55 protein-coding genes (2 of these 55 cut by a window edge) are annotated in these 55,478 nt (G+C 69.2%); 33 read left to right on the plus strand and 22 right to left on the minus strand.

Going from position 1 to position 55,478, the window contains the following annotated elements; all coding sequences use genetic code 11:
• Positions 1-178, plus strand: partial view of a thiol peroxidase gene (tpx, locus tag ACLM5J_RS07990; RefSeq protein WP_413655680.1) — the final stretch only. It extends 317 nt beyond the left edge of the window; 178 of the gene's 495 nt are visible here — the last part of the coding sequence; the start codon falls outside the window, past its left edge; the stop codon is at positions 176-178.
• A gap of 75 nt (positions 179-253) precedes the next feature.
• Here tpx and ACLM5J_RS07995 read toward each other — a convergent pair whose 3' ends face one another.
• Both ACLM5J_RS07995 and ACLM5J_RS08000 read right to left on the minus strand, forming a co-directional pair.
• On the minus strand, positions 254-652 hold the full coding sequence (locus ACLM5J_RS07995; RefSeq protein ID WP_413655682.1) for a hypothetical protein: 399 nt from the start codon (positions 650-652) through the stop codon (positions 254-256).
• Entirely contained in the window at positions 649-1,038 is a 390-nt protein-coding gene (locus ACLM5J_RS08000; protein WP_413655684.1) for a hypothetical protein, read from the minus strand. The genes ACLM5J_RS07995 and ACLM5J_RS08000 overlap by 4 nt, the downstream gene beginning before the upstream one ends.
• A 42-nt stretch (positions 1,039-1,080) precedes the next feature.
• On the opposite strand from ACLM5J_RS08000, the gene ACLM5J_RS08005 reads away from it, so the two are divergent.
• Positions 1,081-1,737 (plus strand): hypothetical protein, encoded by a 657-nt coding sequence (locus tag ACLM5J_RS08005; protein WP_413655686.1) that lies wholly within the window; start codon positions 1,081-1,083, stop codon positions 1,735-1,737.
• 16 nt (positions 1,738-1,753) lie between these two features.
• Here the strand turns inward: ACLM5J_RS08005 and ACLM5J_RS08010 are convergent, their stop codons facing one another.
• The 4 genes from ACLM5J_RS08010 to ACLM5J_RS08025 all read right to left on the minus strand — a co-directional run bounded on the left by ACLM5J_RS08010 (position 1,754) and on the right by ACLM5J_RS08025 (position 6,080).
• Positions 1,754-2,251 carry a VOC family protein gene (locus ACLM5J_RS08010; RefSeq protein ID WP_413655688.1) on the minus strand — a complete coding sequence of 166 codons (498 nt, stop codon included), beginning with the start codon at positions 2,249-2,251 and terminating at the stop codon, positions 1,754-1,756.
• 63 nt (positions 2,252-2,314) lie between these two features.
• Positions 2,315-3,178, minus strand: coding sequence for an SDR family NAD(P)-dependent oxidoreductase (locus tag ACLM5J_RS08015; protein WP_413655690.1), 864 nt, complete (start codon positions 3,176-3,178; stop codon positions 2,315-2,317).
• Positions 3,178-4,740: a succinic semialdehyde dehydrogenase gene (locus ACLM5J_RS08020; RefSeq protein WP_413655692.1), complete on the minus strand. Its 1,563-nt coding sequence runs from the start codon at positions 4,738-4,740 to the stop codon at positions 3,178-3,180. Before ACLM5J_RS08020 ends, ACLM5J_RS08015 begins: the two co-directional genes overlap by 1 nt.
• Positions 4,737-6,080, minus strand: a complete 1,344-nt coding sequence (locus ACLM5J_RS08025; RefSeq protein ID WP_413655694.1) for a cytochrome P450 — start codon at positions 6,078-6,080, stop codon at positions 4,737-4,739. Before ACLM5J_RS08025 ends, ACLM5J_RS08020 begins: the two co-directional genes overlap by 4 nt.
• Positions 6,081-6,171: 91 nt before the next feature.
• Here ACLM5J_RS08025 and ACLM5J_RS08030 point away from each other — a divergent pair, with 91 nt between their 5' ends.
• Positions 6,172-6,822, plus strand: a complete 651-nt coding sequence (locus tag ACLM5J_RS08030) for a TetR/AcrR family transcriptional regulator (protein WP_413655696.1) — start codon at positions 6,172-6,174, stop codon at positions 6,820-6,822.
• A complete protein-coding gene (locus ACLM5J_RS08035) occupies positions 6,819-7,661 on the plus strand; it encodes an oxygenase MpaB family protein (protein ID WP_413655698.1) in 843 nt (280 codons plus the stop codon). The genes ACLM5J_RS08030 and ACLM5J_RS08035 overlap by 4 nt, the downstream gene beginning before the upstream one ends.
• Positions 7,662-7,673: 12 nt before the next feature.
• Here the strand turns inward: ACLM5J_RS08035 and ACLM5J_RS08040 are convergent, their stop codons facing one another.
• On the minus strand, positions 7,674-9,017 hold the full coding sequence (locus ACLM5J_RS08040; protein WP_413655700.1) for a cytochrome P450: 1,344 nt from the start codon (positions 9,015-9,017) through the stop codon (positions 7,674-7,676).
• 154 nt (positions 9,018-9,171) lie between these two features.
• On the opposite strand from ACLM5J_RS08040, the gene ACLM5J_RS08045 reads away from it, so the two are divergent.
• The 3 genes from ACLM5J_RS08045 (at position 9,172) to ACLM5J_RS08055 (ending at position 12,967) form a co-directional block, all read left to right on the plus strand.
• Positions 9,172-10,392, plus strand: coding sequence for a sensor histidine kinase (locus tag ACLM5J_RS08045; protein ID WP_413655702.1), 1,221 nt, complete (start codon positions 9,172-9,174; stop codon positions 10,390-10,392).
• On the plus strand, positions 10,389-11,048 hold the full coding sequence (locus ACLM5J_RS08050) for a response regulator (RefSeq protein ID WP_413655704.1): 660 nt from the start codon (positions 10,389-10,391) through the stop codon (positions 11,046-11,048). The genes ACLM5J_RS08045 and ACLM5J_RS08050 overlap by 4 nt, the downstream gene beginning before the upstream one ends.
• Before the next feature lie 71 nt (positions 11,049-11,119).
• Positions 11,120-12,967, plus strand: coding sequence for a penicillin-binding transpeptidase domain-containing protein (locus ACLM5J_RS08055; RefSeq protein WP_413655706.1), 1,848 nt, complete (start codon positions 11,120-11,122; stop codon positions 12,965-12,967).
• A 66-nt stretch (positions 12,968-13,033) separates the two neighbouring features.
• Here ACLM5J_RS08055 and ACLM5J_RS08060 read toward each other — a convergent pair whose 3' ends face one another.
• Entirely contained in the window at positions 13,034-13,564 is a 531-nt protein-coding gene (locus tag ACLM5J_RS08060; RefSeq protein ID WP_413655708.1) for a gamma carbonic anhydrase family protein, read from the minus strand.
• Between the two features lie 26 nt (positions 13,565-13,590).
• Here ACLM5J_RS08060 and ACLM5J_RS08065 point away from each other — a divergent pair, with 26 nt between their 5' ends.
• The 4 genes from ACLM5J_RS08065 to ACLM5J_RS08080 all read left to right on the plus strand — a co-directional run bounded on the left by ACLM5J_RS08065 (position 13,591) and on the right by ACLM5J_RS08080 (position 18,043).
• Complete coding sequence (locus ACLM5J_RS08065; protein ID WP_413655710.1) at positions 13,591-14,334, plus strand: HemK family protein methyltransferase; 744 nt, start codon at positions 13,591-13,593, stop codon at positions 14,332-14,334.
• A 30-nt stretch (positions 14,335-14,364) separates the two neighbouring features.
• Positions 14,365-15,375, plus strand: coding sequence for a GTP pyrophosphokinase family protein (locus tag ACLM5J_RS08070; RefSeq protein WP_413655712.1), 1,011 nt, complete (start codon positions 14,365-14,367; stop codon positions 15,373-15,375).
• A 67-nt stretch (positions 15,376-15,442) separates the two neighbouring features.
• The gene (locus ACLM5J_RS08075) at positions 15,443-16,525 is read left to right on the plus strand and encodes a hypothetical protein (protein ID WP_413655714.1); all 1,083 of its coding nucleotides are present in this window, start codon (positions 15,443-15,445) and stop codon (positions 16,523-16,525) included.
• Between the two features lie 27 nt (positions 16,526-16,552).
• Positions 16,553-18,043, plus strand: a complete 1,491-nt coding sequence (locus tag ACLM5J_RS08080) for an adenylate/guanylate cyclase domain-containing protein (protein WP_413655716.1) — start codon at positions 16,553-16,555, stop codon at positions 18,041-18,043.
• A gap of 45 nt (positions 18,044-18,088) precedes the next feature.
• Here ACLM5J_RS08080 and ACLM5J_RS08085 read toward each other — a convergent pair whose 3' ends face one another.
• Both ACLM5J_RS08085 and ACLM5J_RS08090 read right to left on the minus strand, forming a co-directional pair.
• On the minus strand, positions 18,089-18,373 hold the full coding sequence (locus tag ACLM5J_RS08085) for a chorismate mutase (protein ID WP_343993866.1): 285 nt from the start codon (positions 18,371-18,373) through the stop codon (positions 18,089-18,091).
• Between the two features lie 28 nt (positions 18,374-18,401).
• Positions 18,402-19,922, minus strand: coding sequence for an SDR family NAD(P)-dependent oxidoreductase (locus ACLM5J_RS08090; protein WP_413655718.1), 1,521 nt, complete (start codon positions 19,920-19,922; stop codon positions 18,402-18,404).
• A gap of 126 nt (positions 19,923-20,048) precedes the next feature.
• Here ACLM5J_RS08090 and ACLM5J_RS08095 point away from each other — a divergent pair, with 126 nt between their 5' ends.
• The 3 genes from ACLM5J_RS08095 (at position 20,049) to ACLM5J_RS08105 (ending at position 22,489) form a co-directional block, all read left to right on the plus strand.
• The gene (locus tag ACLM5J_RS08095; protein ID WP_413655720.1) at positions 20,049-21,308 is read left to right on the plus strand and encodes an MFS transporter; all 1,260 of its coding nucleotides are present in this window, start codon (positions 20,049-20,051) and stop codon (positions 21,306-21,308) included.
• A 63-nt stretch (positions 21,309-21,371) separates the two neighbouring features.
• Positions 21,372-21,740 carry a thioredoxin gene (gene trxA / locus ACLM5J_RS08100; protein ID WP_413655722.1) on the plus strand — a complete coding sequence of 123 codons (369 nt, stop codon included), beginning with the start codon at positions 21,372-21,374 and terminating at the stop codon, positions 21,738-21,740.
• A 5-nt stretch (positions 21,741-21,745) separates the two neighbouring features.
• Complete coding sequence (locus tag ACLM5J_RS08105; RefSeq protein ID WP_413655724.1) at positions 21,746-22,489, plus strand: SDR family NAD(P)-dependent oxidoreductase; 744 nt, start codon at positions 21,746-21,748, stop codon at positions 22,487-22,489.
• A gap of 89 nt (positions 22,490-22,578) precedes the next feature.
• On the opposite strand, the gene ACLM5J_RS08110 is transcribed toward ACLM5J_RS08105, so the two are convergent.
• The gene (locus tag ACLM5J_RS08110) at positions 22,579-23,181 is read right to left on the minus strand and encodes a YceI family protein (protein WP_413655726.1); all 603 of its coding nucleotides are present in this window, start codon (positions 23,179-23,181) and stop codon (positions 22,579-22,581) included.
• Positions 23,182-23,462: 281 nt separating this feature from the next.
• Between ACLM5J_RS08110 and ACLM5J_RS08115 the strand changes: the two genes are divergently transcribed.
• Together ACLM5J_RS08115 and ACLM5J_RS08120 are read left to right on the plus strand one after the other, a co-directional pair.
• A complete protein-coding gene (locus ACLM5J_RS08115) occupies positions 23,463-24,416 on the plus strand; it encodes an alpha/beta hydrolase (protein ID WP_413655728.1) in 954 nt (317 codons plus the stop codon).
• 79 nt (positions 24,417-24,495) lie between these two features.
• Complete coding sequence (locus ACLM5J_RS08120) at positions 24,496-26,304, plus strand: DEAD/DEAH box helicase (RefSeq protein ID WP_413655730.1); 1,809 nt, start codon at positions 24,496-24,498, stop codon at positions 26,302-26,304.
• Between the two features lie 98 nt (positions 26,305-26,402).
• Here ACLM5J_RS08120 and ACLM5J_RS08125 read toward each other — a convergent pair whose 3' ends face one another.
• Positions 26,403-28,070, minus strand: a complete 1,668-nt coding sequence (locus ACLM5J_RS08125) for an FAD-binding dehydrogenase (RefSeq protein ID WP_413655732.1) — start codon at positions 28,068-28,070, stop codon at positions 26,403-26,405.
• Positions 28,071-28,207: 137 nt separating this feature from the next.
• Here ACLM5J_RS08125 and ACLM5J_RS08130 point away from each other — a divergent pair, with 137 nt between their 5' ends.
• Complete coding sequence (locus tag ACLM5J_RS08130; protein ID WP_413655734.1) at positions 28,208-29,005, plus strand: SGNH/GDSL hydrolase family protein; 798 nt, start codon at positions 28,208-28,210, stop codon at positions 29,003-29,005.
• Positions 29,006-29,016: 11 nt separating this feature from the next.
• On the opposite strand, the gene ACLM5J_RS08135 is transcribed toward ACLM5J_RS08130, so the two are convergent.
• Positions 29,017-29,919 (minus strand): hypothetical protein, encoded by a 903-nt coding sequence (locus ACLM5J_RS08135; RefSeq protein ID WP_413655736.1) that lies wholly within the window; start codon positions 29,917-29,919, stop codon positions 29,017-29,019.
• A 124-nt stretch (positions 29,920-30,043) separates the two neighbouring features.
• On the opposite strand from ACLM5J_RS08135, the gene ACLM5J_RS08140 reads away from it, so the two are divergent.
• Together ACLM5J_RS08140 and ACLM5J_RS08145 are read left to right on the plus strand one after the other, a co-directional pair.
• Entirely contained in the window at positions 30,044-30,778 is a 735-nt protein-coding gene (locus ACLM5J_RS08140; RefSeq protein ID WP_413655738.1) for an AzlC family ABC transporter permease, read from the plus strand.
• Positions 30,775-31,092, plus strand: coding sequence for an AzlD domain-containing protein (locus ACLM5J_RS08145; RefSeq protein ID WP_413655740.1), 318 nt, complete (start codon positions 30,775-30,777; stop codon positions 31,090-31,092). Before ACLM5J_RS08140 ends, ACLM5J_RS08145 begins: the two co-directional genes overlap by 4 nt.
• Positions 31,093-31,135: 43 nt before the next feature.
• Here the strand turns inward: ACLM5J_RS08145 and ACLM5J_RS08150 are convergent, their stop codons facing one another.
• Positions 31,136-32,218, minus strand: a complete 1,083-nt coding sequence (locus ACLM5J_RS08150) for an endonuclease/exonuclease/phosphatase family protein (RefSeq protein WP_413655742.1) — start codon at positions 32,216-32,218, stop codon at positions 31,136-31,138.
• Positions 32,219-32,320: 102 nt separating this feature from the next.
• Here ACLM5J_RS08150 and ACLM5J_RS08155 point away from each other — a divergent pair, with 102 nt between their 5' ends.
• The 5 genes from ACLM5J_RS08155 (at position 32,321) to ACLM5J_RS08175 (ending at position 37,952) form a co-directional block, all read left to right on the plus strand.
• Complete coding sequence (locus ACLM5J_RS08155) at positions 32,321-33,697, plus strand: NAD-dependent succinate-semialdehyde dehydrogenase (protein WP_413655744.1); 1,377 nt, start codon at positions 32,321-32,323, stop codon at positions 33,695-33,697.
• Positions 33,698-33,699: 2 nt separating this feature from the next.
• The gene (locus ACLM5J_RS08160; RefSeq protein WP_413655746.1) at positions 33,700-34,752 is read left to right on the plus strand and encodes a DNA adenine methylase; all 1,053 of its coding nucleotides are present in this window, start codon (positions 33,700-33,702) and stop codon (positions 34,750-34,752) included.
• A 23-nt stretch (positions 34,753-34,775) separates the two neighbouring features.
• On the plus strand, positions 34,776-36,227 hold the full coding sequence (gene zwf, locus ACLM5J_RS08165; protein WP_413655748.1) for a glucose-6-phosphate dehydrogenase: 1,452 nt from the start codon (positions 34,776-34,778) through the stop codon (positions 36,225-36,227).
• Positions 36,228-36,253: 26 nt separating this feature from the next.
• Positions 36,254-37,228 carry a DUF2332 domain-containing protein gene (locus ACLM5J_RS08170; RefSeq protein ID WP_413655750.1) on the plus strand — a complete coding sequence of 325 codons (975 nt, stop codon included), beginning with the start codon at positions 36,254-36,256 and terminating at the stop codon, positions 37,226-37,228.
• A gap of 145 nt (positions 37,229-37,373) precedes the next feature.
• A complete protein-coding gene (locus ACLM5J_RS08175; protein ID WP_413655752.1) occupies positions 37,374-37,952 on the plus strand; it encodes a hypothetical protein in 579 nt (192 codons plus the stop codon).
• Positions 37,953-38,075: 123 nt separating this feature from the next.
• Here ACLM5J_RS08175 and ACLM5J_RS08180 read toward each other — a convergent pair whose 3' ends face one another.
• Together ACLM5J_RS08180 and ACLM5J_RS08185 are read right to left on the minus strand one after the other, a co-directional pair.
• On the minus strand, positions 38,076-38,633 hold the full coding sequence (locus tag ACLM5J_RS08180) for a TIGR03086 family metal-binding protein (protein ID WP_413655754.1): 558 nt from the start codon (positions 38,631-38,633) through the stop codon (positions 38,076-38,078).
• Positions 38,630-39,631: a sigma-70 family RNA polymerase sigma factor gene (locus ACLM5J_RS08185; RefSeq protein WP_413655755.1), complete on the minus strand. Its 1,002-nt coding sequence runs from the start codon at positions 39,629-39,631 to the stop codon at positions 38,630-38,632. The genes ACLM5J_RS08180 and ACLM5J_RS08185 overlap by 4 nt, the downstream gene beginning before the upstream one ends.
• A gap of 148 nt (positions 39,632-39,779) precedes the next feature.
• On the opposite strand from ACLM5J_RS08185, the gene ACLM5J_RS08190 reads away from it, so the two are divergent.
• Positions 39,780-40,160 carry a VOC family protein gene (locus tag ACLM5J_RS08190; RefSeq protein WP_413655757.1) on the plus strand — a complete coding sequence of 127 codons (381 nt, stop codon included), beginning with the start codon at positions 39,780-39,782 and terminating at the stop codon, positions 40,158-40,160.
• A gap of 1 nt (position 40,161) precedes the next feature.
• On the opposite strand, the gene ACLM5J_RS08195 is transcribed toward ACLM5J_RS08190, so the two are convergent.
• Complete coding sequence (locus ACLM5J_RS08195; protein ID WP_413655759.1) at positions 40,162-41,691, minus strand: glycerol-3-phosphate dehydrogenase/oxidase; 1,530 nt, start codon at positions 41,689-41,691, stop codon at positions 40,162-40,164.
• Entirely contained in the window at positions 41,688-42,260 is a 573-nt protein-coding gene (locus tag ACLM5J_RS08200; protein WP_413655761.1) for a TetR/AcrR family transcriptional regulator, read from the minus strand. The genes ACLM5J_RS08195 and ACLM5J_RS08200 overlap by 4 nt, the downstream gene beginning before the upstream one ends.
• A 17-nt stretch (positions 42,261-42,277) precedes the next feature.
• On the opposite strand from ACLM5J_RS08200, the gene ACLM5J_RS08205 reads away from it, so the two are divergent.
• From ACLM5J_RS08205 to ACLM5J_RS08240, 8 genes are all read left to right on the plus strand, one after another.
• Entirely contained in the window at positions 42,278-43,849 is a 1,572-nt protein-coding gene (locus ACLM5J_RS08205) for an FAD-binding oxidoreductase (protein ID WP_413655763.1), read from the plus strand.
• Positions 43,846-44,748: a diacylglycerol/lipid kinase family protein gene (locus tag ACLM5J_RS08210; protein WP_413655764.1), complete on the plus strand. Its 903-nt coding sequence runs from the start codon at positions 43,846-43,848 to the stop codon at positions 44,746-44,748. The genes ACLM5J_RS08205 and ACLM5J_RS08210 overlap by 4 nt, the downstream gene beginning before the upstream one ends.
• Positions 44,749-44,965: 217 nt before the next feature.
• Positions 44,966-45,199 (plus strand): hypothetical protein, encoded by a 234-nt coding sequence (locus ACLM5J_RS08215; protein ID WP_413655766.1) that lies wholly within the window; start codon positions 44,966-44,968, stop codon positions 45,197-45,199.
• A gap of 85 nt (positions 45,200-45,284) precedes the next feature.
• Positions 45,285-47,600: a chemotaxis protein CheA gene (locus ACLM5J_RS08220; RefSeq protein ID WP_413655767.1), complete on the plus strand. Its 2,316-nt coding sequence runs from the start codon at positions 45,285-45,287 to the stop codon at positions 47,598-47,600.
• Positions 47,597-48,016 (plus strand): chemotaxis protein CheW, encoded by a 420-nt coding sequence (locus tag ACLM5J_RS08225; protein WP_413655769.1) that lies wholly within the window; start codon positions 47,597-47,599, stop codon positions 48,014-48,016. Before ACLM5J_RS08220 ends, ACLM5J_RS08225 begins: the two co-directional genes overlap by 4 nt.
• A 94-nt stretch (positions 48,017-48,110) precedes the next feature.
• Positions 48,111-49,679: a methyl-accepting chemotaxis protein gene (locus ACLM5J_RS08230; RefSeq protein WP_413655771.1), complete on the plus strand. Its 1,569-nt coding sequence runs from the start codon at positions 48,111-48,113 to the stop codon at positions 49,677-49,679.
• Between the two features lie 7 nt (positions 49,680-49,686).
• A complete protein-coding gene (locus ACLM5J_RS08235; RefSeq protein WP_413655772.1) occupies positions 49,687-50,787 on the plus strand; it encodes a protein-glutamate methylesterase/protein-glutamine glutaminase in 1,101 nt (366 codons plus the stop codon).
• Positions 50,784-51,599 carry a CheR family methyltransferase gene (locus ACLM5J_RS08240; RefSeq protein WP_413655774.1) on the plus strand — a complete coding sequence of 272 codons (816 nt, stop codon included), beginning with the start codon at positions 50,784-50,786 and terminating at the stop codon, positions 51,597-51,599. Before ACLM5J_RS08235 ends, ACLM5J_RS08240 begins: the two co-directional genes overlap by 4 nt.
• 19 nt (positions 51,600-51,618) lie before the next feature.
• On the opposite strand, the gene ACLM5J_RS08245 is transcribed toward ACLM5J_RS08240, so the two are convergent.
• From ACLM5J_RS08245 to ACLM5J_RS08260, 4 genes are all read right to left on the minus strand, one after another.
• Complete coding sequence (locus tag ACLM5J_RS08245; protein WP_413655776.1) at positions 51,619-52,206, minus strand: TetR/AcrR family transcriptional regulator; 588 nt, start codon at positions 52,204-52,206, stop codon at positions 51,619-51,621.
• A 105-nt stretch (positions 52,207-52,311) separates the two neighbouring features.
• Complete coding sequence (locus tag ACLM5J_RS08250; protein WP_413655778.1) at positions 52,312-53,004, minus strand: pirin family protein; 693 nt, start codon at positions 53,002-53,004, stop codon at positions 52,312-52,314.
• A 245-nt stretch (positions 53,005-53,249) separates the two neighbouring features.
• The gene (locus tag ACLM5J_RS08255) at positions 53,250-55,259 is read right to left on the minus strand and encodes an FAD-dependent oxidoreductase (RefSeq protein ID WP_413655779.1); all 2,010 of its coding nucleotides are present in this window, start codon (positions 55,257-55,259) and stop codon (positions 53,250-53,252) included.
• 2 nt (positions 55,260-55,261) lie between these two features.
• On the minus strand, positions 55,262-55,478 hold the final stretch of the coding sequence (locus tag ACLM5J_RS08260) for a PadR family transcriptional regulator (protein ID WP_413655781.1). It continues 326 nt past the right edge of the window; 217 of the gene's 543 nt are visible here — the last part of the coding sequence; the start codon falls outside the window, past its right edge — the gene reads right to left on this strand; its stop codon occupies positions 55,262-55,264.

Raw genomic sequence — 55,478 nt, forward strand, 5'->3', positions numbered from 1 at the left:
GTTCCGCTCCAGCTTCGGTGAGGACTTCGGCGTCACCATGACCGACGGTCCGCTGGCCGGCCTGCTGGCCCGCTCGGTCGTCGTCCTCGACGAGAACGGCACCGTCGTCCACTCGCAGCTGGTCCCCGAGATCACCACCGAGCCCGACTACGACGCCGCTATCGCCGCGCTTTCCTGAGCCACCGAACCACCCCGCGGGACGTCATGCGGAGGGAGCACCCGCTCCCTCACAACGTATGACGTCCTGCGGCATTTACGCGGGCTGACGGCGTCGCTCGCGCGCCAGCCACCACAGCCCGACGATCGGCAGCACCAACGGGACGTACCCGTAGCCGGCGCCGAAGTCGGACCAGACCGTGGCGTCGGGGAAGAGCTTGTCGTCGAAGACGGTGAGCGCGCCGACGATCACCACCCCGGCCATCTCGATTCCGATCGCGGTCCAGGCGATGGCGCGGGCCCGAGGCCCGGTCCAGCGCAGCGCGACGGTCGCCACGAGATAGACCGCGGCCGCGAACGCCGACAGCAGGTAGGCCAGCGGGGCCTCATCGAACTTGGTCGCGATCTGGACGGCGCTGCGAGCGCCGGCCGCGACCGCGAAGACCGCGTAGACCGCGATCAACAGTTGACGACCCGGGGTGCGCACCGTGCTCACCAGGTCTGCTGGAGCCGGATCACCAGCACCGCCGCGGCGAAGGCGGCGACCGCCACCACGAACAGGTGCGGCGGGTCGACGACGACCTCGGCGTCCGGGTCCTCGGGATCGGCCGGTGGCGTGTGCCGCGTCAACAGCAGCACCGGGACGCCGACCGCGGCGATCGCATAGCCGGCGTGGGTCATCCCTTCGTCCGCCTTGTGGCCTTGAAGCAGGGTGATCACGTCGTAGAGGACGAAGAGGGCGATCGCTACTTGGCCACCCTTCATCGCCCACCGGACGCCTTGTTCGGCGCGGGAGAGCGCGGGAACGGTGGCGACCGCGATGGCGGCGACGCCGATGGCGATCAGGGCGCAGGCGAGAACGACAGTCGGGATCCACGGCACGAACAGCGAGAATACCCGGCGCATCTACGGTTCAATGTGGCGGTGAAGTCGATGCGCTGGTGGCCGTGGGCGATCGTCCCCGTGCTGATCCTGATCAACCTGCCACTGGGCCACTATCTGTGGACCAACCAGCGACTCGATACCGACGGGCTCACCACCTCGGCCGAGGTGGTCTCCGTCAAGGCCGTCCCGGAGCACGGCGAGAACCAGAAGTTCTACGTCACCTGGCGGTTCGCCGACGACGTCGAGGCCGGCGTCGACGAGTTCACCAGCGAGGTGACCGCCGAGGGGTACCGGACGGCGGAGCGTACCGACACCTTGGAGGTCGAGTACCTGCCCGGCAACGTCGACGCCAACCGCCCGGTGGCCCGACCGACCGGCAGCATGATCGCGGTGATCATCACGGCGGCCGGCAACGTCACCGTGCTCGCCATGATGGCGCTGATGCTGTGGTCACGGCGCAACGCTCAGCTCGAGGTGCTGGCGCTGGGCGACGTCGTCCGGTGCAAGCCGCCGGAGGAGTTGACCGAGTTGGAGCACGACGAGGTGATCGTGCGTGGCGAGGTCGAGGAGATCGCCGACGACCGGATCGTGCTCCGCTGCCGTGGCAAGCGGGTGACGGTGATCCTCGGCGAGTTCAGCAACCCGATCGGGTATCAGCAGTTCGCCGAGGTGCACGGCCGGCGGGTCCCCCGCTGAGGAGGCGCCGCTCGGTTCACTGTCCGGCGTAGGCGGCCCGGAGTTTGTTGCCGTCCAACGGCACCTTGCTGGTCTCCATCATCACCTTCCAGGCCCGTTCCGCGCCTGCTGCGTCGGGACCCTGGAGGCACTCCATCAGCACCGTCGGAACCAACTGCCAGGCGTATCCGTAGTGGTCCTTGAGCCAGCCGCACTCACTGGGTGCGCCGGCGTCGCCGATCAAGGCGTGCCAGACCCGTTCGAGCTCGGTCTGGTCGTCGAAATCGATCTCCAGGGAGAACGCCTCGTTGGGCACGAAGACCGGGTTGCCCTCGGCATCCGTGCCTCCGTTGATCCCGACGAACCGCATGCCGAGCACCTCCCACTCGGCGGTCAGCGGCTGCTTCTCGCCATCGGGGTTGGTCGGCCCTTCGCCGAAGGTTGAGAGCACCTTGCCGCCGAAGATGTCGGCGTAGAACTGCGCTGCCTGGGCTGCTTCGTGGTTGAACCAGAGGTTCGGGATGATCCGTTGCATGGTCTGCTCCTGATGGCCGGATTCGGATACAGGACAGACCAGGCAACGGGGCTCAACTCATCGCTACTCGGTGACCCGCTCCAGGTACTCCTTGCGTGCGGTGTCGTCGGTGCGGGTCAGGATCTGGTCGTCGATGCCGCTGAACTTGGCGAAGCGGCGCTTGACCCGCAGCGGCCAGAAGTCCTGCATCCGCAGCATCCGGCCCAGCGAGCGCGGCACCACCAGACGCGGCTCAGAGCGGCCCGACTCCAACGCCTCGGCGACTGCGGTCGCGACGTCCTCGGGCTCGATCATCGAGGCGATCTTCACGGTCCGGTCGCTGAACGGGACCGGGAACTGGGCGGTGGTGTCGAGGCCCGAGCACAGGTCGGTGTTGACCGCGCTCGGCAGCACCGTGGTGATCGCGACGCCGGAGCCTTCGAACTCGGCTGCCAGCGCCTCGCCGTACATCACCATCGCGGCCTTGGAGGCGTTGTAGGTGGCCAGGCCCGGCACCGGCACCAGACCCATCGTCGAGGCCAGGTTGACCACGTGGCCACGCCCGCGCGGCACCATCCGGGCGAGCGCCTTCTTGGTGCCGAACATCATCCCGACCACGTTGACCTCGAGCACCCGTCGGGTGGTCGCATCCGACTCTTCCAACAGGGAGCCGGTCGGCATGATCCCGGCGTTGTTGACCAGGGCGTCCAGCGGCCCGACCTCGGCCTCGACCTGCGCGAGGAACGCGTCGAAGGCGTCGGCATCGGTGACGTCGAGGACGGCGGTCAGCGCCGCGCCCACCTCCGCTCCGGCGGAGTCCAACGCCGCCGCGTCGACGTCGGCGAGGGCGACCCGCGCGCCTCGTGCGACGAGTGCCCGGGCGATGCAGAGTCCGATGCCGCGGCCGGCACCGGTGATCGCGACGACCTGTCCGCTGAGCGTGCTCATCAGCGTGCTCCCATCTTCTTCAGCAGCCGCAGCTGACCGTTCGAGATCTTGATGAAGGCCGCCGAGGAGAGGAACGGCGGCACTCCGGCCGGCAGCAGACGCTGGTTCGCGATGGTCTGCGGTTCGGTGTACTTGCGGATGCCGTCGGGGCCCTGACGGCGACCGAGACCGCTGTCGCCCATCCCGCCCATCGAGGCCTCGATCGAGCCGATCGCGGCGGCGAAGCCGTCGTTGATGTTGACCGACCCGGCGCGGATACCGCGCGCGATCCGATCGGCAGCCTCGCTGTTGCGCGAGTAGACACTCGCCGAGAGGCCGTAGTTGCCTTCGTTGGCGAGGGCCAGGGCTTCGTCGTCGGAGCCGGCCCGGTAGAGGGAGAGCACCGGACCGAAGGTCTCCGTGCCGTAGGCCTCCATCTGCGGCGTGACACCCTCCAGCACGGTCGGTGCGTAGGCGAACGGCCCGATCTCGGGGCGCGCGGTGCCGCCGATCAGCACCTTCGCACCGCCGTCGACGGCGTTCTGGACGTGCCGGGTCACCGAGTTGAGCTGCTTGGCCGAGACCAGCGGGCCGAGGTCGCTGGAGTAGTCCCAGGCCTGGCCCAGCGTCAGCTTCTGCACGCGGGCGATCAGCCGCTCGCGGAAGGTGTCGTAGATGGCGTCGTCGATGATCGCCCGTTCCACGTGCACACACATCTGGCCGGAGTTCATGAAGGCCGCCTCGGCGAGGCCGTCGACCGCGCGGTCCACGTCGGCGTCGGCGCGGACCACCATCGGGTTCTTGCCGCCGAGCTCCAGCGAGCAGCCGATCAGGCGTTCGCCGGCGCGCGCCCCGATCAGCCGACCGGTCGCCGTCGAGCCGGTGAAACCGATGTAGTCGACGTTGTCGACCAGCGCCATCCCGACCACCGGCCCCGGCCCGGCCACCACGCCGAAGACCTCTGCCGGCAGGCCGGCCTCGATCATCAGGTCGCGGGCCCACAGCAGGGTGAGCGGTGTCTGCGCATCCGGCTTGGCGACGACGGCGTTGCCCGCGAGGAGGGCGGGGATCGCGTCGGCGACCGAGAGGTAGAGCGGGAAGTTCCACGGCGAGATGATCCCGACGACGCCCTTGGGCACCCGGATCTCGACGGTCTTGGTGAGGCCGGGCATGAAGCCCCGCACCGAGCGGTCGGCGAGGTAGTGCGCGCCGCGGCGAGCGTAGTGCCGGGCGGTGGTGGCGACCATGTAGACCTCGACCCAGGCGCTCTGGCGGGTCTTGCCGACCTCCCACTGCATGAGGTCGAGGACCTCGTCCTGGCGGTCGACGAGAAGGTCGTGGAAGCGGAGGAAGACCTCGGCCCGCTCGGCGAAACTGCGCTGCGCCCAACCGGCCTGGGCGATCCGTGCCGAGCGGACGGCGTCCGCGACCTCAAGCTCGCTGCAGGTGGGCAGGGTGGCGATCGTGCTGCCGTCGAACGGCGCGAAGTGGGTCTCGGGGCCGGCCTGACCGGCGTGGAGCCCGGCGCTGATCTTGTCGAGCAGCGCCCGGGTGACGTGCTGGGGAAGTGCGGGGGCGCTCATCGGTTCCTCCGGGTGATCTGGACGGGGAGCCCGTCCTTGGGCTTGGGCAGTGAGATCCGGTCGACGGGCATCTCGTAGTCGGCGGGCACGGACCAGTCGAGGTCGAGCAACATCCTGTGCAGCACGGACTTGACCTCCATGCCACCGAAGAACATGCCGATGCACTTGTGGACGCCGGCGCCGAACGGCAGGTAGGCGTGCCGGTGGACCTGGTCCTCCCGGCGCTCGGGGGAGAACCGCTCGGGGTCGAACCGGTGCGGGTCCGGCCACAGTTCGGCGCGGGTGTGGATGTGCTGGATCGGCACACTGACCTTGGTTCCCTTGGGGACGAAGTGCCCGAGGATCTCGGTGTCGCGCACAGCGATCCGGGCGACGCCGGGGACCGGCGGGATGAGTCGCAGCGACTCCTTCATCACCAGGTCGAGCGAAGTGAGCTCGTCGATCTCGGCGAGGGTCGGGTTCTCGCCGAGCGCCTCGGACTCGGCACGGCAACGCTCGCGCCATTCGGGGTGCTTGGCCAGGTAGTAGGCCATCACGCTGATCGTGGTGGTGGAGGTGTCGTGGGCCGCCATCAGCATGAAGATCATGTGGTTGAGCACGTCGACGTCGGAGAACTCCTCGCCGTTCTCGCCGCGAGCGTGACAGAGCCCGTGAAGCAGGGTGTCGTCGTCCTGGTGGCGGGCGCGGGCGATCAGCGGCGTCAGGTACTCCTCGAGCCGCGCGCGGGCGGCGAGTCCCTTGGCCCAGCGCAGCCCCGGCACCGGGTAGCGGACGATCGCGGTCCCGGCTCGGACGCAGGTCTCGAAGTCGGACATCACCTGACGGGCTTCGGGCCCGGTCTCCATCCCCATGAAGGTACGCACCGCGATGTCGAGGCCGAGGTTGCGGACCAGCGGACTGATCTTCGCGGTGCCCTCGGGCCAGGCTGCGATGGTCTCGTCGATGGTGCGCTGCAGCCCGGTCAGGTAGTTCTCCAGGCGGGAGCGGACGAACGCCTGCTGCATGATCAGCCGGTGGGTGCGGTGCTCGTCGCCGTCGAGCAGCATCAGCCCGCGTTCGAAGAACGGGCCGATGAAGAAGCTCCAGCCCGGGCCCGAGGCGAAGGACTTGTCCTTGTTGAGCAGGACGGCGCCCGCGGCGTCCGGGTGTGAGGCGGCGATGAAGGTCTGGTTGAGCGCGCGCGACCAGTAGACGCCGCCGTGCTTCTCGTAGAGGGAGTCGTCGGTCATCCAACGGCCGGTCGCCATCTCCAGGGTGCGTCCCAGCAGGGGGAGGCCAGCTTCCCCGGGGATCGGGCTGAGCCCTGCGGCACGTGCTTCATGCACTGCGAGTAACGCCATCGCAGAGCCTCCTGATCGGCAGTAGGTGTGATCTCAATCTCGCTCTTGTGACTGACCGTAAAAGTGATAACGTTCGTTGTCAACAAGTTCGATGAGATCGAGATCCGGGATGGCGAAGATGGCGAACGCGGAGCCTGTTGGCCGCTCATATGCGGGGCAGTCGCGCGCCGAACGGCAGGCGGCGCGGCGCGCGACCCTGATCGAAGCCGGCCTCGACGTGCTGGCCGAACAGGGGTTGACCGGCGTCGGGGTCCGCCCGATCTGCGCCAGCGCCGGGCTCACCGCGCGCTACTTCTACGAGTCCTTCCCGAGCCTCGATGATCTGCTGATCGCGCTCTGCGAGAGCGTCGGCGCCGAGATCGTGGACGCCGGACTCCGCGGGCTGCGCGAAGCCGCCGACGACTGGGCGGCCCAGATCGAAGCCTGTGTCGCGGGCGCCTTCGACGTGATCCTCGACGATCCGCGCAAGGCGTGCGTGGTCGCCGTCGGCGCCGGCCATGCCGGGATGAACGCGACCCGACAGAAGATGCTGCTCGACTACGCCGACCTGGTGATCGCGCAGTTCGACCTGATCGCGCCGGCGATGGCCGGCACGCTCTCCCGGCCGCGGGCCGTCTTCCTGGTCGGCGGCGCCGTGGAGCTGGTCACCGCCCGGATCACCGGACAACTCGAGATCGACCGCGACGCCCTGGTGGCCGAGACCACCGGCGTCTTCCTAGCCGCGATGGGGGCACACGGATGAGCGAGACCACGACCGAGGCGATCGAACTCGGGCCCGACTGCGTCCTGGGGCGGCTCGCCGCCGACCCGCGGATCGGGTTCACCGGCTTCTCCGCCGGCGTGCTCCAGTTGATGCACCCCGCGGTCAGTGCCGGGGTGCTGGACCACTCGGCGTTCTTCTCCGACCCGTTCGACCGGATCTACCGCTCGATCCCGCGGATCGTGAACTCGATCGTCGCCCCGGACAGCCGGGAGCGCGCCGTCAAGGTGCGCGAGTACCACCGCGACATCAAGGGCACCGACGCCCACGGCAACCGCTACCACGCACTCGACCCCGACGTGTACTGGTGGACCCATATGACCTTCGTCTGGGCGTTCCTCTCGGCGGCCGACCGGTTCCACCCGAGGCCGCCCCGCGGTGCGGAACGCGAGCGCTACTACGCCGAGTCGCTGGAGTGGTGGTCGCGTTATGGGCTCTCGCTGCGTCCCGCGTTGCCGGACCTCGCCTCCTTCGAGGCAGAGTTCGACCGGATCTGCCGCGACGAACTGGAGTGGACCAAGGCCGCCCGGCTCTCGATGAAGGTCAAGAAGATCGAGGTCGCCGGGATGTCGCCCCAGCTCAACCGGGTGCTCTCGATCCCCGGAGCCCCGTTGGTCCGACTGGTGCTGACCGGGGGCCTGCCCGCAATCGTCCGCGAGCGCTTCGACATCGAATGGTCGCGCCTCGACCAGGTCTCCTACGACGCCCTGGCCCTCTCGGTCCGGACCGGCGGCTACCTCGTCCCCGACGAGGCCGCCACAGGCTACGGCCGCCGTCTGATGAACAAACTGGAGCGGACCACCACGCTGGTCAAGGAGTAGCTCAATGTGACCTCAGCGCGCAGTTTCGGCCGAAATCGCAGCGCTGAGGTCACATTGGGCGAGGGCGACGGGGAGGGTCTCGTAGCCGCGGAGGATCCGGGTGCTGCGACGTCGGCCACCGCCGGACACGGTGAGGTCCGGGAAACGCTCGTAGAGCTTGCGGAGTGCGACCTGTGCCTCGAGTCGAGCCAGCCCGGAGCCCATGCAGAAATGGATGCCGGAGGAGAACGAGAGGTGCGCGTCGGCGTTGGCGCGGGTGCTGTCGAAGCGGTGTGGGTCGGTGAAGACGGCAGGGTCGCGGTTGGCGCCGGCCAGGATCACCACGACGCCTTGGCCGGCCGCTACCTTCTCGCCGCAGACCTCGGTGTCGACGTAGGCCTGGCGCAGCGTCGACTGCACTGGTGGGTCGAACCGCAGCACCTCCTCGACGGCGTTCGCCCATCCCGACGGATCGGCGATCAGGGCGTCGCGCTGGTCCGGGTGCGCGTCCAGCAGCGCGACGGCGTTCCCGATCAGGTTCACCGTCGTCTCGAACCCGGCGCCCAACAGCAGCAACGCCAGGGTCCGCAGTTCTTCGTGGTCCAGGTTGTCGGTGTCGGTACTGCTCACCAGGCTGCTGAGGATGTCGTCCCCGGGGTTGCGGCGCAGCTGCTCAAGGTGCCCGTCGAACCAGGAGTGGAGATCGTGGACGGCGTCCTCGGCGTCGCTGAAGACGGCCCACGACAGGCCGGGGTCGAGCAGCACCGCGGCACGGTTGCCGAGGTCGAGGAGCCGGGCGTGGTCCCGCTCCTCGATGCCCAGCACGTCGGCGATCACGGCCAGCGGGAGCCAGGCCGCGTAGTCGTCGATCAGGTCGACGGGGCCGGAGCGTCGGGCGAGCTCGTCGAGCAGCCGGTCGGCAACCTCGTCGACCCGCTCCGAGAGCCGTGCCACCGCCCGGGCGGTGAAGGCACGCGAGACCTGACGGCGGATCCGGGCATGGTCGGGTGGGTCGATCGCCAACAAGGACGGCGGGTCCAACGGCCCGGCCGGGGTCTCCTTGCTGAGCAGCTCCATCAGCCGCCGTCCGCCCATCGGTAGCTCGCCATGCCCACCGGCGACCCCGAAGTCCTCGCTGCGCAGGATCGCGTTGGCGGCGTCGTGGCGCGCGGTGGAGGCGAGCAGCACACCGCGATGCAGAGGGCCGGCGTCGCGGATCGCATCCAGGGTCGGGCTCGGGTCGGCGGCGACCGCGTCGTCGACCAACAGCAGCGGCAGCAGTTCGCCGCGCCTGGCACGCAGGCGCAACAGGGCCCGCCCTGCGGCGTGCTTGGTCAACCAGCGACCGTAGGTCCGGGCGGTCTCTAGGCGTGGCATCGGTCCTCCTGGGGTGGATGGCCCCGACGCTACGGCGGATCGCTGGGCTCGGCATCGTGCGTGGGTCGGCAATCGGACTCCTACCTGGGTAGGAGTGCAGCAGCCTTCCGCAGATGGACGCGCGGGGCGCCGTCCGCGCTCTACGCTGAGCCCCATGTGGGCAGGAGTGGCTCGAAGCGCGCGCCGATGGCGCGACACGGTCCAGTCCGCGAGCCTGGCCCACGGCCTCTTCTATCCCTGGTGGATCGCCGTCTCCTGCGCGGTGCTGACCACCAGCGCCGCACTGCTCGGGGTGACCCAGCGCGGCGTCTTCGCCGAAGGCGACCTTCTGGTGCTGGCGCCGCTGGTGGTGCTGGCGCCCTACCTGATCCAGTTCTCCACGACCCGCTGGCTGCCCTGGTGGGTCACCCTGGGCCTGGTCGCGGTCGGCGTCTCGTGGATCCTCACCGACCCGCACGAGAGCCCTTACGACCTGGCGCCGGCGGCCTTCGCGTTCGCGGTCGCCGGGGTGACCGCCACCGACGGGGCCAAGGTCGGCGCCGTCGGGTGCCTGGTCACCTTCACCGTGCTGGCCGTCAGCCTGCCCTGGGAGATCGGCCTCGTCGTCTACTCCCTCGAAGCGCTGGTCGGCTTCCTGGTCGGCGTCATGCTTCGGTGGCAGATGCGTGCGCTGCTTGCCGAACACGCAGCCAGGGAAGAGGATCGGGCGCGCAGTGCGCTCGCCGAGCGACAACGGATCGCGCGCGAGATCCACGATCTGGTGGCGCACTCGTTGAGCGTGACGATGCTGCACATCACCGGTGCCCGCCGCGTGCTCAGCGACCCGGAGCCCGACGTCGACGACGCCATTTCGGCGCTCCGCGACGCCGAGCAGATCGGCCGGGAGGCGATGGCCGAGATCCGGCGCACGGTGGGACTGCTCGGCCAGGGCGACGGCGTCGCCGTGATCGAGCCGTTGCCGACGGCGACCGACCTCCCTGTGCTGGTCGCCGGTTTCGCGGCGGCCGGGGTGCCGTTGACGGTGCAGAGCCGGGGTGACCTCAGCACCCTCGACGACGCCGCCGGTCTCGGCCTGTACCGGATCGTTCAGGAGTCGCTGACGAATGCGGTGCGGCACGCGCCGGGGAGCGGGGTCTCGTTGACGATCGATGCGACCGGGCCGGAGGTCAGGGTCAGTGTGCGGAACCGGGTCCGCGGATTGTCGCCGGAGGCAGCCGCCGGCGCGGGTGGTGCCGGGCTGCGCGGGATGCGGGTCCGCGCCGAGCAGATGGGAGCCACCTTGACGACGGGCGAAACCGACGGCACCTGGGCGGTCGAGTTGGTGGTGCCAGAGCACCGTGACGCCGTGCGACGCCGTCAGGAGGTGGGGAGGTGAGTGCGCGACGCGTGCTCCTGGTCGACGACCAGGACCTGGTCCGTTCCGGGCTGCGTCGGATCCTGCGGCCGCGTGACGGGTTCGAGGTGGTGGCGGAGTGCGTCGACGGCGACCAGGTCCTTGCCACGCTCGACGAGCATGAGGTCGACGTCCTGGTGCTGGACCTGCGGATGAAGCGGGTCAGCGGGATCGAGGTGCTGGGTCTGCTCGCAGCGCGGGACCAGGCGCCCCCGGCGTTGGTGCTGACCACCTTCGACGACGACGAACTGCTCTCCGCGGCGCTGCGGGCCGGTGCGGCCGGCTTCCTGCTCAAGGACTCGCCTGCCGAGGATCTGATCCGAGCCGTGGAGGTGGTCGCGGCCGGAGGCTACTGGCTCGACCCGTTGGTGACCGGACGGGTGCTGGCCACCTACCGCGAGGCGCCGCGGGCCGCCACCAGGAGCGAGGCGGAGCTGTTGACCACCCGTGAGCGGGAGGTGCTGGTCGCGCTCGCCCGGGGGCGCACCAACTCCGAGATCGCGGCCGAGTTGGTGATCAGCGAGTTGACCGTGAAGAGCCACGTCGGCCGGATCTTCGCCAAGCTCGGCCTGCGGGACCGCTCCGCGGTGATCGTGTGGGCGTACGACCACGGGTTGGTTCGCCCCCGCTCAATGTGAGCTCAGCGCTCACTTGAGGCCGAAATTGCCGCGCTGAGGTCACATTGAGCGGCGTGGGTCATGATCGAGTCATGCGCCTTGCTGCTCTCCTTGCCCTCGGACTCTCGGCCTCCGTGCTCGTCGCGTGCAGCGACGACGGCGCTGACCAGGCCCGCGAATACGCCGCCGGGTTGGCCACCGCGCTCGAGGCGCGGGACCTCGCAGGTGTCGAGGTCGACGGCGACCCGAAGGCGTACGCCGAGCTGATCGCGCCGCTCAAGGCGGTGCCGGTCGAGGTGGAGGTGGCCGGGGTCGAGACCGACGGTGACGCCGCCGAGGTCGAGTTGGCCTGGCAGTGGCAGGTCGGCGAAGAGCCGTGGAGCTACGCGACCACCGCCCAGCTGACCCGTGACGGCGACTCCTGGTCGGTGCGCTGGGAGCCCGAGCTGGTCGAACCCAGTCTGGCCGACGGCGAGCAGTTGGCGCTGTCGCGGCAGTCCGCCCGTCGCGGCGAGATCCTCGGCCGCGGCAAGACGCCGATCGTCACCGAGCGGGACGTGGTCCGCTACGGCCTCGACAAGACCAAGATCAAGAAGGCTCAGGTGGCGCCGAGCGCCCGGCAGATCGCGCGTGCCCTCGACGTCGACGTCGCGGGATTCGTGAAGCGGGCCAAGGCGGCCGGTGACAAGGCGTTCGTGGAGGCGCTCACGCTGCGGGCCGACGACGCCCGGGAGCTGGTTCCGGCCTCGTTCGAGTCGATCCCCGGCGCTGTCGGGATCGGGACCACCAAACCGCTGGCGCCGACCCGCGACTTCGCGCTGCCGCTGTTGGGCACGGTCGGCGAGGCCACCGCGGAGATCGTCAAGGAGTCGGACGGCGCGGTCCAGCCGGGCGATCAGGTCGGCATCAGTGGCCTTCAGGCCCGCTACGACGAGCAGCTGCGCGGCGTACCGGGTGCCCGGATCACCGCGACCGGTGACGGCGACCCGCGCGTCCTGCACGAGTCCGAGCCGGTCGACGGCGAGCCGTTGACGCTGACCCTCGACGTCGTTCTCCAGCGTCGCGCCGAGCAGATCCTGGCCGACGTCGGCCCGGCCAGTGCGATCGTCGCCATCGACCCGGCGACCGGGAACCTGGTCGCAGCCGCGTCTGGGCCGGGATCGACGGGGCAGAACACGGCCACCTTCGGCCGCTATGCGCCCGGCTCCACGATGAAGGTGGTGAGCTCGCTGGCGCTGCTCCGCTCAGGGCTGGGACCGAACAGCATGGTCGAGTGTCCGGCCACGCTGAGCGTCGACGGCAAACGGTTCAAGAACTACAGCGACTATCCGGCCGCCTCGTTGGGCCGGATCCCGTTGCGCGAAGCGGTGGCGCAGTCCTGCAACACCGCCTTCGTGGGCCAGTACGCGAAGCTCTCCGACGACGCGTTGACCGATGCCGCCGCAGCGCTCGGCCTCGGCGTCGACCACGACCTCGGCTTCCCCGCCTACTTCGGTCAGGTTCCGGCACCGGCCGGGAAGACCGAGAAGGCCGCCGACCTGATCGGCCAGGGCAAGGTGCTCGCCTCACCGATGGCGATGGCGACGGTGGCTGCCTCGGTCCGGGCCGGGAAGACGGTGCTGCCGAGGCTGATCGTCGGGCGCGAGGTCACCCAGGAGGAGCCGGCCGTGCCGCTGACCGCCAGTGAGGCGAAGCAGTTGCGCGCACTGATGCGCGGAGTGGTCACCTCCGGCTCCGGCCGTTTCCTCGCCGACCTCGGTGGCGACCTCGGCGCGAAGACCGGCACCGCGGAGTACGGCGAGCCCGACAACTCGGGCGCCCTGGCGACCCACACCTGGATGATCGCGCAGCGCCCCGGCCTCGCCGTCGCCGTCTTCGTCGAGACCGGGCAGTCCGGCTCCGTCACCGCCGGCCCACTCCTCAAGAGCTTCCTGAACTAGCTCCCGAGGGCGCAGAAATAGCCCGCCGAAGTCACACCCTCGAATGCTATTTGTGGGCCCTCGGGCTCAGGGGGTGATGGGTTTGATGGTGCGACGGTGGCGCTCGGCGAGTTGGGGGTAGTGCACCGGGTTCGCCTCCACCCAGAAGGCGGCCGAGCTGCCCGCGATCTCCTTCTTCACCACAGCCGGGCTGCCGGCTGCGAGGACGCCGTCCGGGATCGTGGTGCCGGGGCTGACGGTGGACCCCGCCGCCACCATCGAACCGGCGCCCACGCTGGCTCCGTCCAGGACGGTGGACCCGTTGCCGACCAGGCCGTGCCGGCCGATGGTCGCGCCGTGAACGGTGCAGTTGTGGCCGATGGTGGCACCGACGCCGATCTCGACGACCACCTCGGGCGCGGCATGCACCACGGAGTTCTCCTGGACGTTGGCATCCTGGCGCACGATGATCGTGCACTCGTCGCCGCGGAGTACCGCGCCGTACCAGATGCTTGCGCCCTTCTCGACCCGCACGTCGCCGATCAAGGTGGCCGTCGGCGCCACGAACGCCTCGGGGTGCACGGTGGGCCGTCTTCCTTCGAACTCGAAAAGGTACATCTGTGCACTGTGCCAGACTCGCCCCGATGGACGAGGTAGCAGCAGCGCTTCGGGCAGCCGGGTGTGTCTGGGCCGATGAAGAGGCCGCGATCCTGCGCGCCCACGACGGGGACCTCGCCACTCTGCTCGCCCGCCGGGTCGCCGGAGAACCGCTCGCCCACGTCACCGGCTGGACCACGTTCGGCCAGCGCAGGTTGACCGTCGCGCCCGGAGTCTTCGTGCCGAGGCCCCGGACCGAACTGCTGGCCCGGATGGCGGCGGAGCGGGCCCGCGCCGGTTCGGTGGTGGTCGAACTCTGCTGTGGGGTCGCGCCGGTCGCCGCGGTGGTGGCCGACGCCAGCGCCGAGTCGGTGGTCCACGGTGTCGACGTCGACGCCGCCGCGTTGGTCTGTGCCACGGAGAACGTGCCGTCGGGGCACTTCCACCGTGGCGACCTCTTCGCCGCGTTGCCGCGGACCTTGGCCCGGCGGATCGACCTATTGGTGGCCAGTCCGCCGTACGTGCCGAGCGCCGACCTTGACCTGCTGGACGGCGACGCCCGCCGTCACGAGCCCCGATCGGCCCACGACGGCGGCCCGGACGGGCTGACCTTGGCGCGTCGGATCGTCGCCGAGGCGGGCTCGTGGCTGGCGCCGCACGGTCGGCTGTTGATCGAGGTGGCGCGGCACCAGGCCGCGGTGTTGGCGGAGGCGTTCGCGGCGGCGCGGCTGGCCTCCACCGTGGTGCGTGACGACGAACTCGGGGCCACCGTCGTGGTCAATGAACCGTGAGTGTTCGCGGTACATGACAAAGTTGGCCCTATGAGCCGACGTAGCCGACGGGGGAGCTCCCCGCTCACCGAAGTGGTGCAGAAGTACGCCGGTATGCAGGACCGGCTCCGGCACGTGACGGCGCTCTACGACGCCTATGTCCAGGGCCTGCTCGACGACGCGGGTATCAACTATCTGTCGGTGACCAGCCGGACCAAGTCGGTCAGCTCCTTCGCCAACAAGACGACCCGCAGTGAGAACGGCGAGTTGATCTACGACGATCCGCTGACCCAGATCACCGACCAGGTCGGCGTCCGGGTGATCACCTACGTGCGGACCGACGTGGACGCCGTCGCCGACCTGCTGGCTGCGTCGATGGAGATCCTCGACGACCGCGACCTGGGCAAGGTGACCGCGAGCCAGGGCCGCTTCGGTTACGCCAGTCGGCACCTGCTGGTGGCGCTCGACCCGGCCCACGCCTCCGCGGAGCTGATCGAGGAGGTCGGTGACCAGCCGGCGTCGGTGCAGGTGCGGACCGTGCTGCAGCACGCCTGGGCGGAGTTCGAGCACGACATCCGTTACAAGGGGCAGGTTCCGGACGAGAGCGTGCCGGATCTGGACCGTCGCTTCACGCTGGCCGCGGGCCTGTTGGAGCTCGCCGACCGGGAGTTCTCCGAGATCCGTGACCAGCTCAAGATGGCGGAGGTGATCCGGCTGGAGCCGGCCGCCGCCGATGAGCCGATCGACGGCGACGAACTCGCCGCCTTCCTCGGCTCGCACTACTCGGAGGCGGGTTGGTCGCGGACCGACCACTACGAGTGGATCGCCGGCGTCCTGCACGAGCTGGGGATCACTTCGGTGGACGAGCTGAGCGGCCTGATCACCACCATCGACGACTCCGTGATCGCCACCAAGATGGGTTACAAGTACCCGCCGGGCGCGGTCCGTCGGCTCGACGACGCGCTGCTCGCCGTCCACGGCACCCGCTACGTCAACCTCCCAGGCAACGCGCACCGACGCGACTCGCTCGCCGCGCGCCTGGAGAAGCTCCGAGCCGAGTAGCTCAATGTGACCTCAGCGCGCACTTTTCGACGAAAAGTGCGCGCTGAGGTCACATTGAAAGCGGCCTGTGGAGAACGTCCGCGCCGACCTCTCCGCCGGTCAGGCTGGTTTCATGCCGGCCGACCGACTTCCCACTCCACGCATCGTTGTGCCGACACCTGTCGATCCCGCCGGGGTCATCGGGCCGCGGGCGGGTGCTGCGAGGGGCGGCCGCTGGCGGCGGACGTCGCCGGGTCTCTATGTGCCGGCGGACGCCGAGTTCGACCAGCCCGCACAACGGATCGTCGAGGCTGGCGGACACCTGGGCCGCTACGGCGGCGTCACCGGTTGGGCGAGCCTGCATCTGGCCGGTGCCGACTGGTTCGGGGGCACCGACCAGGACGGTCAGGACCGTCCCGTCCTGATCGCTGTCGGGCCCGGCCGTCAGTGCCCTGACCATCCCGGAGCGGCCTTCACCCGCCATCGGACGGCGGAGACGGAGGTGGTTCTCCGGCACGGGGTGCGGTGTCTCAACGTCCACCGCGCCCTACTCGACGAGATCTTCCAACTGCGGTCCCTGACCCGCGCTGTCGCGGCCATCGACATGGTTCTGCACGCCGAGCTCACCTCGCGCTCGCGGTTGCGACGCTGGTTGCGCACGGTTCCGCGCACCTACGGACTCCCCCTGATGCGACAGGCACTCCGGCTCGCTTCGGACGGCGTTGAGTCGCCCCGCGAGACGGCTCTCCGGCTGATCTGGACCCTGCACGCGGAGCTCCCGCCGCCGTTGTGCAACGTGGAGTTGGTCGATGCGAACGGCCGGTTCCTCGCGCGTCCGGACCTCTTCTCACCCGAGCTCGGTCTGGCCGGCGAGTACGACGGCGCGCACCACCTCACCGTCGAGCAGCGCCGCCACGATCTCGCACGTGAGGACCGGCTCCGCGACCACGGCATCGAGGTGGTCACCGTCGTCGCAGGGGAGATGAGCGAGCGCCGTGACGTCGTCGAACGTCTTCGCGCGGCGGCGGTACGCGCGGAGCGGAACCAGCGCCGCGGGTTGTGGCAGATTCGGCCGAGGCCCGACCCCGATGTGATCTTCCGCGGCGCTGCCCTCGATGCTCCCCTTCAATGTGACCTCTCAGCGGATTCCGGCCGTGAACAACCGCGCTGAGGTCACATTGAGTTGTAGGGTCGCCGCGTGACCCGCTTCCGATCGTGGCGTGCGCGGCTCGCCCTCAGTCTCGGGTTGGTGGTGATCAACCTCGTCGGCACCGTCCTGGTCTACTGCCTGTTGGCGTTCGCGGTGCCCCTTCCCCAGCTCGCCGACGACGACCGGGTGCGCCTGCTGAACCTGATCGGCGCTGCGATCGTGGTCACCGTCGCCGTGGGGGTCGGCGTCTGGCATCTCAACGCGGTACTCACGCCGCTGGTCCACTGGGTCAGACGCGGTGCACCGCACGACGACCCCGGCCGGCTGGTGGTGCTCCGCGCCCCGGCGATCGTGGCCCGCCGTCAAGGCGCCACCTGGCTCTGCGCGGCGCTCCTCTTCGGCGCCCTGAACGCGCCGGAGAACCTGCGGCTCGGCGCCTACATCGCGCTCACGGTGGCGCTGGTCGGCTGGTCGACGACAGCGTTCAGCTACCTGGCGGCCGAGCGCGCACTCCGTTCCTTCGCGCAGCGCGCACTCGAGGGCGACGCCCCGATGCCCAACCGGCGCACCGTCGTCGGCCGCGAACTCCTGACCTGGTGGCTGAGCACCGGGATCGTGCTCCTCGGGCTGGTCCTGGTCGGCATCTTCACGCTGACCGGTAGCGAGGCCACCATCACCGGGCTGGCGGTGACCATGGTGGTGCTCAGCGGGATCGGGTTGAGCGTGGGCGTGCTGGCCACCTACCTGGCGGCCAAGGCGAGCGCCGACCCGTTGCGTGGGCTGCGCCGCGCGGTCGCGGAGATCGAGCGCGGCAACTACGAGGTAGCGGTCCCGATCTACGACGCCACCGAGATCGGGCATCTCCAGGCCGGTTTCAACAAGATGGCCGCCGGGCTCCGCGAACGCGAACGGATCCGCGAGCTCTTCGGCCGCCACGTCGGTACCGACGTCGCCCGCCAAGCCCTCGCTGACGACGTCACGCTGGGCGGTGAGGCGCGTGAGGTGACGGTGCTCTTCGTCGACATCATCGGTTCGACCACCATCGCCGAGGAGCGTGAACCCGAGCAGGTGGTGGCCCTGCTCAACCAGTTCTTCGCCGTCGTGGTCGAGGTGGTCGACGCGCACGGCGGGTGGATCAACAAGTTCGCCGGTGACGCCGCCCTTGCGATCTGGGGTGCGCCGGCCGAGGTTCCGGACCGGGCGACGTTGGCGCTGCGGGCGGCACGGGTGATGGGGGAGCGGCTGCGCGCCGAGGTGCCCGAGCTGCGCGCCGGCATCGGGGTCTCCACCGGGCGCGCCGTGGCCGGCAACATCGGCGCCGACCAGCGTTCGGAGTACACCGTGATCGGCGATCCGGTGAACGAGGCGGCCCGGCTGACCGATCTGGCGAAGCAGGTTCCGGCGGCGGTCCTGGTCCGGGCGGACCTGCTCGCCGCGGCGGACCCGGTCGAGTCCGTGAACTGGAAGGAGCTCGACCCGATCCAGGTTCGTGGCCGTCAGGCGCTGACGCCGGTAGCGACCCCGCTCGATGTGAGCTGAGCGCGCGGTTCGCGGTCCAAATCGCGCGCTGAGGTCACATTGAGGTCAGGACTCGGCGATCCGCTCGTGGTGATGGATCACCTCGGCGATGACGAAGTTGAGGAACTTCTCGGCGAAGACCGGGTCCAGGCCCGACTCCTCGGCCAGGTCGCGCAGCCGCGCCACCTGCCGCTCCTCGCGTGACTTGTCCGCGGCCGGCAGCCCGAGCTCCGCCTTCAGGACGCCGACCTGTTGCGTGCAGTTGAACCGCTCGGCGAGCAGGTGGATCAAGGCAGCGTCGATGTTGTCGATGCTCTTGCGGAGGCGGAGGAGTTCTGGCGGCGTGCTCACGAGAGGGGAGTCTATAAGCGGGATCGGCTCACCAGGGGCTCGGCTTGTAGTCCTTCACGAAGACGCCGTAGATGTCCTCGCCGCCCTCGCCCTGGACGATCGGGTCGTAGACGCGCGCGGCGCCGTCGACCAGGTCGAGCGGAGCGTGCCAACCCTCGGCGGCGATCCGCAGCTTCTCGTGGTGCGGCCGCTCGTCGGTGATCCAACCGGTGTCGACGGCGGTCATCAGAATCTTGTCGGTCTCGAACATCTCGCCCGACGAGGTGCGCGTCATCATGTTCAGCGCGGCCTTCGCCATGTTCGTGTGCGGGTGGCCGGAGCCCTTGTAGCGCCGGGAGAACTGTCCCTCCATCGCCGACACGTTGACGATGTACGCGCGCCGCGCACCGTTCTGGACGGCGGCGCGCAGCGCGGGCCGCAGCCGCGAGTTGATCAGGAACGGCGCGATCGAGTTGCAGAACTGCACCTCGAGCAGTTCCAGCGGGTCGACCTCGTCGAGCAGCTGGGTCCAGGAGTTGTTGGTCTGGATATCCGGGATCAGGCCACCGGCGTCGATCGCGGTACCGGCCAGGTGAGCCTCCAGCGAGGCGTTGCCGGCCTTGAGCGCGAGGGCCGTCAACGACGCCGCGTTGTGCGAGGCGAGGGCGGACTCCGCGGACTCGCCGTCGTGGTGCGCGACGGCGGTCTCCGCCAGTGCGCCGGCGATCGCGGCCGGGTGCGCCTCGGAGATCCGGTCGAAGCTGACCATCTCCGGCAGCTCCTTGACTCCGAGCGACTCCGCGCTGGGTAGGGCCGCGTTCTCGCCGTCGATCAGGTGCGAGTAGGCGCCGGGCAGGCGGCGCACCGTCTGGCAGGCGTTGTTGATGATGATGTCGAGCGGGCCGTCGGCGGCGACGTCCTCGGTCAGCGAGATCACCTGGGTGGGGTCGCGCAGGTCGATGCCGACCACCTTGAGCCGGTGCAGCCAGTCGGCAGAGTCCTCCTGGGCGGCGAACCGGCGGACGGCGTCCTTGGGGAACCGGGTGGTGATGGTGGTGTGTGCGCCGTCGCGGAGCAACCGCAACGCGATGTACATACCGATCTTCGCGCGGCCGCCGGTGAGCAGCGCGCGCTTGCCGGTCAGGTCGGCGTGCTGGTTCCGCTTCTGGTGGCTCATCGCCGCGCAGGAGGGGCAGAGCCAGTGGTAGAACGCGTCGACGAGGGTGAAGTCCTGCTTGCAGATGTAACAGCCGCGAGCGGTGATCAGCTCGCCGGCGAAGGCACCTTCGGCGGTGGAGACGAGCGGAATGCCGGCGGTCTCGTCGTCGATCCGCATCGCCGAACCGGTGGCGGTCTTCTCGATGATGTCCTGGTCGTGCTTCTGCCGGACCATCCGGATCTCGGCACGCCGGGTCTTCTTGATCAGCTTGTACATGTAGGACGCCGCGCGCTTCATCGTCCGCACGTCTTCGTGATCGGGGTGCAGTTGCGGGATCTGGCGCAGCACCTTGACCGCGATCGCGAGTTCGTCGGGGTCGATCCGGTCTAGCGGCTCTGCGTCTTCGTGCACTGCTTGATTCTCGCAGGTCAGGCCCGAACTCCCTCATTCGATGTGACCTCAGCGCTGAGATTCGGGCCGAATCTCAGCGCTGAGGTCACATCGAATGGCGGGGGAGGAGAGTGAGACCATCGCAAGGTGGGATTGAGGGATGCGTTGGCCGACACCCGGCCGCTTCGGGTGCCGACCTTCCGGCGACTGTGGACGGCGAACATCATCACCGTCGTCGGGGCCCAGTTGACCGTGGTCGCGGTCCCGGCGCAGATCTACGCGATGACCGGTTCGTCGGCCTACGTCGGGCTGACCGGCATCTTCGGCCTGGTCCCGCTGGTGGTCTTCGGGCTCTGGGGTGGCGCGCTCGCCGACGCGATGGATCGACGCCGCCTGCTGCTGATCTCGACGCTCGGCCTGATCGGCACCAGCGCGCTCTTCTGGGCGCAGGCGGCGTTCGGTAACACCGACGTCTGGCTGCTGCTCTGCCTCTTCGCGGTGCAGCAGGCGTTCTTCGCGATCAACCAGCCGACCCGCAACGCGGTGCTGCCCAAGATCCTGCCGCGCGAGCTGCTGCCGGCCGCGAACTCGCTCAACATGACGGTGATGATGGCCGGTGCGATCGCCGGGCCGCTGGTCGGCGGCGCGTTGATCCCGGTGATGGGCTTCTCCTGGCTCTACTTCGCCGACACGATCACGCTCTTCGCCACCCTCGGTGCGGTCTGGGCGCTGCCCGCGCTACCGGTCGAAGGCGTCGTCTCGGCGCCGGGACTGAGGTCGGTGATCGATGGTTTCCGCTATCTGCGTGGTCATCCGGTCCTGATGATGTCCTTCGTCGTCGACATCATCGCGATGGTCTTCGGGATGCCGCGGGCGCTCTTCCCGCAGATGGCCCACGAGAACTTCGGCGGCCCTTCCGAGGGCGGCCTTGCCTTCGCCCTGCTCTTCGCCGCGATCCCGGCCGGCGCGGTCCTCGGCGGGGTCTTCTCGGGCTGGGTCTCGCGGGTGCATCGGCACGGGGTGGCAGTGGTGGCCGCGATCGTGGTCTGGGGCGCGGCGATGGCGCTCTTCGGCTTCGCCGTCTCGTTGGCCGACGGCGGCGCCGGGCTGATGCTCGCCGTCGCCGTGGTGATGTTGATGGCGGGCGGTGCGGCCGACATGATCTCGGCGGCGTTCCGGACCAGCATGTTGCAGGGCGCGGCCGCGGACGCGGTCCGCGGGCGGCTGCAAGGCATCTTCACCGTGGTGGTCGCGGGCGGCCCCCGGATCGCCGACGTCGCCCACGGTGGTGCCGCTGCCGTGGTCGGTGCTCCCGCAGCTGCTGCCGGTGGCGGCATCCTGGTGGTGGCGCTGGTCCTGGTGGCCGCGCTGGCGGTGCCGGCCTTCGTCCGTTACCGCGCCCCGTAGTCCCTCAGCTGTGGGTTGGCGGAGTGCGACGTCTCGGCATGGGCCGCCGCGTAGTGTGGCGGCATGGGAGCGATCGAACTCACCGCAAGCAACTTCGAGCAGACCATCTCCGGCAACGAGATGGTGCTGGTGGATTTCTGGGCCTCCTGGTGCGGCCCGTGCCGCCAGTTCGCGCCGATCTACGAGGCGGCTGCCGAGCAGCACGGTGACATCGTCTTCGGCAGCATCAACACCGAGGTCGAGCAGCAGCTCAGCGCTGCCGCGCAGATCAGCTCGATCCCGACGCTGATGGCCTTCAAGCAGGGCCAGTTGGTCTTCAACCAGGCCGGCGCGCTGCCGGCACCGGCTCTGGAAGAGCTGGTCACCGCGCTCCGCGGTCTCGACCTTGCTGCGGTAGCCGAGGCACCAGCGGGCAACGAGCAGGCCGAGTAACCGCGGTGGCGCCACTGACTCTGGTGACCGGTGGCACCCGCGGGATCGGGGCTGCGGTCGCGCAGCGGCTCGCGGCCGAGGGTCACGACCTGGTTCTGGCCTACCGCAACGACGACGTGGCCGCCGAGCGCACGCTTGCCGAGCTGCGGGCGACCGGGGTGGAGGCGACCGCCGAGCGTGTCGACCTCACCCGGTCCGAGGAGATCGACGCCCTTTTCGCCGCGATCGCCGTCCGCGGGCAGCTGACCGGCGTGGTGAACAACGCCGGCGCCACCTACGAGTTCGCCGCGCTCACCGCCACCCCGATCGCTTCGATCGAGCGGACCATCGCGATAAACCTGACGGCGCCGCTGCTGGTCGCGCGCTGTGCGGTCCGGGCGATGAGCACCGAGTTCGGTGGCCCGGGTGGCGTGATCGTCAACATCTCCTCGGGCGCGGCCACGATCGGTTCGCCCGGTGAGTACGTGCACTATGCGGCGGCCAAGGCGGGTCTGGACACGATGACCCGGGGGCTGGGGTTGGAGGTCGCGGCGCAGGGGATCCGGGTCGTCGGTGTGGCGCCCGGCCTGATCGCGACCGACCTGCACGCCACCACCGGTGACCCGGAGCGGGTGGAGCGGATGGCGCCGCAGATCCCGTTGGGACGTGCCGGGGCGCCGTCTGAGATCGCGGACGCAGTCGCCTGGTTGATGAGCGACCAAGCGGGCTACGTCACCGCAACGACCCTGCGGGTGGCCGGCGGACGTTGACCGCCCTCGGCAGCTGGAGATGACCGAACCCCGACGTCTGGGGCGACGCCGGGGTTCGGACGGGTGCGGGTGGTTCTGCCCGCGCAGGCTCAGGCGTTCTTGATCGCCGAGATGTCGAACTTGAGCTTGACCTTCTCCGAGACGAGCACGCCGCCGGTCTCCAGCGCGGCGTTCCAGGTCAGGTTCCAGTCCTTGCGGTTGACGGCAACCTCGCCCTCGAAGCCGATGCGGGTGTTGCCGAACGGGTCCTGGGCCGAGCCGGTGAACTCGAAGGGCACGGTGACGGGCTTGGTGACGTCCTTGATGGTCAGGTCGCCGGTGATCAGCCAGTCGTCGCCGTCGGCCTCGACGGAGGTCGAGCGGAAGCTGATGGCCGGGTACTTCTCCACGTCGAAGAAGTCAGCCGAAGCGAGGTGGCCGTCGCGGTCGGCGGTGCCGGTGTCCACGGAGTTGACGGCGATGGTCAGCTCGACCGAGGAGTTGGCCGGGGTGGCGGCGTCGACGGTGGCGGCGCCCTGGAACTCCTTGAACGCGCCGCGGACGGTGGTCACCATCGCGTGGCGGGCCTGGAAGCCGATGTAGGTGTGCGACGGGTCGATGGTGTAGCTGCCCGAGATGTCGGCGAGTGCGGCGGTGCCGGCCTCGAAGGTGGGCTCGACGGTCTCGGTGCTCTTGCGCTTGAAGATGCTCATGGGGGTATCGCTTTCGATCGTGGGTGGCGGTTCGTCGTGCTTCGTTTAATCTTCAACTAACACGTTCCGGGAATGATTCCGCCACCCTTCGTGACATGGGTCACATCGTCGACCGTCCGGTGAAGCGCGAGCACAGGAGGCGGCGGAAGACCAGGGCAGCGGGCCAGATTGAAGGAAGAACGGGACGGTTGATGGCAAACCGATGGTTAAATACTTAATATTGGGTGACCCAGAGCACATCTGGTCTAGGCTCCGGGGACCGTTCTGATGGAGGGGGAGCCATGCAGATCCACCACGGCACCAGTGCGCGTTCGCTGGTCGTGCGCACGTTCGCCCGCACGTTCATCAAGCCGACCTTCACCTACTTCCCCAGCTCCGGCCCGCTCGCGCACGGGCTCAACGCTCTGGAGTTGGGCGCCCGAGTGATCCCCCGGGACCGTCGGGTCCGGGTCGAGCCGGTCTTCGGGGAGGGGTGGGCGGCGGAGCTCGTCACCCCGCGCGACGGTGCCGGCGACGGCGCCATCGTCTACTTCCACGGCGGCGCCTTCCTCTTCTGTGGCCTCGCCACGCACCGCCGGATCGTCGAGCGCCTCGCGCTCCGTACCGGCCTCCCCGTCCTCTCGGTCGCCTACCGACAGAGTCCCAAGGGCTTGGTCGAGACCAGCATCGCCGACTGCATCGCCGCCACCGATTGGCTGATCGAAGGTGGCGTCAGTCCCGAACGGATCGTGGTGGCCGGTGACTCCGCCGGTGGGCACCTCTCCTTCCAGGTCGCCATCGAAGCCACCCAGCGCGGCGTCCCGCTGGCCGGCGTCGTCGGCCTCTCGCCGTGGCTCGACTTCGACAACTCGGTGCGCCGGGCTCACCCGAACGCCCGCCGCGACCACTACATCCCGGCTGCCCGACTCGGCCGGATCGCTCGGCAGGTCACCGGCCGCGCGATCCTGGAGCCGGGGTTGTCCCCGGTCAACCGCGACCTCCGCAACATGCCGCCGTCGTTGATCGTCTGTGCGGCCGACGAGGTCCTGCGCCACGACGCCGAGCTGATGACCGAACGGCTCGAAGCCGCCGGCGTCCCCGTCGACCTGCACATCTGGCACGGACAGATCCACGCCTTCCCGGTGATGGGCGATCTGACGCCGGAGAGCGCGGCCTCCCTAGACGTGATCAGCACTTTCGTGCAGGATCAATTGGGACTGAGCCACCTGCGCGCAGTCACCGATATCGCCGTCTAGTTGTGATCCGAGTCCCAAAGGGCCCGGAAAGGCCTTCGCAGAATCTTCTGTGGAGGTACTGAGGCACTACCGTTGGGGGGTGAGTGACCTGAACGACGCTGAGACCGAAGCCGCCAACGAGACCCCGCAGGGGCCGGTGTTCGCCGACCTTGGGCTGGACGAGAAGGTCCTCAAGGCGATTAAGGCGGTCGGCTACGAGTCGCCGTCGCCGATCCAGGCAGCCACCATTCCGGCCCTGATGGAAGGCCGCGACGTCGTCGGCCTGGCCCAGACCGGAACCGGCAAGACCGCGGCGTTCGCGCTGCCGGTGCTCTCCCGCCTCGAGCGCGGTCAGAAGAGCCCGCAAGCACTGGTCCTCGCGCCCACCCGTGAGCTTGCGCTCCAGGTCGCCGAGGCGTTCGAGAAGTACGCCGCCAACCTCAACGGCGTCTCCGTGCTGCCGGTCTACGGTGGCCAGGGCTACGGCGTCCAGCTCTCCGCGCTGCGCCGCGGCGTCGACATCGTCGTCGGTACTCCCGGTCGGATCATGGACCACCTGGAGAAGGGCACGCTCGACCTCACGCAGCTGCGCTTCCTGGTGCTCGACGAGGCCGACGAGATGCTCAACATGGGCTTCGCCGAGGACGTCGAGACGATCCTCGCGGACACCCCCGACACCAAGCAGGTCGCGCTCTTCTCGGCCACCATGCCGGCCGGTATCCGCCGGATCTCCAAGAAGTACCTGACCGACCCGGTCGAGGTGACGGTCAAGAACAAGACCACCACCAACGCCAACATCACGCAGCGGTACCTGATCGTCAGCTTCCCGCAGAAGATCGACGCGATCACCCGCATCCTCGAGGTCGAGAACTTCGAGGCGATGATCATCTTCGCCCGCACCAAGTCGGCCACCGAAGAGCTCGCCGAGAAGCTGCGCGCCCGCGGCTTCTCCGCGCAGGCGATCAACGGTGACGTCGCCCAGGTGCAGCGTGAGCGCACGGTCAACCAGCTGAAGGCCGGCAAGCTCGACATCCTGGTCGCCACCGACGTCGCGGCCCGTGGTCTCGACGTCGAGCGGATCAGCCACGTCGTCAACTACGACATCCCCACCGACACCGAGTCCTACGTGCACCGGATCGGCCGTACCGGCCGCGCCGGCCGTAGCGGCGACGCGATCTCCTTCATCACCCCGCGCGAGCGCTACCTGCTCAAGGCGATCGAGAAGGCGACCCGCCAGCAGCTCACCCAGATGAGTCTGCCGACCGTCGACGACATCAACTCCACCCGCCTGAGCCGCTTCGACGACGCGATCACCGAGGCGCTCGGCAAGGAGCGGGTCAGCTTCTTCCGCGACGTGGTGAGCCACTACGTCAAGGAGCACGACGTCCCCGAGGTCGACGTCGCCGCTGCGCTGGCGCTGGTCCTCCAGGGCGACGAGCCGATGCTGCTCGACCCGAACGAGCGTCCGGTCCGCCAGGAGAAGTTCCGCGAGGACAGCAAGGACCGTCCGGCCCGCGGCCGCGACGACCGCGGTGGCGACCGTGGCCCGCGTGGTGGCCGCAACAGCAACGTCAACATGATGACGTACAAGCTGCAGGTCGGTAAGCGCCACAAGGTGGAGCCCCGCCAGATCGTCGGCGCGCTCGCCAACGAGGGCAACCTCAGCCGCTCCGACTTCGGCCGGATCGAGATCCGCCCGGACTTCTCCCTGGTCGAGCTGCCCAAGGACCTGCCCGCCGGCACCCTGGAGGCGCTCGCCAACACCCGGATCTCCGGCAAGCTGATCGAGATCCAGCCGGACAACGGCCCGCGCCGGTCCGGTGGAGCCCCGCGCTCCGGCGGCCCGCGCAAGGAGTACGGCGACCGCGGCGGCTACCGCGGCGACAAGAAGCCCTACAACAAGGACTGACCCTCAGCGAGATAGTCCCTGACGAAAAGCCCCTGAAATCGACGATTTCAGGGGCTTTTCGTTCGGCAGCGTCTGGCAAGTGGCGCGAAGCCGCGAGTTCAGCCTCGCGCCAGCGCGAGCCCGGCCGCCCGGCCCGAGAAGATGCAGCCGCCCAGGAAGGTGCCTTCCAGCGCGTTGTACCCGTGGACGCCGCCGCCTCCGAACCCGGCGACCTCACCGGCCGCGTAGAGCCCCGGGAACGGGGTCCCGTCGGCGCGCATCACCTGCGAGTCGAGGTTGGTCTCCAGGCCGCCCAGGGTCTTCCGGGTCAGGATGTTGAGCCGGACCGCGATCAGCGGACCGTTCTCCCGGTCAAGGATCCGGTGCGGTGCGGCGACCCGGATCAGCTTGTCGGTGCGCGAACGCCGGGCATTGGCGATCGCCATCAACTGGATGTCCTTGGAGAACTCGTTGTCGAGCTCCCGGTCGCGGGCGGTGATCTGCCGACGCAGATGCTCGACGTCCAGCTGCGGGCCACGGGCGATCGCGTTCATCCCGGCGACCAGTTCGTCGAGTGAGTCGGCGACCACGAAGTCCTCGCCGTGCTCCTTGAACCTCTCGACCGGCCCGGGCGCCCCCTTGGCGAGCCGCGACTTCAGCATGAACTTGAGGTCCTTGCTGGTGATGTCCGGGTTCTGTTCCGAGCCGGAGAGCGCGAACTCCTTCTCGATGATCTTCTGAGTCAGTACGAACCAGGAGTAGTCGTGGCCGGTCGCCAGGATCTCCTTCATCGTGCCCAGGGTGTCGAAGCCGGGGAAGTTCGGCGATGCGAGCCGGTCGCCGTTGGCGTCGAACCACAGTGACGACGGACCGGGGATGATCCTGATCGCGTGGTCCGGCCAGATCGGGTCCCAGTTGTGGATGCCCTCGGTGTAGGCCCACATCCGGTCGCGGTTCACGATCCGCGCCCCGGCGCCCTCGCTGATCTCCAGCATCCGCCCGTCCACGTGCGCGGGGACGCCGGAGATCAGGTGCTCGGGCGCCGCGCCGAGACGCTCGGTGGGCCAGTTCTGCCTGATCAGCTCGTGGTTGTGGCCGATCCCGCCGCTGGTGACGACGACGGCACCGGCCCGGTGCTCGAAGTCACCGACCACCTCACGCGACGAGGCGACGCCGCGGGCCAGGGCGTCGTCCGTGGCCAGCTCGGAGCCGCGGACGCCGACCGCGCGACCGTCCTCGACGACCAGCTCGTCGACCTGGTGCCGGAACTCGAAGCGGACCTGTCCGGTGGCCTCGCCGCGGAGCACCGGTTCGGCGAAGACCCGGACCACCTCGGGGCCGGTGCCCCAGGTGAGGTGGAAGCGCGGCACGGAGTTGCCGTGGCCGCTGGCCGAGCCGGAGCCACGCTCGGCCCATCCGACGAAGGGGAGCACCTTGAGGCCGAGCTCGCGGAGGTAGTCGCGCTTGGTGTCGGTGGCGAAGCGGACGTAGGCCTCGGCCCACTGCCGTCCCCAGACGTCCTCGTCATCGAGGCGATCGAAGCCGGCGGAACCGAGCCAGTCCTGGAGGGCGAGCTCGTAGGAGTCCTTGATCCCCATCCGGCGCTGCTCGGGCGAGTTGACGAAGAGTAGGCCGCCGAGTGACCAGAAGGCCTGGCCGCCGAGGTTGTTGCGGTTCTCCTGGTCGAGGACCAGGACCCGCTTCCCGGCCTTGACCAGTTCGTGGGTGGCTACCAGTCCGGCCAGACCGGCGCCGACCACGATCACGTCGGGTTCAAACTCGGACATGGGTCCTCCTTCAAGGCGCATGCGCGACGCCGGGTCGTCGGCCGGCGTGTCGACAAGTGAAGGTATCGCGCCAAGTTGCCCGGGAGTAACGTGACCCACGGCACATGTGGGGGCCGTCCTCAAGAGGAGCAACACACGTGAAGAGAATTCTCGGCGTTCTCGCCGCAGGCTTCGGCCTGTTCGTCCTGTCGTTGATCGTCCCGATCGCTCCGGCGCAGGCCGTGCCTCCGGTCTATGTCGCCCTCGGCGACTCCTACTCCTCGGGCACCGGTACCCGCACGTACCTCGCGGACGGGTCCTCGTGCCAACGCTCCAGCTTCGCCTATCCGAGCCTGATCGCCGCCTCGCGTGGCTTCCAACTCGACTTCAAGGCGTGTTCGGGAGCCACCACCGCCTCGGTGAGCGCCAACCAGTTGGGCAGCCTGGGCAGCGGCACCCGGTACGTGACCCTCTCGGTCGGCGGCAACGACGCCGGCTTCGTCTCGGTGATCACCGAGTGCGCGCAACCGGGTTGGGCCAGCAACTGCAACGGCGCGGTGAATACCGCCCAGGCGTTCATCAACAACACTCTGCCCGCCCGGTTGAACTCCCTCTACACCTCGATCCGGAGCAAGGCGCCGAACGCCAAGGTCGTGATCGTCGGCTATCCCCGGCTCTTCATGGGCGAGGACTGCAACGCCGCCACCTTCTTCTCCCCCGCCGAGGAGACGCGGCTCAACGCCACCGCGGACCTGTTGAACGCCAAGCTCAAGGCCGCGGCAACCGCGCGGGGGTTCTCGTTCGCCAATCCGACGTCGTCCTTCACCGGGCACGCGGTCTGCGACAACACGGAGTGGGTCAACGGGCTGTCGTGGCCGATCGCGGAGAGCTACCACCCGAACCGGGCCGGCCACGCGCAAGGGCTCAAGCCGTTGGTCAACGGCCTGCTGAACTGACTCTGCTGGACTCAGCAGGAGAACCGGAGCGCCTCCTCCAGCCGTCGACAGGTGCCCTGCTCCCAGGCGCGGGAACCGAACTTGTCCTGGGTGGAGTCGGTGAAGACCTCGACAGCGCCGTTCCTCCGGACCCGCAGGTAGCGGACGACCGGGTCGCCTTCCACCGTGGTGAAGGTGACGACGGCCTCGGCGGCCCGCCCGTCCTCTAGGGCGTTGCGTAAGCAGTCGGCGTAGCGCAGGGCGGTGCCGTCGAGGAACGGCGGGATGAACTGTTCGCCGCAGGAACGCAACGGCGTCCGGGCGCGCCACGCGAGATAGGCGGGGTCCTTCGGCGAGCCGGTCGGTGCGGCTTCGCGCGGTTGCCAGTGCTCGCTCTCCTTGGTGACCGTAACGTCCGACTGGACCAGGGCGACCTCGCCCTTCTTCGGCACGCAGGTCACGTCCCGCGACGGCGGCGCACCGAAGCCGCCACCCATGGTGAGCTGGTCGCCGGTCTCGGCCACCACGGTGCCGGAGGCGTCCTTGAGCCGGACCGCGCCGTCGGTCCCGATCACTGCGCTGTACCCCGCCGGCCAAAGCGCGTAGGTCATCACGCCGCCCCCTTGGCTGAGCGCTACGCAGTTGTGCCGATCCGCGATCAGGGTGCCGCTGATCAGGGCGTCGTCGCCGGCGTCGCCGGGCCGCCAAGCGTGGGTGGGGAGCGCGACCGCGGTGGCACCGCTCTCCTCGCCGTGGGCGGCGACCTCCGTGCCGCGACTGGGGCTGGGGGACGGCGCGGTGGCGGTCGTCGTCGGGCTGGCGTCGGGCTCGTCGTCAGCCACCAGCCACCAGCCGATCCCGGCGGCCAGGGCGAGGACCAGGGCCAAACCGACGGTCGTAGCGAGCAGTGCGGTGCGCGAGAAGGGACGGCTCACGGTGGCTCCTGGAGGTAGGCGTCGTGGGTTGGACGTCGAGCGAGTGGATTCGGTTGCCGTCTGCGGGCCGGAAGGTCGTGAATACGGATGTGCAGGGAGCACTCCTATCAGGTAGACCTATGACGTGCTGCGCCGACTTCTCGACCGTCTCGGGCCGGCGACCCTGCGAGACCTGTTGTTGGTCAACGCGGCGGTCGGCCTGGTCGGGGTCTCCTACGGGGCGATCACGGTCGGCGCCGGCTTCGAGCTGTGGGTGCCGACCCTGATGTCGATCGTCGTCTTCGGCGGTGCGAGTCAGTTCCTCTTCACCGGTCTGATCGCCGCCGGAGCGAGCCCGATCGCCGCGGTCGCCGCCGGCGCCCTGGTCAATGCGCGGCATCTGCCGTTCGGGTTCGCACTCGCCGACACCGTCAGCAAACGGCCCTGGCTGGGCGGCTACCTGATGATCGACGAGGTGGTCGCGTTCGCGCTCGCGGAGCGTGATCCGATGCGGCGGCGGCTGATCTTCTTCACCTGCGGCGCGATGCTGTGGACCTTCTGGAACGTCGGCGCTCTGCTCGGCGGGCTGCTCGGGCAGGCGATCCCGGACACCGACGCCTGGGGTCTCGATGCCGCCTTCCCGGCAGTGCTGCTCGCACTGGTGGTCCCAGCGCTCCGGCAGGCGCGGATCCGCAACGCCTCGTTGCTGGGGGCGGTCATCGCGCTCGCCCTGACGCCGTTCGTGCCGGCCGGGCTCGCCGTGCTCTGCGCGCTGGCCGCATTGTTGGTGATTCCGCCGCGGACCGGTGCGGCCGGGGAGGCCGACGGCGACGCTGGGGCCGAGCCGGCCCCGGGTACTGAGCCAGGGGGCGACCGATGATCTCCCCGTGGACCCTGATCATCTCGGCTGTCGTGCTGGGCGCCTTCACCTACGCCTTCCGGGTGGCCGGTCCGTTGCTGCACGGCCGGATGGCGCCGAGTGCCGCCGTCCAGCAGTGGATGACGTCGGCAGCGACCGTGCTGCTGGTGGCCCTCTGTGCGACCAGCGCCTTCGCCGACGGCAAGGAGTGGTCCGACCCGGCCCGCCCGATCGCCGTCGCGGTGGCCGGGATCTTCGCCTGGCGCCGCGCGCCGTTCATCGTGGTGGTGCTGGTCGCCGCCGTCACCGCGGCAGGCATCCGGCTGCTGACCTGAGCCCTGGTTGCGACCTCGCGCGCTAGTTGTGCGCCCTCGGGGGCTAGCGGGGGGAGCGCTTGAGCTTCTCGCGGCGCTCGGGGAGCACCGCCTGGGCGACCACGACCGGGTGGTCGGTGGTCCGCACGACGACCGGGCTCCGGTCGGCGACGTAGCCGGTGAAGGAGACCTCGTCGGAGCCGAAGATCCAGTCCACCGGCATCGGCTTCGGCGGCGGCTGGCAGGAGGCACCGGTGCTGCCGCCGTTGGCCGCCTTCATCGCGGTGTTGCCGGTCAGGCCGCAGAAGTAGCCCTCGCGGTCGTTCATGTCGCCGGTGAAGAAGATCGGCAGTTCCTTCTCGGCCAAGGTGTTGGCGAGCGTGATCTGGCGCTGCAGCGCCTCGGCGCGCCATCGCGAGGCGTCGCCGTGGGCGTTGGCGGGGTTATGGAAGTTGGCGACGTAGAACTGCTGTCCGGTGGCCTTGTGCTCCAGCAGCACGACGGGCATCTGCCGGATCTCGCCGGCGAAGTACGGGATCGGGGTGGTCTCGGTGCTGACCGCCTCGTACTCGGAGTTGCGCCAGGCGATCGAGTTCGCGGTCAACCGCTGGTCGACGCCGCCACCGGGGTAGACCGACCAGTTGCTGTGCCGCGCGAGCACCTGCATCTGCGGGGTCTGCAGCTCCTGCAGGCCGACCACACCGACCTGGTGCGAGTCGAGGATCCGCATCGCGTCCGCCATCCGGGCCGGCCCGGACGCCAGACGCGCCTTGTGGCCGCCCTTCTCGGTATGCGAGTGTCCGAGCAGGTTGAAGGAGGAGATGGTGATGGTCGCCTCCTCGACGACCTTCACCTTGGGCTTGGGGCGCAGCGTGATCTGCGGGCCGGTCAGCTTCGGCATCGTGCGACCGGGCTCCTCGCCCTTGGCCGAGGGCTGCGCGGCAGGCGACGGGCTGACCGTCTCCGGCAGCGGCTCGTCGGTCAGATCCACGCCTGGCTGGCTGGTCACCGGGCCCTTGTCGCCGATCGTGGCCGCGTTCTCGGTGGGCTCCTCGCCGCCGACCATCAGGAAGCCCAGGAGCACAACGACGACCGTGATCAGCGCGGCAGGCGCCAAGATCACGACTGAGTCGGGCAGCTTCCTCACGCCGCAGAGGGTACCCCGGCAGCCCAGGGCAGGTGACCGGAGTCAGAAGTCGCCGTCCGTGACGCTCTGTCACTCCTCGGCGCAGCCGATAGATTGGCACCTATGACCGAGACCTTCGACGTGCTCGACCCGGTTGACGGCGCTGTGCTGGGCCAGGTTCCGGACCTGACCGCCGAGGAGGCGCTCACCGCGCTCGACGTTGCGGTCCAGCGCCAGCACTCCTGGGCGACGACGCCGCCCCGGGAACGTGGGGAGATCCTGCGCCGGGCGTTCGAGCTGGTCAGCGAACGGAGTGACGAGTTCGCGGAGACGATCAGCCTGGAGATGGGCAAGCCGCTGGCCGAGGCGCGTGGCGAGGTGGCGTACGGCGCCGAGTTCCTGCGCTGGTTCTCCGAGGAGGCGGTCCGGATCCGCGGCAGCTGGCTGACTGCGCCCGCCGGCGGCTCGCGGTTGCTCACGGTCAAGAAGCCGGTCGGTCCGTGCCTCTTCATCACCCCGTGGAACTTTCCGTTGGCGATGGGCACCCGCAAGATCGGCCCCGCCCTGGCTGCCGGTTGTACGGCGCTGGTGAAGCCGGCCAGCGCGACCCCGCTGACCATGTTCAAACTCGCCGAGGTCTTCGCGGAGGCGGGGTTGCCCGAAGGCGTGCTCCAGGTGGTCACCACCCGGAGCACCGGCGAGGTCACCTCGGCGCTGCTCGCCGATCCGCGACTTCGCAAGATCTCGTTCACCGGCTCGACCGCGGTCGGCAAGGAGCTGGTGCGCGGCTCGGCCGACAACCTGCAGCGGGTCTCGATGGAGTTGGGCGGCAACGCACCGTTCCTGGTCTTCGCCGACGCCGACATCGACGCCGCCGTCGACGGCGCGATGATCGCGAAGATGCGGAACATGGGGGAGGCCTGCACGGCGGCCAACCGGTTCCTGGTGCACGCCGACGTCGCCGAGGAGTTCACCGCCAAGCTTGCCGCCCGGATGGGTGGGCTTCGGGTCGGTCGTGGCCAGGAGGACGGTGTCGACGTCGGACCGCTGATCGACGCGCACGCCGTCGAGTCGGTGCAGCAGTTGGTCGCCGACGCGGTGGCCGGCGGCGCCCGGCTGGTGGTCGGCGGCGAACCGGACGGCAACTTCTTCCCGCCGACCGTGCTGGCCGACGTCGCCCCCGAGGCGCGGGTGGTCCGCGAGGAGATCTTCGGCCCGGTCGCGCCGATCAGCACCTTCCGCACCGAGCAGGAGGCGGTCGACGCCGCGAACAACACCGAGTACGGTCTCTCGGCCTACCTCTGGACCCGCGATCTCGACCGGACCCTGCGCCTGGTCGAGTCGCTCGACTTCGGCATGGTCGGGGTGAACACCGGCCTGGTCTCCAACCCGGCCGCGCCGTTCGGTGGGGTCAAGGCGAGCGGTTTCGGGCGTGAAGGCGGATTCGAGGGGATCGAGGAGTACCTCGATACCACCTATGTCGGGATCAGCGCGCCCTGACGATGATCAAATATCTTGGCTCGAAGCGGACGCTGATCCCGGTCCTCGGGGCGTTGGCCGAAGGCTCCGGGGCCCGGACCGGCCTCGACCTCTTCACCGGCACCACTCGGGTGGCACAGGAGTTCAAGCGCCGCGGACTGGTGGTGACCGCGAACGACGTGGCCACGTACAGCGCGGTCTTCAGCGACTGCTGGATCGCCACCGACAGCGACACCGTGGACCGAGAGCTGCTGCTGGCCGAGGTGGAGCGGCTCAACGCGCTGCCCGGCGAGGCGGGCTACTTCACCGAGACCTTCTGCGAGCAGTCGCGGTTCTTCCAGCCGCAGAACGGCGCGAGGGTCGACGCGATCCGCAACGAGATCGAGCGTGAGCACCGGGGCGGTCCGCTCTACGCGATCCTGTTGACCAGCCTGATCCTGGCCGCCGACCGGGTCGACTCCACGACCGGACTGCAGATGGCGTACCTGAAGGACTGGGCGCCGCGGTCGCACAAGCCGTTGCAACTCAGGGTGCCGGAGCTGTTGCCCGGTGTCGGCCGGACCAGCCACGGCGACGCCGTCGAGATGGTGCGGCAGTTGCCCGCCACTGACCTCGCCTACCTCGACCCGCCCTACAACCAGCATCGGTATTTCACGAACTACCACGTCTGGGAGACGTTGGTGCGGTGGGACGAGCCGGAGTTCTACGGCGTCGCCTGCAAACGGATCGACGCTCGCGCCGACGAGACCCGCAGCGTCTTCAACTCCAAGCCGCGGATGGCGGAGGCGATGGCGGAGCTGATCGGCGAGCTGCGCGCGGAGATGGTGGTGGTCTCCTACAGCGACGAGTCCTGGGTCAGCCCGGACCAGGTCGTCGACTGGCTGCGGGGCGCCGGGCACCAACGGGTGGAGATGCTGGCCTACGACTCGCGGCGCTACGTCGGCGCGAAGATCGGGATCTTCAGCCCGGGGGGCAAGCGGGTGGGCGCGGTCTCGCACGTGCGCAACCAGGAGTACGTCTTCGTGGCCGGTGACGACGATCGGGTTACATCTGCATTGCAGGCGCTGCCCGAGTAAGTCCTGCGTGGCAGGCTGGAGACATGGCAGAGCGACAGGGCAAGCCCGGACCTCCCACCACCGTGGTGCTTTTCGGTGCGAGCGGTGACCTCGCGCAGCGGAAGCTGCTGCCGGGGCTGCTGCACCTGTGGAGAGCCGGGTTGCTGCCCGAACTGCGGGTAGTGGGCACGGCCCTCGAACCTCAGACCCGGGAGTCGTTCGTCGACCTGGCCCGGGTGGCGATCGCGAAGCACAGCGACGACGAGGAGGACAAGCAGGCGTTCGAGGAGTTCGCGACCCGGCTCTTCTGGGCGAACTCGGGTGCCGACGAGTTGATCAGCGTGATCGAGGAGGCCGAGGCGGACTGCGACACCCAGCACACTCGACTGCACTATCTCTCGGTGCCGCCGAAGGCTGCACTCGCCGTGGTCCGACAGTTGCAGGAGGCGGGTCTGGTCGAGGGCAGCCGGATCGTGATGGAGAAGCCTTTCGGTACCGACCTCGCTTCGGCGGTCGCACTGAACGCTTCGCTGCATGAGGTCTTCGCCGAGGAGCAGATCTTCCGGATCGACCACTTCCTGGGTAAGGAGGCGGCGCTCAACATCCTCGCCTTCCGGTTCGCCAACGGGATCTTCGAGCCGATCTGGCACCGCAACAACATCGACCACATCCAGATCGATGTCCCTGAGACCCTCGGCCTGGAGGGCCGTGCCGGGTTCTACGAAGGCACCGGTGCCTACCGCGACATGGTGGTCACCCACCTGTTCCAGGTGCTGGCGTTCACCGCGATGGAACCGCCGACGTCGCTGGACCCGGAGGGGATCAGTACCGAGAAGATGAAGGTCTTCCGGTCGATGCTGCCGATCGAGCCGGCCGATGTGGTCCGCGGCCAGTACGACGGCTACCGGGACGAGCCCGGCGTCGACCCGATGTCGGAGACCGAGACCTTCATCGCGCTGAAGTGCTACATCGACAACTGGCGCTGGGCGGACGTGCCGTTCTACCTGCGGACCGGCAAGCGGTTGGGGGCCGGGCAGCGGATCATCTCGGTCGCCTTCAAGGAGCCGCCGAAGTCGATGTTCCCGCCCGGTTCGGGGATCGGCGCCGACGGGCCCGACCACCTGACCTTCGACCTGGCGGATGCGTCGCGGATGTCGCTGTCGTTCTACGGAAAGCGGCCTGGCCCCGGCTTCGCACTGAACAAACTGTCGATGCAGTTCGCGATGGAGAGCACCGGCTGGTCGGGGGCGAGCCTGGAGGCCTACGAACGGTTGATCCTGGAGGCGGTGAAGGGCAACAAGACACTCTTCAATACCGCCGAAGGCGTGGAGCGACTGTGGGAGATCTCCCAGCCCATGCTGGAGAATCCCACCCCGGTCCGGAGTTACCCGCAGGGTTCGTGGGGGCCGAACCAGATGCACCAGTTGATCGCGCCCTATGCCTGGCGGCTGCCGTTCCAGCGTCCTTGGCGCAACCAGGCCACCTCGGAGCTGTGAGCGGTCGCGCGACGTAGGCTCGGCGTGTGGAACCGTTCCAGCCGGTCGTCGACGCCTACCTGGACTTCGCGCGCCACGCCGTGGACTCGCCGACCTTCGTCGAGTGGTCGTTGGGCGTGGCCGACGACGCCGGGGTGCAGCGGCTGATCGCCGGTCTGCCCCCGATCAAGCAGCAGCCGAACCTGATCTTTGCGGCGGCCCGCTGGCTGGGGGCCGCAGCGCCGGGGCCGTACCAAGGCTTCCGCGACGTTGTGGTGGGCCGTTGGTCGGACGTCGTCGCAGTGGTCTCGACGCGGGCGACGCAGACCAACGAGGTCGGCCGGTTGGCGACACTGGTCCCGGCCTTCGCGACCATCGGTGCGGAGCGGATCGCCCTGCTGGAGGTCGGGTGTTCGGCCGGGTTGTGCCTGCACCCGGACGGTTACCGGTACCGCTGGAGCAGCGCGGACTCGGTGGTGGAGGTCGGCACGGGCCCGGTGCTGGAGTGCCGGGTGAGCGGTGCACCGTCCTTGCCGGAAGTGGTTCCTCAGATCGGTTGGCGCGGCGGGATCGACCTCAACCCGCTCGACGTCAACGACCCCGATCACATTGCCTGGTTGGAGAATCTCATCTTCCCCGAGCACCAGGACCGGCGTGACCGGCTCCGTGTGGCTGTCCAGGTCGCCCGACGCTCACCGGTCGAGGTGGTGCGCGGCAACCTGCTGACCGAGCTGCCGGTGTTGCTCGACCGCGTCCCTTCCGGTCTGACTCCGATCGTCTTCCATACCGCGGTGATCGCCTACCTGGAGCCGGACGACCGGGAGCGGTTCGCGGCGATGATGCGGGAGTTGGTCCGCGCCGGGGCCTGCCACTGGGTGAGCAACGAAGGCGCCAACGTGCTGCCCGCCGTCACCGCGTCGACGGGTGGCGTCGAGGTGGGCAACCGGTTCGTGCTCGGCGTCGACGGCCGAGCCGTCGGCCTCACCCAGAGCCACGGCCGGGCGCTGGAATGGCTGGTCTGAGCAGCATCGGATCGGCGCGAGCTCAGCTCACCCCCTCCGACTACGCGGAATCACTACCCCTAAATGGTGCATCTGGGCTATCGACACTCCTAGGTCGGCGGTTGTGCGCTGGATCACGTTCCAGTTCCCGTCCTGAGGAGTGTCCATGAGACCGCAAACCGAAGTCAGTCGCACCCGAAGTCTTGGCCGTCACCTCGGCCGCAACGCCGTCGCCTACCTGGCGCTCTTCTTGGTGGTGGCCATCTCGCCGCTGCCGTCGTGGGCCGCGAAACAGATCGGCTCCGCGCAGATCAAGAACGGTGCGGTCACTACCAAGAAGCTGGCGAACAACGCGGTGACCAGCAAGAAGATCAAGAACGGCCAGGTCACCAAGGCCGACCTGGCGCCCGCTGCTCGTGGCTACACGAAGTTCGTGACGGTACGGGAGACCGTCGCGGACTTCGACAACGGTGAGTCGACGTCGCGGTCGGTCCGCTGCGCGGAGGGCGCTGTGGCGATCGGCGGCGGGGCATCGGTGTCCCCGCCCGGACTGCTCTTCCTGGGCGGTAGTGCCGGCCAGGTCGGCCACAGCATCCCGGTCACCTCGTTCACGCTGATCAGCCCCACCGGAACCGCGCCTGCGGGTGACGGCGCCGCGCCGATCGGTTGGCGCACCGAGGTCACCAACGACACCGGCGAGAACGACCGGACCGCCTCGTTCTGGGCGATCTGCGCCAGCAAGTAAGGCGGAGCCGCAGTGCGATGGCGGTTGTTTGCTGTCACCTAGCGGCAGCGAACAACCGCCATCTTGTGCCGGTCCTGAGATCGTCTCGCAGCTGGAAGAACTCCAGCGGCTCGGGACCTGCGCTCAGCGGCCGAGCAGTGCCAGCAGCCGGACGCCGGCAGGGGCGTCGGGCGGGACGGGGAGCGGCGGTGCGAAGCGGCCGACGCGGTCGGCGCTGGTGAGCAGGAGGTGGGCGGCGGGCATCAGGTCTTCGGCCAGGTGCTGGGGGATCGGGGCTGGCGATCGCCCGCGGTCGGCCAGGGTGGCGGCGACGTCCCAGCCGTGGACGGCGACCTCGAGCGCGGCGGCATGGAGGAAGACGTCGCTGCTGAGACGGGCATCGGCGATCCGGACCGCCTCGGTCGGTGCCTGTTGCCAGGCCTTCAGTAGTGCTCGGGCCTTGGCACGAACGTCGAGCAGCGCGATGCCGGTACGCGGCGCCGCCGTCACGGCGACCAGACCGTCGCTCGCCTCGGTGAAGGCGTCCATCCCGTCGGCCATGTGGTCCAGCAGGTCGCCCAGTGTCCAGCCCCGGCACGGTGTGGGTAGTGCGGGCGAGGCCCTGTCGGCGCCGCGAAGGGCGCCGCAGGTGAACTCGATCGCCTGACCCAACAGCGCCACCGGTGCGGTGGCGGCGATCATCGCCCAGCGGCCGGGGCAGGAACCCGGACGTCCAGGTCCGCGGTGTGCAGTACCTCGGGCAGTCCGAAACGGGCGAAGAGGGTGGGGCTGAAGAAGACCGAGACCCGAGCCACCCGGTCGCCGTCCAGGTGCAGCACCTGCAACTGGAACGGGGTGAAGGTGCCGTCGCCCTGAGCCATGTAGAGCCCGAAGGCGGGTTGGCCGTTGGCGAGGGTGGCTCGCATCGGCATCTCGTGCACCCCGCCGGGGCACTGGGTGTTGATCAACTCGCCGATGGTCACCGCGCCGCGGTACCAACCGATGAACGGTGGCATCTCCCAGACGGCGTCGGCGGTCAGCAGGTTGACGATGCGGGCGATGTCCTTGTGCCAGAAGGCGTCGACGTACTCCTCCAGCATCGCGCGTTGGCGGACGTCGAGGTCGTTCTCCACGGTGTCTTCGGCGAGCCCGGCGGCCGCGAGGCCGGCATGGGCGCGCTGCAGCGCCGAGTTCACCGCAGCGGTGGAGGTGTCCAGCGCCTCGGCGACCTCCTTGGCCGACCAGCGCAGCACGTCGCGCAGGATCAGCACCGCCCGCTGACGGGCGGGGAGGTGCTGCAGCGCGGCGACGAAGGCCAGCCGGATCGAGTCCCGCTCGGTGACCTGGACGGCGGCGTCCGGGATCGGCTCGAGCCACGGCACCTCGTGGTCGCTGATCAGCTCGTCGCTGGCCTGGGAGTCGGCTGTGCCGAGCCCCGTCGGCAACGGACGCCGCTGCTTGCCGTCGAGGTTCGTCAGGCAGACGTTGGTGGCGATCCGGTAGAGCCAGGTGCGAACCGAGGAGCGCCCCTCGAAGCCGTGGAAGGAACGCCAGGCACGGAGATAGGTCTCCTGCACGAGGTCCTCAGCCTCGTGGGCCGACCCGGTCATCCGGTAGCAGTGCGCCAGGAGTTCGCGACGATAGCGGTTGGCCATCTCCTGGAAGTCGTTCTCGGTCTGCGGTGAAGCGCTCGTGGTCACGTCTGCCTCCTGTGCTCAGTGTGCCGGGTGGGAAGACCGATTCCCAAGGAGAAACTCATCGGCGCTGCGACGATGAATTCTCCGAACGCCGTCAGTCGAACCAACCAGAGCGGCACCGTGGGGTGCCGCGCCACCAGGAGGCACCGCCATGAATCGCATGATCTTCCCGAACCTGCCCGTCGCCGATGTCGCGAAGAGCCGTGAGTTCTGGGGCTCGCTCGGCTTCACCTTCAACGCCGATTTCAGCAGCGAGGAGGCGGCCTGCATGGTGATCAACGACCAGGCCAGCGTGATGCTGCTGCAGAACGACTACTTCCACTCGTTCCACAAGACCCAGCCCGCGACCGGTACCGAGACGCTGATCTGCCTGACCGCGCAGAGCCGCGCCGAGGTCGACGAGCTCTGCACCAAGGCGGCTGCGGCCGGGGCCACCGACACCGAGGAGCGCAACGAGCAGGGGCCGATGTACGGCGGTTCGTTCCGCGACCTCGACGGTCACCTGTGGGAAGTGCTCTGGATGGAGATGTGAGTCAGCGACCCGCGATCGTCAACGCCCGCTCGGCGGCAGGGGTCGCGGCGGCACGGTCGACGGCGACCATGCCGACCCTGGTCCGACGCTCCAGCAGGTCCTCGACGTCGTAGGCGCCCTCATGGGTGACGCCGAAGATCAACTCGGCAAGGGTGATCGGGATCTGGTCGGTGATCGGGGCCAGCAGTTCGGCGTCGCTCAGACCGGAGACGGCGCGGGCGTCGGCCAGGACGTAGTCCGCCTCGGTGCCGAAGCGACGGATCAGGCGGGCCGGCCCTTCGAGCTCGGCCAACTCGGTGCGTGGTGCGGCGCCCAGCAGCGGCGTCTCGCGGGTCACGCAGGCGCCGGGGGCCAGACCGGTGGCGTCGACGGCGTCCTCGGCCATCTTCCGGTACGTGGTCAGCTTGCCGCCGACGACGGTGATCACGCCGGTCGGCGAGGTCAGCACCGCGTGTTCGCGCGAGAGATCGGCGGTCGAGCCGTCGTTGTCCAGCAGCGGACGCAGGCCGGCGTAGGCGCCGACCACGTCGTCGCGCCGGAGCGGACGGTCGAAGGCGGCGGAGACGACATCGAGCAGGAAGCCGATCTCGGCTTCGGACGGTTCGGGAACGTCCGGGATCTCTTCGCCGTCGACCGGTTCGTCGGTGAGCCCGACGTAGTACTGGCCGTCGGGCTGCGGCAAGACCATGATGTAGCGGTTCAGGGAGCCGGGCACCGGCACGGTCACGGTGGCGCGGACGCCGGGAAGCGTCTCGGCGCGGAGCACCAGATGGGTACCGCGACTCGGCCGGAGCCGGACCGGGACCAGGCTGCCGGCCCAGACGCCGGTCGCGTTGATCACCGCGCGGGCGGTGACGGTGCGCAGTTCGCCGGTGGTCTCGTCGCGCAGCTCGACGCTGGTTCCGGTGGCGCTCAGGACTCGAGCATGGGTACGAACCACGGCGCCGTGGGCGGCGGCGGTGCGGGCGATGCAGGTGACCAGCCGAGCGTCGTCCTCGAGTTGGCCGTCCCAGGAGAGCAGGCCCCCGCGGAGCCCGGCGGAGCGGAGACCGGGAGCCAGCGCCAGCACCTCGGCGGCCGAGACGCGGCTCGGGCGGGGCAACGTGTGCGGCGAGGTGCCCGCGCCACGGCGGAGCAGGTCGCCGGCGGTGAACCCGGCCCGGGCGAGGCCTGCCTGGACCCGGGAGACCTGGGAGAGCAACGGAAGCAGCATCGGCATCGCGTGGGTGAGGTGCGGTGCCGTGCTCTCCATCAGGATGCCGCGTTCGACAGCGCTCTCATGGGCCACGCCGACCTGGCCGCGAGCCAGGTAGCGGAGGCCGCCGTGGACCAGCTTCGAGGACCAACGGGAGGTGCCGAACGCCAGGTCGTGCGCGTCGACGGCCAGGACCGAGAGGCCGCGGGTGGCTGCGTCGAGAGCCACCCCGGTCCCGGTCACGCCGAGCCCGATCACCACGACGTCGACGTTCTCGGGCACCTCGGCGGTGCCGACGCCGATCCGCCCGGCACTGCTGGTGGCTAAGGCCTTCACGGTTGCAACGCCTTGGTCAGCATGGTCTCCACGGCTTCATCGAGTTGGGCCAGGCTGACGGAGTCGTCGGCCATCGTGGCTGCCGACAGCGCGGGGCCGTGGGCGAGCAGGAGCAGGGAGCGGGCCACCAGGTGCGGGTCGCCGCCGGTCACGGTGCCAGCCTGCTGGCCCGCCGCGATCCGGGCGGCGAGCACCTGCAGGATCGCCTCCTGGCTGCGGCCACGCCGGTCCAGCAGGTAGGGCAACAGCAGTTCGGGGTCGACGTCGAGGATCCGACGGAAGAGCGGGTTGGTCCGCAGGGCGCCGATCACGGCCAACGAGCCGGAGGCGATCGACGCCGGCGTCGGCGGCGATACGTCGCCGTCAGGTAGGACGGCGGCGACGACGCCCCACTCGCGGGTCATCAGGTCGGCGAGCAGGGTCTGCATGTCCGGCCAGGTCCGGTAGATCGTCATCCGGGAGACCTCGGCCCGGCGCGCCACCTCGGTCAGGGTGGTGCGCCGCCACCCGACGTCGAGGATCGAATCGCGGGCTGCGTCCAGATAGCTATTGTGACGAAGTGACGTCATGTGTAACAGTGTAACGCGTGACCCGAGAAATGCACCCCGCCCGGTGGGGCGACCCGAAGCTGGCCGGCGCTCTCCCCGACTCCACCCGCGAGTTGGTGGAGTACGCGTTCGGCGTCCAGGATCGACCGGCCGTCGAGGTCGTCGCCGTTCCGCCGAGCGCATTGAGCGAGGAGATCCTCGCCGAGCTGCGCGGGATCGTCGGAGTCGAGCAGGTACTGCTCGATGACGAGACCCGCCGACTGCGGACCCGCGGCAAGTCGACGCCCGACCTGCTCCGGGCGCGTTCCGGTGACCTGGCCGACGCCCCCGACGCTGTGGTCCGCCCCGCCGATCACCAGCAGGTGTTGGCGTTGATCGAGCTGGCTCAGCGACACCGGTTCGCCCTGGTGCCGTTCGGTGGCGGAACCTCGGTCACCGGCGGACTCGTCGCCCGACGCGACGACGTCGTAGGTGTGGTCAGCCTCGATCTGATCCGGATGAAGGCGCTGCGCGAGGTCGACCCGATCTCGATGACCGCCGTCCTCGAGCCGGGGCTGCGTGGCCCCGAGGCCGAGGCGCTGCTCGCCGAGCACCAGATGACCCTCGGCCACTACCCCCAGTCCTTCGAGTACGCCTCGATCGGCGGCTTCGCGGCAACGCGTTCCAGCGGCCAGTCCTCCGCGGGCTACGGACGCTTCGACGCGCTTGTGGTCGGCCTGGAGGTCGCCACCGCCAAGGGCACCCTGGTCCTGGGCAGCTCGCCCGCCAACGCGGCCGGTCCCGACCTGCGTCAGTTGATGCTCGGCTCCGAGGGTGCCTTCGGCGTGATCACTGCGGTCCGCGTCCGGGTCCGTGCGCTGCCCACCGTCAAGCAGTACGAGGCCTGGCAGTTCCCGAGCTTCGCCGACGGTGCGGACGCGATGCGCCTGCTCGCCCAGAACGGCCAACTGCCGACCGTGATCCGACTCTCCGACGAGAACGAGACGGCACTCAACCTCGCCAGCCATTCGAACGTCGGGGGCGACACCGTCACCGGTTGCTTGATGGTGATCGGCTTCGAGGGGACCGATGTCGAGGCGGTCGCTGCCAAGCGCGGCGCCGTCGCCGCCCTGCTGACGCGAGCCGGTGGTGAGGAGTTGGGCGCCGAGCGTGGCGAGGCGTGGGTGCAGGGCCGGTTCGCGGCGCCCTACCTGCGTGACGCCCTGCTCGACGCCGGAGTCCTGGTCGAGACCTTGGAGACGGCGACCTTCTGGTCCAAGCGCGACGAGGTCTATCAGGCGGTGCGGGACGCTTTGGTCGCAGAGTTGGGGGAGAAGGCTCTGGTCCTCTGCCACATCTCGCACGTCTACGAGACCGGCTGCTCGCTCTACTTCACGGTCGCTGCTCCCGGCGGCGACGAGCCGTTGACGACCTGGCTGGCAGCGAAGGCCGCCGCCACCGAGGCGATGGTCGGCCACGGTGCCACGGTGAGCCATCACCACGCCGTCGGCAGCGACCATCGTCCGTGGTTCGCTCGGGAGATCGGCCCGGTCGGCGTCGACATCCTCCGTGCGGTCAAGGCGGAGCTGGACCCGGCCGGCGTGCTCAACCCGGGAGTGATGATTCCGTGAGCGATGCGCGGCGGTTCAGTTTCTTGGTCAACCCGACCTCCGGCGGCGGGGCTGCCCCGGGGGCGGTGGTGCCGGTGGCTCGACTGCTGCGCGATGCCGGCGCGGAGGTCGAGGTCACCTATTCGCCCGGGCCGCGAGCGACCAGCGACCTGGTCGCTGCAGCCGTGGCCCGCGGCGACGTGGTGGTCTCGGTGGGTGGCGACGGGATGCTCTCGTCCATCGCCGGCCAGGTCGCGGCCGGGGGTGGCCTGCTCGGCATGGTTCCGGCGGGACGGGGCAACGACTTCGCGCGGATGTTGGGTATCCCCAACGACCCCACCCAGGTGGCGCGGATCCTGCTGGAGGCCGAGCCGAGCGCCGTCGACCTGATCGAGGTGACGACGCCGAACGGCGAGGTGATCCAGGTTGCCGGTTCCGTCTACGTCGGCGTGGATGCCCGCGCTGCCGAGATCGTGGACGGCGCCCGATGGCTCCCGCGCAAGCTGCAGTACCCCTATGCCGCGATCCGGGCGTTGGCGACGTTCCGCCCGGTCCAGATGCAGGTGATGCTCGACGGTGAGCGTCGTCGCGTGGGAGTGGCGACGGTGGTGGCAGCCAATTCTTCGTTCTACGGCTCGGGCATGAAGATCGCTCCGGACGCCGTCGTGGACGATGGACGTCTAGACGTGGTGCTGATCGCGGCTGCCAACAAGCTCGACCTGATCCGGTCGTTGCCGAAGGTCTACGACGGCGCTCACGTCCAGTTGGACGAGGTCACGGTGCTGCGTGGGCAGGAACTTGTGCTCGCGGCCGAGGCTGCGGTGGCGGTCGGCGGAGACGGTGAACCGCTCGGTTTGCTGACTCCTGGGGCGGAGATCCGGATCGCCATCCGCGCGGGGGCGCTCAACGTCCTCAAGTGACACAAATGTCACCCGGTGTCATTTCCGGCCTTAGGTCCAGAGATGGCTTATGATCCATATATCGGCGTAGTTCGACTAACTCGCCAGTAGCTTTCAGGCGAGGCGAAACATTCACCCATCGGCTTGTGCCGCTGGGATCTGAGCCTTTCGCCGGGTGACTATGGTCCCATTGTTTTTCCGCGCGACGCTGCTCGTTTGAGCGTTAGCGTTTCGGCCCATGCGCCATGAGATCGAAGTCGAAGTCCTCCTCGATGGAGGTGACGTCACGCGTGGCGTGATGCTCGATCAGCGCATCACGCCAGACCACGACCGGTATGCCTGGGTCTACCTCGAGGCAACCGGTCGTAAGGCGTGGGTGCCGATGGCACGGGTCAGCTTCGGCGGCCACGTACCGGCCCCGCGGCTCGGCGAGGCCGAGCGGTACACGTGCGGCATCCGTCGCCACCGCTGAGCGTCCCTGGAACTTTCTCGGACCCAGTGCCGAGGCCGTTCGGTCAGCCCTGCCCCGCAGTCGGCTGCCGCGCGTGACAGAAACGATGAGAGGCAACACCCCGTTGGACGAGATCGACGAGATCGTCCAGGAATTCCTCGTGGAGAGCCTCGAGAACCTGGACCAGCTCGACCGAGACCTGGTCGCGCTGGAGCGCGAGCCTGGCTCGCGTGACCTGCTCGGCAGCATCTTCCGCACGATCCACACGATCAAGGGCACCAGCGGCTTCCTGGCCTTCGGTCGGTTGGAAGCGGTGACCCATGTCGGCGAGAACCTGCTTGCCCGCCTGCGTGACGGCGAGATGTCGATGACGCCGTTGACCACCGATGTGCTGCTGCACATGGTCGACGTCGTCCGCGACCTGCTGGCCTGCATCGAGCAGGGTGGCGACGAGGGCGAGACAGACGTCAGCCCGGTCGTGGAGCGGATCACCGCCACGCTCGAGGGACGGGAGACGGAGCTCGCCGCACCGCAGAGCGAGCCGATCGCGGAACCCGCCTCCGAGCTCGACGCAGAGTCGTCAGCCGAGCCGGGACAGGTGGAGGCCCCGACCGGCACGGGACTCGTGCCGGTGGCTGAGCACGTGCCTCTCCAGGTCTTCGGTGGGGTGCTTCCCGAGCCGGTCCTGGAACGCCTCGCGGAGCCGGTCGCCGAACTGGCCGAGGAGACGAACGGACGACGGAGCATCTCCGAGTCGTCGATCCGCGTCGACGTCGACCTGCTCGACTCGCTGATGCAGTTGGTCGGCGAGTTGGTGCTGACCCGCAACCAGATCGTTCGTCAGGCCGGCGATCAACAGAACGTCGAGCTGATCCGTTCCGCCCAACGGCTCAACCTGATCGCCTCTGAGCTGCAGGAGGGCGTGATGAAGACCCGGATGCAGCCGATCGACAACCTCTGGGCCAAGCTCCCGCGCGTCGTCCGCGACCTCGGCGCCCAGTGTGGCAAGGCGGTCTCACTCACGATGGTCGGCCGCGAGACCGAGTTGGACCGGTCGCTCCTGGAAGCGGTCAAGGACCCTCTTACCCACTTGGTCCGTAACGCCGTCGACCACGGTCTGGAGAGCACCGAGACCCGCCTCGCCGCCGGAAAGACGGCCGAGGGCGTGGTCACTCTGCGGGCGTACCACGAGGGCGGCCAGGTCGTCGTCGAGGTCAGTGACGACGGGGCCGGGATCGACCCCGAGCGGGTTGCTGCCAAGTCGCTCGACCGTGGGCTGCGTACCTCCGCTCAGCTCGCCCAGATGACCCACGCAGACATCCTGCAGTTGATCTTCCTGCCCGGCTTCTCCACCGCCGCCGCGGTCACCAACGTCTCCGGGCGTGGCGTCGGGATGGACGTGGTGAAGACCAACATCGAAGGGATCGGCGGGACCATCGAGGTCGAGTCGGCCGTCGGTCGCGGGACCACCTGTCGGCTCCGGATCCCGCTGACCCTGGCTATCGTCCCCGCCCTCATCGTGGAGAGCGCCGGCGATCGTTACGCCATCCCCCAGCTCAGCCTGCTGGAGTTGGTCGCGCTCGACCCCGAGCGCGCCGAGAACGAGGTCGAGAACGTCAACGGCGCCTCGGTCTACCGGCTCCGCGGCACCCTGCTGCCGCTGGTCAGCTTGGCCGACGTGCTGGAGGTCGAGTCCGAGCGCTCCGACGGGCATGTCCTGATCGCGGTACTCCAGGCCGAGGGAAAGCGTTTCGGGCTGGTCATCGACCGGGTGTTGTCGACCGAGGAGATCGTGGTCAAGCCACTCAACTCCCAACTCAAGGCGATCGGCACCTATTCGGGTGCGACCATCCTCGGCGACGGACGCGTGGCGTTGATCCTGGATGTCCCCGCCTTCGCTCGCAAGGTCTTGAACACGGAAGTGCTGGAGAGCAGCGAGGACGGCGGGGAGGACACCGGCACAGGCTCCGGGGAGACCCTGCGGCTGCTGGTGGCGGGCCTCGGCGAGAACCGGCGCGTGGCGATCGCGCTGTCATCGGTCACCCGGCTGGAGACCTTCGCCCACACCGCGGTCGAGCGGGTCGGTAGCCGCGAGGTGGTCCGCTACCGGAGCAGCATCCTGCCGGTGGTCCGACTCGGCTCCTACTACGGCGTGATGAGCGATCGTGATCGCGACGAGTTGGTCGTGGTGATCTACACCGTCGGTGACCGCAGCGTGGCGATGGTGGTCGACGAGATCATCGACATCGTCGACGAGGTCACCGAGTTCCACGACGACGTCACCGACCGGGGCGTGCTGGGTAGTGCGCTGGTCCGGGACCGGCTCGTCGAGGTCCTCGATGTGCGCTCCGCGATCATGGCCGTGGACCCCGAGTTCTACCGTGGCGAACCGTCCGACTCCGACTACCAGGAGGCGATGTGAGGAGCCGCCTGGTCACCTTCACCCTCGAAGGAAACCTTTACGGCGTTGACGTCCACGCCGTCCAAGAGGTCCTCCGCGGTCAGCCGCGGACCCGGATCCCGTTGGCGCCGGACACCATCGCCGGACTGATCAACCTGCGTGGACAGGTGATGAGCGCGATCGAGCTCCGTGCTCGGCTCGGGCTTCCTGCGCGCGCGGGGGACCACGAGCCGATGCTCGTGGTCGTCCGGGTAGCGGGCGAGGCTATCGCCCTGCTCGTCGACAGCATCGGCTCGGTCGTCGACGTCGACGAGGGCCAGTTCGAGCCGCCTCCGGACACCCTGGTCGGGCCCGCCCGGGAGTTCCTGTACGGGGCCTACAAGCTCGAACGGCAGCTCCTACTCGCGCTCGACGTCGAGCGCGTCGTCGCCGCCTGAACCGAACCCGACCGCCTGTCTGGCTGACGACCGTTGCCGGTCGCGGCCGAAACCACCCTGCCTCCAACTGCTGTACCGACCCCGAGGATCTCTCTTGTCTCTCAACATCACCTGGACCGTGGGCCGCCGGCTCGCTGCGATCGCCGGTATCGGCGCCGCCACCACCCTGATCGTCGCCGGAGTTGCCTACAACGGGTTCCATGAACTCGAACAGGACGCCGAGCGGCTGCAGGCGTTCGAGAGCGGCCTGAGCCTGATGCACGCCTTGGACACCCGCGCCAGCGAGATCAAGGTCACCGCGCTCAAGTCCGTTGCCTACAAGGAGAACGCGAAGCTCGCCGACGACATCGACGAGGACACCGCGGAGATCAACAAGCTGGTCGAGGAGATCGGCACGCTGGACCTTCCGAGCACGGAGGAGCAGGCGGCTGAGTTCCGCGGTGCCTGGGCCGCCTACATCGACGCGATGGACACCTTCGTCGAGAGCGCCATCGCAGACCGTCCGGCCGCGCAGGCCAGGGTCGACGAGATCCAGAAGTCCAACGACAACATGGACCTGTTGATCGGCGGCACCATCGACGCCCTGGAGGAGCGGGCCAAGGTGGCGCGTGGTGAGCGGGTCGACACCCGCAACCGTGCTTCGATGCTGCTCTACGGTGCGTCGGCCTTCGGCCTGATCCTGCTCGGCGTCCTCGCCTACCTGATCGCCCGCTCGATCACCCGCCCGCTGCGCGCCATTGTGGACGCCCTGACCCAGTTCGCCAAGGGCGACCTGAGCCAGCGGGTCGAGGAGAAGTCGGCCGCCGAACTCGGCGAGCTCGAGCGCGCACTGAACACCTCGATGACTTCAGTCTCCGAGATCGTGACCACCGCCCAGGGCTCGGCCGACGCCGTCGCCGCAGCAGCCGAGGAGCTCTCCGCCTCCTCGCAGCAGATCGCGGCCGGTGCCGAGGAGACCTCGGTCCAGGCCGGCGTCGTCTCCGGAGCTGCGGACGAGGTCTCGCGCAACGTGCAGACGATGGCTGCCGGCGCGGAGCAGATGGGCGCCTCGATCCGCGAGATCGCCTACTCCGCCAACGAGGCGGCGCGGGTCGCTTCCCAGGCCGTCGGCATGGTCGAGACCACCAACGTCTCGGTGGGCAAGCTCGGCACCTCCAGCCAGGAGATCGGCAACGTGGTCAAGGTGATCACCTCGATCGCAGAGCAGACCAACCTGCTCGCCCTCAACGCCACCATCGAAGCCGCCCGCGCCGGTGAGGCCGGCAAGGGCTTCGCCGTCGTCGCCAACGAGGTCAAGGAACTCGCCCAGGAGACGGCGCGGGCCACCGAGGACATCGCCCGCCGGGTCGAGGCGATCCAGGCCGACACCACCGGTGCCGTCGACGCGATCGGGGAGATCGCCACGATCATCACGTCGATCAACGACTACCAGCTGACCATCGCCTCGGCCGTGGAGGAGCAGACCGCCACCACCAACGAGATGTCGCGCAACGTCGCCGAGGCGTCCACCGGCTCGGGCGAGATCGCGGTCAACATCGGTGGCGTGGCCACGGCGTCGACCTCGACCACCCAGGCGGTCAACCAGACCCTGGCCGCGATCGGCGAGCTCGCCGAGATGTCGGGCGGGCTCCGTACCGAGCTCTCCCACTTCCGGCTGAACTGACCGAAGGATGACACCGATCAGGGTGCTTGTGGTCGACGACTCGGTCGTGATCCGCAAGCTGGTCTCGGACCTCCTCTCCGCCGATCCCGATATTGAGGTGGTCGGGACCGCGGTGAACGGGCGGGCGGCGCTGCAGAAGGCCGCCACGCTCAAACCGGACCTGATCACGATGGACATCGAGATGCCGGAGCTCGACGGCATCGAGGCGGTACGTCAGCTACGGGCGTCGGGGAGCCGGATCCCGGTGATCATGTTCAGCACGCTCACCGAACGTGGGGCCACGGCCACCCTGGATGCGCTCGCCGCGGGTGCCAGCGACTACGTCCCCAAGCCGGCCAACGTCGGCAGCGTGGGGCGTTCGATCGAGCAGGTCCGGGAGTCGTTGATCCCGAGGATCAAGTCGCTGGTGCCGGGTTCGCCGAGCAGGCTCCGGCCGGTGGGCGTGACCCCGGTGGCCAAGCCTCAGGTCGTCCGGCGGGCCGCGGCGCCGCGGCCCGCCGGAGGCTGCCGCCTGGTCGCGATCGGCTCGTCGACCGGTGGCCCGGAAGCGTTGAGCAAGTTGCTCGGCCAGCTGCCGTTGCTCTCGGTACCGGTCGCGGTGGTGCAGCACATGCCGCCGATCTTCACGCTGCAGTTCGCCCGGCGGTTGGACCGGCTCTACGGCGTCGAGGTGAGTGAGGCGACCGATGGGCAGGTGCTTCGGCCCGGGACGGTCTGCATCGCGCCGGGCGACCACCACCTGGAGGTGCGCCGCGAGGCCGGGCAGTTGGTCGCGCGGTTGCACCAGCAGCCGCCGGAGAACTTCTGTCGCCCCGCCGTCGACGTCCTGTTCCGGTCGGCCGCCACGGCGCTCGGCGGATCGGTACTCGGCGTGGTGCTGACCGGCATGGGCTCCGACGGTTGTCGCGGTGCGCGCGACATCGTCGACCGGGGTGGCAGCCTGATCGTGCAGGACGAGGCCAGTTCGGTGGTCTGGGGCATGCCGGGTGCCGTCGCCGGTGCCGGATTGGCCGAGGAGATCCTGCCGCTGGGTGAGTTGGCCACGGAGATCGTCCGTCGGGTTCCGCAGCTGGCCAGCGGCGGTTCGCCGCTCGGGGCACGTCTATGACGATCAGCCCGCAGTCGTTCAGCTTCGTGCGGGAGTTGGTCCGTGCCGAGAGTGCCATCGTGTTGGAGGCCGGCAAGGAGTACCTGGTCGAGTCGCGGCTGGTGCCGCTGGCCCGCGCGGCCGGGCACCGCGACGTCGACGCCTACGTCGATGAGCTGTCGCGGCGGCGGACGCCGGCGCGGCTCAAGAACGTGGTGGAGGCGTTGACCACCAACGAGACCTCGTGGTTCCGCGACGCCGAACCGTTCGCGGTGTTGCGGAACACCGTGCTGCCGACGCTGGCCCGGTCACGCCCGGACCGCTCGTTGCGGATCTGGGCGGGCGCGTGCTCCAGCGGCCAGGAGCCGTACAGCATCGTGATGACGGCGCTGGATATGCCCGAGTTGGCCGGCTGGAGGATCGAGCTGTTGGCTACCGACCTCTCGGAGGAGATGATCGACCGCGCGCGGGGTGGCGAGTACTCCCAGCTCGAGGTGAACCGGGGGCTGCCGGTGACCAGTCTGATCAAGCACTTCGAGCGGAGCGGCCCGAGTTGGCGGATCAACCAGTCGATCCGGGATCGCGTGCAGTTGCGTCAGCTGAACCTGACCAGGCCCTTCCCGATCCTGGGCCGCTTCGACGTCGTCTTCCTCCGCAATGTGCTGATCTACTTCGATCGGGAGACCAAGCGGGACGTCCTGCAACGGGTCCGCCAGGTGATGGCGCCCGACGGGTATCTTTTCCTGGGAGCAGCCGAGACCACGATGGGTGTGGACGAGGGCTGGGAGCGTGAACTGCTCGGGCGGACCTCGGTCTATCGACCTCGGTCATAGTGTCCCGTGTCGGAACTGGTCAGGACCCGACGACCTCGAAGGCGCTCATCGCCCGGTCGAGCAGGCGCGGCAGAGACTTGTCGGGGTGTACCGCCCAGATCGCCTGCGCCGTGCTGAGACAGGTGATCGCTGCTCCGGCCACGGCCAGCGGGCGCGGGTCCTGGTCGAAGGGCACCGTGGTGCGCGGCAGCCGCTTGGCGACGAGCGGAGCCATCCGGGTGACCCATCGGCGTTCGCGCTCGGCGAGCGTGCTCCGCAGTCCGGGCTCGCGCATCATCCTGATCAGGGCAAGGCTCCGCTCGCGCTGGAGCTCGTGCGCCTCCAGCATCGGCACCAGAGCTGCCCGGACGGCGGTCCAGGCGCCTTCCTCGGCGGGGCGCGCGCTCAGCATCGCGGCGACCTTCTCGTCATGCTCGATCAACCGGATCAGGATGAGCTCTTCCTTGGTGGCGAAGTAACGGAAGAAGCTGCGCCGCGACATTCCGGCTGACTCGGCGATCTGGTCGACCGTGGTCCGCTCGAAGCCGTTGTCGGCGAAGAGGAGCCAAGCGCTGGTCAGGACTTCGTCGCGCACCGCTTCCCGGGTGCGTTCGCGCAGTGTGGACATGAGGTCTCCTTGACCCGTTGCTATCCGTCAGGTTTGGCACTGAATGTCGGCAGTGGCCTCAGGTGCCTAGTATGCCGCCGAATCGGTCGCGGCGCGCTCCGTCTTCTAGGCGAAGGTCCAGAGCAGAAGCTCGCTCGCCGTGGCCGTGACCACCTCGGCCTGCTCGTCACGGAATCGGACGGCGTCGCCCGCGTCGAGATCGACGGTGCCGCCGTCATGGCTGAGCCGGGCCGTTCCGGAGGCGACGAAGAGGTGCGCGAACGGCGTCGAGGGCACGGTGAGAAGTTCGCCGGCGCCGGGGCGAGCGGCCCACAGGGTGGCGCCACCTGCGCGGAGTCGGGCGGCGGCGTCGTGACCGGTGCCGGCGGCGACCGGCGTCCAGGATGCGTCGAGTGCGAAGGAGCCGGTCGAGTAGCGGGGCTCCCCGCCCGGCTCATCGGGCAGCACCCAGGCCTGGATGAAACGGGTGGTTCCGGCGGCGGGGTCGACGGTCTCACTGTGCCGCAGACCGTCTCCGGCCGACATGACCTGGGCCTGACCGGCCAGGAGTTCGCCGGTGTTGCCGCGTGAGTCGCGGTGGGACAGGGCGCCTTCGAGGACCCAGGTGACGACTTCCAGGTGGGAGTGCGGGTGCTCGTCGTAGCCGTAGCCGGGTGCGATCAGGTCGTCGTTGTGACAGACCAGCAGTCCGAAGCGGAGATTGTCCGGGTCGTAGGCGCTGCCGAAGGAGAACGAGTGGCGGGTCTGTCGTCCCTCGACCTGCTCGGCGGTGCGTTGGCCGCTGCGGAGAATCAGCACGGGCTGAACCTACCCGGCGAGCGGTCCTCCCAGCCGCGGGAACCTACTCAGCGGCTGAACATGACCAGAGAGTTTGAAAGCCCCGAACGGACCAATCGGGGGGTGTGGTCCGTCCGGGGCAGCATAGGGGGTTGGCATCCTTGGGACGTCCAACTGTTTAAACTTTAATCGAGCGGCATGTGCTATGCCAGTCGCCGCAACGTGTGATGCGTCACCCTCCCGCCGTCCGCCACGAGCGGCGAGAGTCAGAGACGTGCGGCGAGTCGGGTGCCCTGGTTGATCGCCCGCTTGGCGTCGAGCTCGGCAGCCAGTTCGGCGCCGCCGATCAGGTGGTGGCTGGGGGCCGCGGTCGCGCCCGCGAGGTCGTCGAAGAGCCCACGGACAGACTCCTGGCCGGCGCAGATCACCACGTGGTCGACGTCGAGGATCTGTTCCTCGCCGTCGATGGTGATGTGCAGACCCGCGTCATCGATCCGGCGGTAGCTGACGCCGGAGAGCTGGACCACGCCGGAGTCCTTGAGCAGGGCCCGATGGGCCCACCCGGAGGTCTTGCCCAGGCCGATCCCGATCGGGGTGGTCTTGCGTTGCAGGAGGAAGACCTCGCGACTCGACTTGCGGGGCGCCTTGTCGGTCAGGCCGCCGACCACGTCGTCGCCCTTGCTGACGCCCCAGTGGTCGAGCCAGTCGTCGGTGGTCTCTGTCGGGTCGTGGGTCAGGAAGTGGCTGACGTCGACGCCGATCCCGCCTGCGCCGATCACCGCGACCCGTGCTCCCGGCGTCACCGCGCCGCTGAGCACCTCGGGGTAGCTGAGCACCTTGGGGTGGTCGATTCCGGGCAGCTCCAGCTCCCGGGGGCGGACGCCGGTCGCCACGATCACCTCGTCGAAGTCGGCCAGGTCTGCAGTCGTCGCCGTGGTACCCAGGCGGAGCTCGACGCCGAGTCGGTCCAGTCGCGCGGTGTAGTAGCGGATGGTCTCGCGGAAGTCCTCCTTGCCGGGGATCTCGGCGGCGAAGCGGAACTGGCCGCCGATGCTGGCCTCGCGCTCGAAGAGGGTGACCTTGTGCCCCCGCTCGGCAGCGGTGACGGCGGTGGAGAGGCCGGCCGGTCCGGCGCCGACGACGGCCACTGAACGCCGGGTCCGGGTCGGGCCGATCAACAGGGTGGTCTCATGGCAGGCACGCGGGTTGAGCAGGCAGCTGGCGACCTTGTTGCGGAAAGTGTGGTCGAGACAGGCCTGGTTGCAGGCGATGCAGGTGTTGATCTCGTCGCCGCGATCGGCAGCCGCCTTGTTGACGAACTCCGGGTCGGCGAGCAGTGGCCGGGCCATCGAGACCAGATCGGCGTCGCCGGTGGCCAGGATCTGCTCGGCGAGCTCGGGGGAGTTGATCCGGTTCGAGGCGCAGACCGGGACCGAGACGACCTTCTTCAGGCGCGCCGTCCAGGGCACCCAGGCGCCCTGGGGGACCGCGGTGATGATGGTCGGGACCCGCGCCTCGTGCCAGCCGATGCCGGTGTTGAAGACGCTCACTCCGGCCGCCTCGAGGGCTCGGGCCAGGGCGGCGATCTCGTTCCAGGTCTGGCCGTCCTCGACCAGGTCGAGGAGGGAGATCCGGTAGATGATCGGGAAGTCGGGGCCGACCAGGGCGCGCGCCCGCCGGACCACCTCCACCGGGAAGCGCATCCGCTTCTCGGCGCTGCCGCCCCACGCGTCGGTCCGGTCGTTGGTCCGCGCCGCCAGCATCTGGTTGATGAAGTAGCCCTCCGACCCCATCACCTCGACGGCGTCGTATCCCGCCTTCTTGGCCAGGGCGATGCTCCGCGCGAAGTCGTCCGCGGTCTGGTCGATCGCCTTGCTGGACAGGCGCTTGGGTCGGAACGGGGTGATCGGCGACTTGCGGTTGGAGGCGCCGGCGTTGAAGGGGCTGTAGCCGTAGCGGCCGGCGTGGATCACCTGCAGTGCGATCGCGCCGCCCTCGGCGTGGACCGCATCGGTGATCTGGCGGTGGCGCTCGGCGTCGATCCGGGTCCGCATCTCGCCGGCGAAGGGCTTGAGCCAGCCGCGTCGGTTGACGGCGAAACCGCCGGTGATGATCAGGCCGACGCCGCCGCGGGCCCGTTCGGCGTAGAAGGCGGCGAGCTTGGGCAGGTTCCAGGCAGCGTCTTCGAGCCCGGTGTGCATCGAGCCCATCACCACGCGGTTGCGCAGTTGGAGCGGCCCCAGGGCGAGCGGTTCGATCAGGTGCGGGTAGGGCATGGTCACTCCTTGGCGGTGTGCGCGGTGAGGTACTCGGTGAGCCAGTCGATCCAGAACTGTTCGAGGCGGAGGCCGCCGCGGAGCACCAGGTAGTGGTCGAGATCCTGGGTGTCGAGCGCGGCGGGTTCGGGGTAGTCGCGGGCGCAGAGCTGTTGGTAGAGGTCGCGCCGGGTCAGGTGGTCGGCGATCAGCCGCCGGACGTCGTCCAGGATCACGGCC

The sequence above is a fragment of the Nocardioides sp. Bht2 genome (assembly GCF_047308515.1).
In the GTDB taxonomy this organism is placed as follows: Bacteria; Actinomycetota; Actinomycetes; order Propionibacteriales; family Nocardioidaceae; genus Nocardioides.

What these genes read in the sequence shown, in the direction of transcription:
- ACLM5J_RS08010 (WP_413655688.1), bottom strand. Translation starts at nt 2,251, where the DNA reads ATGCAACGGATCATCCCGAACCTCTGGTTCAACCACGAAGCAGCCCAG.
- ACLM5J_RS08015 (WP_413655690.1), bottom strand. Translation starts at nt 3,178, where the DNA reads ATGAGCACGCTCAGCGGACAGGTCGTCGCGATCACCGGTGCCGGCCGC.
- ACLM5J_RS08020 (WP_413655692.1), bottom strand. Translation starts at nt 4,740, where the DNA reads ATGAGCGCCCCCGCACTTCCCCAGCACGTCACCCGGGCGCTGCTCGAC.
- ACLM5J_RS08025 (WP_413655694.1), bottom strand. Translation starts at nt 6,080, where the DNA reads ATGGCGTTACTCGCAGTGCATGAAGCACGTGCCGCAGGGCTCAGCCCG.
- ACLM5J_RS08030 (WP_413655696.1), top strand. Translation starts at nt 6,172, where the DNA reads ATGAGATCGAGATCCGGGATGGCGAAGATGGCGAACGCGGAGCCTGTT.
- ACLM5J_RS08035 (WP_413655698.1), top strand. Translation starts at nt 6,819, where the DNA reads ATGAGCGAGACCACGACCGAGGCGATCGAACTCGGGCCCGACTGCGTC.
- ACLM5J_RS08040 (WP_413655700.1), bottom strand. Translation starts at nt 9,017, where the DNA reads ATGCCACGCCTAGAGACCGCCCGGACCTACGGTCGCTGGTTGACCAAG.
- ACLM5J_RS08045 (WP_413655702.1), top strand. Translation starts at nt 9,172, where the DNA reads ATGTGGGCAGGAGTGGCTCGAAGCGCGCGCCGATGGCGCGACACGGTC.
- ACLM5J_RS08055 (WP_413655706.1), top strand. Translation starts at nt 11,120, where the DNA reads ATGCGCCTTGCTGCTCTCCTTGCCCTCGGACTCTCGGCCTCCGTGCTC.
- ACLM5J_RS08060 (WP_413655708.1), bottom strand. Translation starts at nt 13,564, where the DNA reads ATGTACCTTTTCGAGTTCGAAGGAAGACGGCCCACCGTGCACCCCGAG.
- ACLM5J_RS08065 (WP_413655710.1), top strand. Translation starts at nt 13,591, where the DNA reads ATGGACGAGGTAGCAGCAGCGCTTCGGGCAGCCGGGTGTGTCTGGGCC.
- ACLM5J_RS08070 (WP_413655712.1), top strand. Translation starts at nt 14,365, where the DNA reads ATGAGCCGACGTAGCCGACGGGGGAGCTCCCCGCTCACCGAAGTGGTG.
- trxA (WP_413655722.1), top strand. Translation starts at nt 21,372, where the DNA reads ATGGGAGCGATCGAACTCACCGCAAGCAACTTCGAGCAGACCATCTCC.
- ACLM5J_RS08110 (WP_413655726.1), bottom strand. Translation starts at nt 23,181, where the DNA reads ATGAGCATCTTCAAGCGCAAGAGCACCGAGACCGTCGAGCCCACCTTC.
- ACLM5J_RS08115 (WP_413655728.1), top strand. Translation starts at nt 23,463, where the DNA reads ATGCAGATCCACCACGGCACCAGTGCGCGTTCGCTGGTCGTGCGCACG.
- ACLM5J_RS08125 (WP_413655732.1), bottom strand. Translation starts at nt 28,070, where the DNA reads ATGTCCGAGTTTGAACCCGACGTGATCGTGGTCGGCGCCGGTCTGGCC.
- ACLM5J_RS08145 (WP_413655740.1), top strand. Translation starts at nt 30,775, where the DNA reads ATGATCTCCCCGTGGACCCTGATCATCTCGGCTGTCGTGCTGGGCGCC.
- ACLM5J_RS08155 (WP_413655744.1), top strand. Translation starts at nt 32,321, where the DNA reads ATGACCGAGACCTTCGACGTGCTCGACCCGGTTGACGGCGCTGTGCTG.
- ACLM5J_RS08160 (WP_413655746.1), top strand. Translation starts at nt 33,700, where the DNA reads ATGATCAAATATCTTGGCTCGAAGCGGACGCTGATCCCGGTCCTCGGG.
- zwf (WP_413655748.1), top strand. Translation starts at nt 34,776, where the DNA reads ATGGCAGAGCGACAGGGCAAGCCCGGACCTCCCACCACCGTGGTGCTT.
- ACLM5J_RS08175 (WP_413655752.1), top strand. Translation starts at nt 37,374, where the DNA reads ATGAGACCGCAAACCGAAGTCAGTCGCACCCGAAGTCTTGGCCGTCAC.
- ACLM5J_RS08180 (WP_413655754.1), bottom strand. Translation starts at nt 38,633, where the DNA reads ATGATCGCCGCCACCGCACCGGTGGCGCTGTTGGGTCAGGCGATCGAG.
- ACLM5J_RS08190 (WP_413655757.1), top strand. Translation starts at nt 39,780, where the DNA reads ATGAATCGCATGATCTTCCCGAACCTGCCCGTCGCCGATGTCGCGAAG.
- ACLM5J_RS08200 (WP_413655761.1), bottom strand. Translation starts at nt 42,260, where the DNA reads ATGACGTCACTTCGTCACAATAGCTATCTGGACGCAGCCCGCGATTCG.
- ACLM5J_RS08215 (WP_413655766.1), top strand. Translation starts at nt 44,966, where the DNA reads ATGCGCCATGAGATCGAAGTCGAAGTCCTCCTCGATGGAGGTGACGTC.
- ACLM5J_RS08220 (WP_413655767.1), top strand. Translation starts at nt 45,285, where the DNA reads ATGAGAGGCAACACCCCGTTGGACGAGATCGACGAGATCGTCCAGGAA.
- ACLM5J_RS08235 (WP_413655772.1), top strand. Translation starts at nt 49,687, where the DNA reads ATGACACCGATCAGGGTGCTTGTGGTCGACGACTCGGTCGTGATCCGC.
- ACLM5J_RS08240 (WP_413655774.1), top strand. Translation starts at nt 50,784, where the DNA reads ATGACGATCAGCCCGCAGTCGTTCAGCTTCGTGCGGGAGTTGGTCCGT.
- ACLM5J_RS08245 (WP_413655776.1), bottom strand. Translation starts at nt 52,206, where the DNA reads ATGTCCACACTGCGCGAACGCACCCGGGAAGCGGTGCGCGACGAAGTC.
- ACLM5J_RS08255 (WP_413655779.1), bottom strand. Translation starts at nt 55,259, where the DNA reads ATGCCCTACCCGCACCTGATCGAACCGCTCGCCCTGGGGCCGCTCCAA.